The 56,289-nt window shown below is 41.3% G+C and carries 60 protein-coding genes (1 of these 60 only partly in view); 41 read left to right on the top strand and 19 right to left on the bottom strand.

What is annotated here, in order from left to right:
- From RMZ41_RS23850 to RMZ41_RS23840, 3 genes are all read left to right on the top strand, one after another.
- On the top strand, positions 1-250 hold the 3' portion of the coding sequence (locus RMZ41_RS23850) for a glutaredoxin family protein (protein ID WP_322642500.1). 38 nt of this gene lie to the left of the window's left edge; only the last 250 of its 288 coding nucleotides appear in the window; its start codon lies off the left edge, out of view; it ends in the stop codon at positions 248-250.
- 53 nt (positions 251-303) lie between these two features.
- Positions 304-1,791 carry a UDP-N-acetylmuramoyl-L-alanyl-D-glutamate--2,6-diaminopimelate ligase gene (locus RMZ41_RS23845; RefSeq protein ID WP_322642501.1) on the top strand — a complete coding sequence of 496 codons (1,488 nt, stop codon included), beginning with the start codon at positions 304-306 and terminating at the stop codon, positions 1,789-1,791.
- A 233-nt stretch (positions 1,792-2,024) separates the two neighbouring features.
- On the top strand, positions 2,025-3,479 hold the full coding sequence (locus tag RMZ41_RS23840; RefSeq protein ID WP_322642502.1) for a DICT sensory domain-containing protein: 1,455 nt from the start codon (positions 2,025-2,027) through the stop codon (positions 3,477-3,479).
- A 215-nt stretch (positions 3,480-3,694) separates the two neighbouring features.
- On the opposite strand, the gene RMZ41_RS23835 is transcribed toward RMZ41_RS23840, so the two are convergent.
- From RMZ41_RS23835 to RMZ41_RS23825, 3 genes are all read right to left on the bottom strand, one after another.
- The gene (locus tag RMZ41_RS23835) at positions 3,695-4,363 is read right to left on the bottom strand and encodes an AIM24 family protein (protein ID WP_322642503.1); all 669 of its coding nucleotides are present in this window, start codon (positions 4,361-4,363) and stop codon (positions 3,695-3,697) included.
- A 181-nt stretch (positions 4,364-4,544) separates the two neighbouring features.
- On the bottom strand, positions 4,545-6,032 hold the full coding sequence (locus tag RMZ41_RS23830; protein WP_322642504.1) for a HAMP domain-containing sensor histidine kinase: 1,488 nt from the start codon (positions 6,030-6,032) through the stop codon (positions 4,545-4,547).
- A 374-nt stretch (positions 6,033-6,406) separates the two neighbouring features.
- Entirely contained in the window at positions 6,407-8,089 is a 1,683-nt protein-coding gene (locus RMZ41_RS23825; RefSeq protein WP_322642505.1) for an ATP-binding protein, read from the bottom strand.
- 217 nt (positions 8,090-8,306) lie between these two features.
- Here RMZ41_RS23825 and RMZ41_RS23820 point away from each other — a divergent pair, with 217 nt between their 5' ends.
- The 3 genes from RMZ41_RS23820 (at position 8,307) to RMZ41_RS23810 (ending at position 12,284) form a co-directional block, all read left to right on the top strand.
- On the top strand, positions 8,307-9,125 hold the full coding sequence (locus RMZ41_RS23820) for an SDR family oxidoreductase (RefSeq protein ID WP_322642506.1): 819 nt from the start codon (positions 8,307-8,309) through the stop codon (positions 9,123-9,125).
- Positions 9,126-9,551: 426 nt separating this feature from the next.
- Positions 9,552-11,456 (top strand): molecular chaperone DnaK, encoded by a 1,905-nt coding sequence (dnaK, locus tag RMZ41_RS23815; protein WP_322642507.1) that lies wholly within the window; start codon positions 9,552-9,554, stop codon positions 11,454-11,456.
- A gap of 165 nt (positions 11,457-11,621) precedes the next feature.
- Positions 11,622-12,284, top strand: coding sequence for an acetoacetate decarboxylase family protein (locus RMZ41_RS23810; protein ID WP_322642508.1), 663 nt, complete (start codon positions 11,622-11,624; stop codon positions 12,282-12,284).
- Between the two features lie 77 nt (positions 12,285-12,361).
- On the opposite strand, the gene RMZ41_RS23805 is transcribed toward RMZ41_RS23810, so the two are convergent.
- Together RMZ41_RS23805 and RMZ41_RS23800 are read right to left on the bottom strand one after the other, a co-directional pair.
- On the bottom strand, positions 12,362-14,032 hold the full coding sequence (locus RMZ41_RS23805) for an ABC transporter ATP-binding protein (RefSeq protein ID WP_322642509.1): 1,671 nt from the start codon (positions 14,030-14,032) through the stop codon (positions 12,362-12,364).
- Positions 14,033-14,229: 197 nt separating this feature from the next.
- Positions 14,230-14,523, bottom strand: coding sequence for a hypothetical protein (locus tag RMZ41_RS23800; protein WP_322642510.1), 294 nt, complete (start codon positions 14,521-14,523; stop codon positions 14,230-14,232).
- Positions 14,524-15,168: 645 nt separating this feature from the next.
- Between RMZ41_RS23800 and RMZ41_RS23795 the strand changes: the two genes are divergently transcribed.
- Positions 15,169-15,495: a hypothetical protein gene (locus RMZ41_RS23795; protein ID WP_322642511.1), complete on the top strand. Its 327-nt coding sequence runs from the start codon at positions 15,169-15,171 to the stop codon at positions 15,493-15,495.
- A gap of 271 nt (positions 15,496-15,766) precedes the next feature.
- Here RMZ41_RS23795 and RMZ41_RS23790 read toward each other — a convergent pair whose 3' ends face one another.
- Positions 15,767-15,976: a hypothetical protein gene (locus tag RMZ41_RS23790; protein WP_322642512.1), complete on the bottom strand. Its 210-nt coding sequence runs from the start codon at positions 15,974-15,976 to the stop codon at positions 15,767-15,769.
- Between the two features lie 369 nt (positions 15,977-16,345).
- On the opposite strand from RMZ41_RS23790, the gene RMZ41_RS23785 reads away from it, so the two are divergent.
- Entirely contained in the window at positions 16,346-16,663 is a 318-nt protein-coding gene (locus tag RMZ41_RS23785; protein ID WP_322642513.1) for a hypothetical protein, read from the top strand.
- Between the two features lie 165 nt (positions 16,664-16,828).
- Positions 16,829-17,176, top strand: a complete 348-nt coding sequence (trxA, locus tag RMZ41_RS23780) for a thioredoxin (RefSeq protein WP_322642514.1) — start codon at positions 16,829-16,831, stop codon at positions 17,174-17,176.
- Between the two features lie 119 nt (positions 17,177-17,295).
- On the opposite strand, the gene RMZ41_RS23775 is transcribed toward trxA, so the two are convergent.
- From RMZ41_RS23775 to RMZ41_RS23760, 4 genes are all read right to left on the bottom strand, one after another.
- Positions 17,296-17,832, bottom strand: a complete 537-nt coding sequence (locus RMZ41_RS23775; RefSeq protein ID WP_322642515.1) for a dihydrofolate reductase family protein — start codon at positions 17,830-17,832, stop codon at positions 17,296-17,298.
- A 15-nt stretch (positions 17,833-17,847) separates the two neighbouring features.
- Positions 17,848-18,102: a TIGR03643 family protein gene (locus RMZ41_RS23770; protein WP_322642516.1), complete on the bottom strand. Its 255-nt coding sequence runs from the start codon at positions 18,100-18,102 to the stop codon at positions 17,848-17,850.
- A gap of 139 nt (positions 18,103-18,241) precedes the next feature.
- A complete protein-coding gene (locus tag RMZ41_RS23765; protein ID WP_322642517.1) occupies positions 18,242-20,038 on the bottom strand; it encodes an ABC transporter ATP-binding protein in 1,797 nt (598 codons plus the stop codon).
- A 238-nt stretch (positions 20,039-20,276) separates the two neighbouring features.
- Positions 20,277-22,070, bottom strand: a complete 1,794-nt coding sequence (locus RMZ41_RS23760) for an ABC transporter ATP-binding protein (RefSeq protein WP_322642518.1) — start codon at positions 22,068-22,070, stop codon at positions 20,277-20,279.
- 205 nt (positions 22,071-22,275) lie between these two features.
- Between RMZ41_RS23760 and RMZ41_RS23755 the strand changes: the two genes are divergently transcribed.
- From RMZ41_RS23755 to RMZ41_RS23745, 3 genes are all read left to right on the top strand, one after another.
- Positions 22,276-23,340 carry an L-histidine N(alpha)-methyltransferase gene (locus RMZ41_RS23755; protein ID WP_322642519.1) on the top strand — a complete coding sequence of 355 codons (1,065 nt, stop codon included), beginning with the start codon at positions 22,276-22,278 and terminating at the stop codon, positions 23,338-23,340.
- Between the two features lie 230 nt (positions 23,341-23,570).
- Complete coding sequence (locus RMZ41_RS23750) at positions 23,571-24,404, top strand: toll/interleukin-1 receptor domain-containing protein (protein WP_322642520.1); 834 nt, start codon at positions 23,571-23,573, stop codon at positions 24,402-24,404.
- 28 nt (positions 24,405-24,432) lie between these two features.
- Positions 24,433-25,251, top strand: a complete 819-nt coding sequence (locus tag RMZ41_RS23745) for a hypothetical protein (protein ID WP_322642521.1) — start codon at positions 24,433-24,435, stop codon at positions 25,249-25,251.
- A 164-nt stretch (positions 25,252-25,415) separates the two neighbouring features.
- Here the strand turns inward: RMZ41_RS23745 and RMZ41_RS23740 are convergent, their stop codons facing one another.
- On the bottom strand, positions 25,416-25,625 hold the full coding sequence (locus RMZ41_RS23740) for a type II toxin-antitoxin system HicB family antitoxin (RefSeq protein WP_409875851.1): 210 nt from the start codon (positions 25,623-25,625) through the stop codon (positions 25,416-25,418).
- A complete protein-coding gene (locus RMZ41_RS23735) occupies positions 25,612-25,878 on the bottom strand; it encodes a type II toxin-antitoxin system HicA family toxin (protein WP_322642522.1) in 267 nt (88 codons plus the stop codon). The genes RMZ41_RS23740 and RMZ41_RS23735 overlap by 14 nt, the downstream gene beginning before the upstream one ends.
- A gap of 369 nt (positions 25,879-26,247) precedes the next feature.
- Here RMZ41_RS23735 and RMZ41_RS23730 point away from each other — a divergent pair, with 369 nt between their 5' ends.
- From RMZ41_RS23730 to RMZ41_RS23710, 5 genes are all read left to right on the top strand, one after another.
- A complete protein-coding gene (locus tag RMZ41_RS23730; RefSeq protein WP_322642523.1) occupies positions 26,248-27,018 on the top strand; it encodes a pentapeptide repeat-containing protein in 771 nt (256 codons plus the stop codon).
- Positions 27,019-27,074: 56 nt separating this feature from the next.
- Positions 27,075-27,692 (top strand): TenA family protein, encoded by a 618-nt coding sequence (locus RMZ41_RS23725; RefSeq protein ID WP_322642524.1) that lies wholly within the window; start codon positions 27,075-27,077, stop codon positions 27,690-27,692.
- Positions 27,693-27,915: 223 nt separating this feature from the next.
- Positions 27,916-29,700 (top strand): FAD-dependent oxidoreductase, encoded by a 1,785-nt coding sequence (locus RMZ41_RS23720; RefSeq protein ID WP_322642525.1) that lies wholly within the window; start codon positions 27,916-27,918, stop codon positions 29,698-29,700.
- A gap of 107 nt (positions 29,701-29,807) precedes the next feature.
- Positions 29,808-30,035 (top strand): heterocyst-inhibiting protein PatX, encoded by a 228-nt coding sequence (patX, locus tag RMZ41_RS23715; protein WP_322642526.1) that lies wholly within the window; start codon positions 29,808-29,810, stop codon positions 30,033-30,035.
- Between the two features lie 13 nt (positions 30,036-30,048).
- Positions 30,049-30,171, top strand: a complete 123-nt coding sequence (locus RMZ41_RS23710; RefSeq protein WP_322642527.1) for a hypothetical protein — start codon at positions 30,049-30,051, stop codon at positions 30,169-30,171.
- Positions 30,172-30,748: 577 nt separating this feature from the next.
- Here RMZ41_RS23710 and RMZ41_RS23705 read toward each other — a convergent pair.
- On the bottom strand, positions 30,749-31,807 hold the full coding sequence (locus tag RMZ41_RS23705; RefSeq protein WP_322642528.1) for a class I SAM-dependent methyltransferase: 1,059 nt from the start codon (positions 31,805-31,807) through the stop codon (positions 30,749-30,751).
- A 410-nt stretch (positions 31,808-32,217) separates the two neighbouring features.
- Here RMZ41_RS23705 and RMZ41_RS23700 point away from each other — a divergent pair, with 410 nt between their 5' ends.
- Entirely contained in the window at positions 32,218-32,418 is a 201-nt protein-coding gene (locus RMZ41_RS23700; protein ID WP_322642529.1) for a hypothetical protein, read from the top strand.
- A gap of 123 nt (positions 32,419-32,541) precedes the next feature.
- Here the strand turns inward: RMZ41_RS23700 and glnA are convergent, their stop codons facing one another.
- A complete protein-coding gene (glnA, locus tag RMZ41_RS23695) occupies positions 32,542-33,966 on the bottom strand; it encodes a type I glutamate--ammonia ligase (protein WP_322642530.1) in 1,425 nt (474 codons plus the stop codon).
- A 357-nt stretch (positions 33,967-34,323) separates the two neighbouring features.
- On the opposite strand from glnA, the gene apcB reads away from it, so the two are divergent.
- From apcB to RMZ41_RS23675, 4 genes are all read left to right on the top strand, one after another.
- Positions 34,324-34,833, top strand: a complete 510-nt coding sequence (gene apcB / locus RMZ41_RS23690; RefSeq protein ID WP_322642531.1) for an allophycocyanin subunit beta — start codon at positions 34,324-34,326, stop codon at positions 34,831-34,833.
- Positions 34,834-34,984: 151 nt separating this feature from the next.
- Positions 34,985-35,404, top strand: coding sequence for an element excision factor XisH family protein (locus RMZ41_RS23685; RefSeq protein WP_322642532.1), 420 nt, complete (start codon positions 34,985-34,987; stop codon positions 35,402-35,404).
- Positions 35,392-35,727: a XisI protein gene (locus RMZ41_RS23680; RefSeq protein WP_322642533.1), complete on the top strand. Its 336-nt coding sequence runs from the start codon at positions 35,392-35,394 to the stop codon at positions 35,725-35,727. The genes RMZ41_RS23685 and RMZ41_RS23680 overlap by 13 nt, the downstream gene beginning before the upstream one ends.
- Positions 35,728-35,762: 35 nt before the next feature.
- Positions 35,763-35,951 (top strand): hypothetical protein, encoded by a 189-nt coding sequence (locus tag RMZ41_RS23675; protein ID WP_322642534.1) that lies wholly within the window; start codon positions 35,763-35,765, stop codon positions 35,949-35,951.
- Between the two features lie 115 nt (positions 35,952-36,066).
- Here the strand turns inward: RMZ41_RS23675 and RMZ41_RS23670 are convergent, their stop codons facing one another.
- Positions 36,067-37,254 carry a glycosyltransferase family 4 protein gene (locus tag RMZ41_RS23670; RefSeq protein WP_322642535.1) on the bottom strand — a complete coding sequence of 396 codons (1,188 nt, stop codon included), beginning with the start codon at positions 37,252-37,254 and terminating at the stop codon, positions 36,067-36,069.
- A gap of 393 nt (positions 37,255-37,647) precedes the next feature.
- Here RMZ41_RS23670 and RMZ41_RS23665 point away from each other — a divergent pair, with 393 nt between their 5' ends.
- A complete protein-coding gene (locus tag RMZ41_RS23665) occupies positions 37,648-38,718 on the top strand; it encodes an LOG family protein (protein WP_322642536.1) in 1,071 nt (356 codons plus the stop codon).
- Positions 38,719-38,819: 101 nt separating this feature from the next.
- Here RMZ41_RS23665 and RMZ41_RS23660 read toward each other — a convergent pair whose 3' ends face one another.
- A complete protein-coding gene (locus RMZ41_RS23660; RefSeq protein WP_322642537.1) occupies positions 38,820-39,908 on the bottom strand; it encodes a DNA polymerase beta superfamily protein in 1,089 nt (362 codons plus the stop codon).
- A 291-nt stretch (positions 39,909-40,199) separates the two neighbouring features.
- Positions 40,200-40,433 carry a Nif11-like leader peptide family natural product precursor gene (locus RMZ41_RS23655; protein WP_322642538.1) on the bottom strand — a complete coding sequence of 78 codons (234 nt, stop codon included), beginning with the start codon at positions 40,431-40,433 and terminating at the stop codon, positions 40,200-40,202.
- A 405-nt stretch (positions 40,434-40,838) separates the two neighbouring features.
- On the opposite strand from RMZ41_RS23655, the gene rplU reads away from it, so the two are divergent.
- The 8 genes from rplU to RMZ41_RS23615 all read left to right on the top strand — a co-directional run bounded on the left by rplU (position 40,839) and on the right by RMZ41_RS23615 (position 46,341).
- Entirely contained in the window at positions 40,839-41,246 is a 408-nt protein-coding gene (rplU, locus tag RMZ41_RS23650; protein WP_322642539.1) for a 50S ribosomal protein L21, read from the top strand.
- Positions 41,247-41,414: 168 nt separating this feature from the next.
- A complete protein-coding gene (gene rpmA, locus RMZ41_RS23645) occupies positions 41,415-41,711 on the top strand; it encodes a 50S ribosomal protein L27 (protein WP_099099325.1) in 297 nt (98 codons plus the stop codon).
- Between the two features lie 212 nt (positions 41,712-41,923).
- Positions 41,924-42,640, top strand: a complete 717-nt coding sequence (locus tag RMZ41_RS23640) for a molybdopterin-dependent oxidoreductase (protein ID WP_322642540.1) — start codon at positions 41,924-41,926, stop codon at positions 42,638-42,640.
- Positions 42,641-42,803: 163 nt separating this feature from the next.
- Positions 42,804-43,997: an NADH:flavin oxidoreductase/NADH oxidase gene (locus tag RMZ41_RS23635; RefSeq protein ID WP_322642541.1), complete on the top strand. Its 1,194-nt coding sequence runs from the start codon at positions 42,804-42,806 to the stop codon at positions 43,995-43,997.
- Entirely contained in the window at positions 43,966-44,115 is a 150-nt protein-coding gene (locus RMZ41_RS23630) for a hypothetical protein (protein WP_322642542.1), read from the top strand. The genes RMZ41_RS23635 and RMZ41_RS23630 overlap by 32 nt, the downstream gene beginning before the upstream one ends.
- Positions 44,115-44,303: a hypothetical protein gene (locus tag RMZ41_RS23625; RefSeq protein ID WP_409875843.1), complete on the top strand. Its 189-nt coding sequence runs from the start codon at positions 44,115-44,117 to the stop codon at positions 44,301-44,303. Before RMZ41_RS23630 ends, RMZ41_RS23625 begins: the two co-directional genes overlap by 1 nt.
- Positions 44,304-45,304: 1,001 nt before the next feature.
- Positions 45,305-45,778 carry a TspO/MBR family protein gene (locus RMZ41_RS23620; RefSeq protein ID WP_322642543.1) on the top strand — a complete coding sequence of 158 codons (474 nt, stop codon included), beginning with the start codon at positions 45,305-45,307 and terminating at the stop codon, positions 45,776-45,778.
- Between the two features lie 89 nt (positions 45,779-45,867).
- Positions 45,868-46,341: a TspO/MBR family protein gene (locus RMZ41_RS23615; RefSeq protein WP_322642544.1), complete on the top strand. Its 474-nt coding sequence runs from the start codon at positions 45,868-45,870 to the stop codon at positions 46,339-46,341.
- 196 nt (positions 46,342-46,537) lie between these two features.
- On the opposite strand, the gene RMZ41_RS23610 is transcribed toward RMZ41_RS23615, so the two are convergent.
- Positions 46,538-47,245, bottom strand: a complete 708-nt coding sequence (locus RMZ41_RS23610) for a M15 family metallopeptidase (protein ID WP_322642545.1) — start codon at positions 47,243-47,245, stop codon at positions 46,538-46,540.
- A gap of 85 nt (positions 47,246-47,330) precedes the next feature.
- Here RMZ41_RS23610 and RMZ41_RS23605 point away from each other — a divergent pair, with 85 nt between their 5' ends.
- The 5 genes from RMZ41_RS23605 (at position 47,331) to RMZ41_RS23585 (ending at position 52,137) form a co-directional block, all read left to right on the top strand.
- Positions 47,331-48,797, top strand: a complete 1,467-nt coding sequence (locus RMZ41_RS23605; RefSeq protein WP_322642546.1) for an aminotransferase class I/II-fold pyridoxal phosphate-dependent enzyme — start codon at positions 47,331-47,333, stop codon at positions 48,795-48,797.
- Positions 48,798-48,903: 106 nt separating this feature from the next.
- Complete coding sequence (locus RMZ41_RS23600) at positions 48,904-49,404, top strand: DUF2059 domain-containing protein (RefSeq protein ID WP_322642547.1); 501 nt, start codon at positions 48,904-48,906, stop codon at positions 49,402-49,404.
- A gap of 232 nt (positions 49,405-49,636) precedes the next feature.
- Complete coding sequence (locus tag RMZ41_RS23595) at positions 49,637-50,656, top strand: ABC transporter ATP-binding protein (protein ID WP_322642548.1); 1,020 nt, start codon at positions 49,637-49,639, stop codon at positions 50,654-50,656.
- Between the two features lie 157 nt (positions 50,657-50,813).
- Positions 50,814-51,704 (top strand): ABC transporter permease, encoded by an 891-nt coding sequence (locus RMZ41_RS23590; protein ID WP_322642549.1) that lies wholly within the window; start codon positions 50,814-50,816, stop codon positions 51,702-51,704.
- A gap of 40 nt (positions 51,705-51,744) precedes the next feature.
- Positions 51,745-52,137: a hypothetical protein gene (locus RMZ41_RS23585; RefSeq protein WP_322642550.1), complete on the top strand. Its 393-nt coding sequence runs from the start codon at positions 51,745-51,747 to the stop codon at positions 52,135-52,137.
- A gap of 192 nt (positions 52,138-52,329) precedes the next feature.
- Here the strand turns inward: RMZ41_RS23585 and RMZ41_RS23580 are convergent, their stop codons facing one another.
- Positions 52,330-52,770: a peroxiredoxin gene (locus tag RMZ41_RS23580; RefSeq protein ID WP_322642551.1), complete on the bottom strand. Its 441-nt coding sequence runs from the start codon at positions 52,768-52,770 to the stop codon at positions 52,330-52,332.
- Between the two features lie 193 nt (positions 52,771-52,963).
- Here RMZ41_RS23580 and RMZ41_RS23575 point away from each other — a divergent pair, with 193 nt between their 5' ends.
- The 5 genes from RMZ41_RS23575 (at position 52,964) to RMZ41_RS23555 (ending at position 56,214) form a co-directional block, all read left to right on the top strand.
- Positions 52,964-53,368: an Npun_F0494 family protein gene (locus RMZ41_RS23575; RefSeq protein WP_322642552.1), complete on the top strand. Its 405-nt coding sequence runs from the start codon at positions 52,964-52,966 to the stop codon at positions 53,366-53,368.
- Positions 53,369-53,700: 332 nt separating this feature from the next.
- Positions 53,701-55,185 carry a cobyric acid synthase CobQ gene (cobQ, locus tag RMZ41_RS23570; protein WP_322642553.1) on the top strand — a complete coding sequence of 495 codons (1,485 nt, stop codon included), beginning with the start codon at positions 53,701-53,703 and terminating at the stop codon, positions 55,183-55,185.
- 85 nt (positions 55,186-55,270) lie between these two features.
- A complete protein-coding gene (locus tag RMZ41_RS23565) occupies positions 55,271-55,507 on the top strand; it encodes a 2Fe-2S iron-sulfur cluster-binding protein (RefSeq protein ID WP_322642554.1) in 237 nt (78 codons plus the stop codon).
- A gap of 73 nt (positions 55,508-55,580) precedes the next feature.
- Complete coding sequence (locus RMZ41_RS23560) at positions 55,581-55,859, top strand: HigA family addiction module antitoxin (RefSeq protein ID WP_322642555.1); 279 nt, start codon at positions 55,581-55,583, stop codon at positions 55,857-55,859.
- A 127-nt stretch (positions 55,860-55,986) separates the two neighbouring features.
- Positions 55,987-56,214, top strand: coding sequence for a type II toxin-antitoxin system HicB family antitoxin (locus RMZ41_RS23555; RefSeq protein WP_322642556.1), 228 nt, complete (start codon positions 55,987-55,989; stop codon positions 56,212-56,214).
- The last annotated feature ends 75 nt before the right edge of the window (positions 56,215-56,289 follow it).

Raw genomic sequence — 56,289 nt, 5'->3', positions numbered from 1 at the left:
ATGTGAAGGCTTGCAAGAAAAGCTAGAAAAAATCCAAAATCTCAGTTTCGAGTTGGAAATTAGGGATATTACGACTCGTGAAGATTGGTTCGCGGCGTATGAGTATGAAGTGCCAGTACTGTATTTATCGAACCGCCAAGCCGCCAAGGGCGCGGAGGGAGAAATTATAGAAGCACCATTGCCTCGTCCTTCTCCTCGTGCTAGTGTGCAGCAGTTGGAGCAAATGTTGCGTAAGTATTTAGCCAATTAGAAAAAAATAATGCAGAATAAGCGCAAGATTAAGAAGGTGACGAGGTTCACAAAATGAAATTGCGGGAATTACTAACGGCGGTAGACAGTGTTGAACAATTGCCTAGTCATCCGATGGAGGATGTGGAAGTTAAGGGTTTGAAGACGAATTCTCATGCTTGTAGTGCGGGAGATTTATTTATTGGGATGCCAGGAACGCGGGTTGATGGTGGAGAATTTTGGCAAAGTGCGATCGCATCCGGGGCTGTAGCTGCGATCGTTTCTCCCGAAGCTGCACAAAAAAATCCTCCCACGAATGAGGCTGTGGTCATTAGTGCAAGTAACATAACTCAAGCTTGTGCCCAGATAGCCAGTGCTTTTTACGGTTATCCTGGGCGAAAACTCAAGCTGGTGGGTGTGACTGGTACAAATGGCAAAACTACAACTACTCATCTGATTGAATTTCTACTCATCAAAGCTAATCTAGCTACAGCTTTAATGGGAACTCTCTACACTCGTTGGGCAGGTTTTGAGCAAACTGCTGCCCACACTACGCCTTTTGCGGTGGAACTGCAACAGCAGTTAGCAGAGGCTGTAAAGGCTGGTAGTGAGTTCGGGGTGATGGAAGTAAGTTCTCACGCTTTGGCCCAAGGTAGAGTGTTGGGCTGTGAATTTGAGGTGGCGGTGTTCAGTAATCTTACCCAAGACCATCTCGATTATCACAGGGACATGGAAGATTACTTTGCCGCCAAAGCGTTGTTATTTAGCCCTAATTATCTCAAGGGACGGGCAATAATTAATGCTGATGATTCTTACGGGAAGCGGTTAATTGCCTCGTTAGATTCTGAGCGCGTTTGGAGTTACAGTGTAAACGACAACAGCGCCAATTTATGGATGAGTGATTTAAGTTACCAGCCCAATGGTGTCAGTGGTACATTACATACACCAAAAGGTGACGTAGCCTTTCGATCGCCACTAGTCGGTCAATATAATTTAGAAAATCTTCTTGCAGCCGTTGGTGCAGTTTTACACTTAGGACTAGATTTGCAGTTAGTGGCGTCTGTAATACCTGAGTTTCCCGGAGTTCCCGGACGGATGGAACGAGTACAAATTGATGCTGACCAAGATATTAGCGTGATTGTGGATTATGCCCACACCCCCGATAGTTTAGAAAATCTGCTGAAAGCTGCACGCCCGTTTATACCTGGTAAAGTGATTTGTGTGTTTGGTTGTGGCGGCGATCGCGATCGCACTAAGCGCCCAAAAATGGGTAAAATTGCTGCTGAATTAGCTGATGTGGCAGTAGTGACATCAGATAATCCCCGCACAGAAAACCCAGAACGGATTTTAGAAGACATTTTGGCAGGAATTGCCCCAACAGTAAAACCAATTGTAATTTGCGATCGGGCTACTGCAATTCGCACCGCTATTTTACAAGCACAACCAGGTGATGGAGTGTTGCTTGCCGGCAAAGGTCACGAAGACTACCAAATTCTCGGCACTGAAAAAATCCATTTTGACGACCGAGAACACGCACGCGACGCTTTACACCAAAGACGTTAATTTGGGAATTGGGAATTGGGAATTGGGAATGGGGTATTCTCCTTGTCCCCTTGCTCCCCCTGCCCCCTGCCCCCTGCCCCCTGCCCCCTTCCTTCTTCCCCATTCCCCATCCCCCATTCCCCATTTTTCATAGTTAATGTTTCTTTCCGTGGGGATTTTGTAAAAAATGCACGCAGAAAGGTGAAAATCGAAGACAGAATTATTTCTTGCTTCATCCTTTTTGTGCTTGACTCATGAATGTTTCTCTGGCTAAGGATCTGTCTGTTTATCAACTGGTTATGGGAGTGCAAGTGCCTCCAAAACCATTGTCCCTCAGTCCTGCGACTCTGCTATCACTGGTGAGAGCGCAAATTGACTTACTAATTGAGCAGCAAATTGTAGCCACTTTATGGGTGAAGCTACCACCAGAAAAAATTTGGCAATCAGAATTAACGCGTTACCAATCTTCGGTAGGTGCGTCTAGTCTCATCTATACTTGCCAAATTAACGAAAGTGAAAAAGGGAGAACTGGGGAAGACGAAGAAGCAGGGGAAGATAAGACTTCCTCATCTTCCTCATCTTTTCATCATGTCACTGTTCACCTACCACCAGATAGCCAACTGCGACGGGAAAACTTTCTGATGGTGTTATCGCCCCAGTTTTGTAGTTTAATTTTGGCTCATCGACCACTTAAAAAACGCAAAAATCAGACATCTGCGAAGGTAAATACTAATAAAAATCAGCCATTGCTGATTATAACTACTGTTGAGGGCAGAGTAATTCAGCAAGTATTAGATGGTATTCAAAAAGCAATTGCGCCAGAATCATCGCCAATTGAACCTGCTGATTTTATTTGTCCAACTATGCCCCAAGCGGCAACGATGAATCAACTGTTTGCAAAACAACTCCTGCGACAGGATGAAATTAATCGTCAAATCATCACAGCCCGCACTACCAAGTTGCAGCAGCTAAATCAAGAACTGCACAATAAAGAACAACTTCAAGATGAATATCTGAAGAATCTCTGTCAGGAACTGCGTATACCTCTGACGCATATCAAGACAGCACTTTCGTTATTGAATTCTCCTAATCTCAAACCCCCGCAACGACAACGTTATTTACAGATGTTAAATACCCAGTGCGATCAGCAAAATTCCCTAATTAGTGGTTTATTGGAACTGGTGCAACTAGAACGGAATTTAGAGGGGATGGCTTTGGAGTCAGTGCGGCTCTCAGATATTGTACCTGGAGTAGTCAGTACGTACCAACCTGTAGCCCAAGAAAAAGGGATTATGCTAGCTTACACCGTACCCACTGAACTCCCACCTATTTGGTGTGTGAGTGGTGGGCTGAGGCAAATTGTAATTAATCTGCTGCACAACAGCATTAAGTTTACTCCTCATGGCGGTGAAGTATGGGTGCGTGCCCGTATTCAAGGCGATTATGTCCAATTAGAATTCCGCGACACAGGGATTGGTATTGCTGAAAGTGAGATTCCTAAAATCTTTGACCGATTTTATCGTGTGCGTGCAGCAGCTACTGAAGATTATGGTGGTGCTGGTTTGGGGTTAACAATAGTACAGCAATTGCTGCTGCGCTGTGGCGGATCTATTTCTGTAAAAAGTAAATTATATGAAGGTTCTACATTTACAGTGCAATTGCCAACCGTTGGCGATACCCCAAGAGCGATCGCAATCGAAAATGAGTGATATGGCACAAGCCTTGGTGGTTAGGACATCAACAGATGATGAAACTTAGACACAAAAAGACTTTTCACCCAGTCCCTAGTCCCCAGTCCCTTGCTATAAATTATGATTGTTCCCTAAGTCAATAAAAGGAATTAAAACTTTAATAACCAGCTAATTATTACAATTGTGAATAATTAGTTTTTAATTCCTTGTTATTTCAAACTTACCGAGAATTTTTAGCTCGAAGTTTTTGGGAGCGCAGCAGTAATTTGTCGGAGCATCATGACTTTCCAATATGGCACAGGAGCCAGTAATACAGTCCCAGTTCCCTCAAAAGTGCTGACAAGAAACTCTCCAGAAGTCATCGAGCCTAAAAGAGATTTAGTAGCTTTTTCAACGCGATAGTTTACAGTATTTGTGCGAGCGATCGCAAAATTTCCATCGACAACTAATCGATCGTTTTGTAAATTTATTACTTCTACAGGGCCTTGTGCTACCATTACTACTTTCCCCCTGCCTTTGACTTTTGTTTGAAACAAGCCCTCACCACCAATTAAGCCTGAGACAAATTTGTTTCGTTCAACTCCCACTTCTACAGTCCCATCACTAGCCCAATAAGCACCACTATCTAAAATCCATTCACTACCGTCTAATTCTAGAATGTGATATCCCGCTAAAGATGGCTCTAAATATAATTCACCCGTACCTGTATATGTAGGACGGAAAATGTTTTCTCCCGTCGCTAAAGATTTTAAAAACCCGCCTGCTGAAGGGGGTTTAGATTGCATCTGAATATTGCCACGTATATAGTACATAGCACCAGATTCAGTTCTTACTGTTTCGTTTTGCAAAGTTACCTTGACTAAACGTAAACTTTCTTTTTCGATTATTTCAAAACTTGCCATAATTTATTTGTTGATTTGTACACAAATCTGTACTTGGCTTTTAGCCAGAATTTATATACATTTTTGGCATCTATTTTTACAAATGGCAAGTTAGAGAAGTTTAATTACTGTATGAAATACCTATAGTTCAGGCGAAGGCAACTATGGATATTTCATAAAAATAGTTTATGAATCTTCACTCCTAAGTTTTAGCTCCTAATTTATGTTTATTGCTAACTTCTAAGGGAAGGAAAATCGTCAAAACTTCCCCATAGTGTGGACGCTGGCGCACAATCAATTTACCGCCGATCGCTTGGAATAAATGCTTAGTTGCAGCGATATTCAAACTAATCGTACCCGTTTCTGGCTGGAACATCAGCAATTGACCAAGGGCTTTGCGAATTGGTGGTGTTGCAGGTGTGGCGGCTTTACTCGAATCTTTGCATCCGAATTGGGGTGATAGTTGTAACTTCAGTTGATCTCCAGCCGGGATAACTTGTACTTGAATATGGCTACCAGAGGGTAAGCTACGAGTGAAATTCTCTATCAAACCAGTGAGTACCCGATCCAACATCATCGGATTGCTTACCACAGTTGGTAGTTGCTGGGGTAAAACAACATTTAAAGTTAAGTTTCGCCGATGTGCTGCTTGTTCCCACCGGGGAATGCTCTGCTGCAACACTTGATCTAAAGACATCGGTGTGAGTTGAGTTTTTGACGATTTTGTAGAGGCAGTAGTTTCTAGTTCTGCCGCCTTAAACAGCAACTCCATGCGGTCAATTTGCTCGGTACACTCGTGATCGATAATTTTTAAACGATTGATCACACTCTCATCTAAATCTCGCCGCTTCAGCAGCAGACGAGTCATGGTGCGAATAGTTGTTAAAGGCGTGCGGACTTCGTGAGCAAAAGCTTGGAGCAATTCTACATCAGGATTTGGGGATTGGGGATTGGGAATTGGGGATTGGGAATTGGGAATTGGGAATTGGGAATTGGTATTTTTGCCCCTGCACCCTGCACCCTGCTCCCCTGCTTCTTCCCCAGTCCCTTCTGCCTCTGTTAATTCCTGAAGCAATAATTGGCTAAACTGGATCATGATGCGGTAATCTGGTGCTACCGGAGAATAGTCTTGTACCAATACATCCAGGCGGGCAAAAAATTCTGGATTAGCCAGCATTACCCTCGCTCCGAGCGATCGCCAAGCTTGCTGTACTACTTCTGGTTCAAAAGAAAATGAAAAGGTTTTTTTCCCGTTTTTATGGGTTGCTAAAACCAGTACTAATCTAAATTTATCAGTAAAAACTAAGCAAAACTGCTCTGCACCGAGAGGATCGGCAGGTAATAAGGGAAGTACCGATTCATGAGGAGCGATTTCTTCATCTATAGGTGCAATCGCATCTGGCATCTCAAATGGCATCAGCGCCAAGGGATTAAATGGTTTTGCTGTGAAAGTGACTGTTTGTAAACTTTGAGTTAGTTTTGGTTGACTAAATAAGGGTGCTGGTGCAGCTAAAACTAATCCTTGGGTTGTGTCAACTGAATCAGCTGCTAAAGTATTTAATAGCAAATGTTCTGTCGCTGCGAGGCTAACACGCCACTGCCGCTCTGCTTTACCAGGCGAACATTCAGCCACAGTTGATTGATTTTGGGCCAAGATTTCGCTCAGACTTGGCAATATCCATTCGTACACAGGTTTTCACCCCCTAATTCAAGAGCGACCAACAGCATCTAAGGTAGACATTTCACTACTACCTCCGAGGTTATAACTATTTGTGTGCTGTTGAAAGTGGTAGAACCGAACAATTCGGGCGCAATTTCCCCTATATAGCGATTAAGGGGAAGGGGTAAAGGGGAAGGGGTAAAGGGGAAGGGGGAAGGGGTAAAGGAAAAAAAGAGTAAAACTTTTCCCACACCGTATAGAGCAAGTATTTTTAAATATGGAAAATATTAAAAGAAGATTTTTCAGACACGTAGTGCAATAAAAAACAGTGTCCATATTTGAAACCCCTGCTTTTAAGTCACTGGTTCCCTTTACCCTTTCCCCTTTCCCCTTTCCCTCTTTCTTCATTGTGCTGATTTCCCTGCTCGAATCGGGATTGCAATCACAAACTCTGCACCCTGTCCCGGTGATGAAATACATTCCAAAGATCCACCATGCTTTTCAGTAATTATCTGGTAACTAATCGATAATCCCATACCAGTCCCCTTACCAACTGCTTTCGTAGTGAAAAAAGGGTCAAATAAACGCGATTGGATTTCTTTGGGAATTCCCACTCCATTATCAGCAATCCGAATCACAACATTTTCATTTAGCTGTTCCGAAGAAATGCGAATTAAGGGATTTGGACAAAGTTCTTTTTGGAAAGCCTCTTCTAAAGCATCGATTGCATTTGTCAAGAGGTTCATAAATACTTGATTCATTTGCCCCGCAAAACACTGAATTTTAGGGATTTCGCTATACTCTTTGACCACTTGAATTTGAGGATGATTATTTTGTGTCTTGAGTCGGTGTTGCAAAATTAACAGAGTACTTTCGATTCCTTCATGCAAATCAGCAGTTTTGAACTCAGCTTCATCCAAGCGCGAGAAAATTCGTAGACTGAGAACAATTTCTCGGATGCGTTTAGCCCCCATTTTCATTGAGGTTAGCATCTTAGGCAAATCTTCTATTACATACTCAATATCGCTCACTTCTTTAGCATTTTGAATTTCTGGCTCTGGATAGGGGTAATGTTTTTGATAAAGCTTAATTAACAGCAACATCTGTTGAGTGTAATCATCAGTGTATTCGAGGTTGCCGTAGATAAAGTTAACCGGATTGTTGATTTCATGGGCAACTCCCGCCACTAGTTGACCAAGGCTCGACATCTTTTCCGATTGAATTAATTGGATTTGGGTTTTTTGCAGTTCTTTCAAAGCTTGCTGAAGTTCTGCTTCTGCCTGCTGGCGATCGCTAATTTCGTCTCGTAATTGTTCGTTAGCATTGACCAACTCATCTCTTGAATGTTGAAGATCGTCCGCCATTTTGTTGAATGAGTTAGCTAAATCGCCTATTTCATCCTGAGAGCGAATATAAACTCTGGTATCCAGCTTCCCCTCAGCCAGATGTAACACAGCTTGCTGGAGTTGCTTAATCGGTTTTGAGATACTTTTAGAGATCAAATAGCCTGCCGATAGCGCCACTATGCCAGATGCCAAACAAATGAATGAGGTGAAAACAATATTTTTTTCGGCTGTTACTAATGCTGCTTCATAAAGGGGTGTATATTCCAGAATGACTGCACCAATTGTTTCACCCTTATTATTTTTAAAAGGAACAGCAAGCAATTGAATTCCTTGTGGATACTCAGGACTGGCTTCAACATAAGTTCTGGTTATACCATCTTGAATAGTTTTACCAACTTCATTGTTGCGATCGCGATTTAATCGCGTACCGATATCTTCTGTAACTACATCCGCCAGAATGATTTTATTGCGGTCTACAATCTCCAGATCGCGCTGACGTTGCTTGTGTAGCGATTGAATATGCTCTTGTAACTGGGCTAGCATTTCCTCGCGCGATCGCATTTCGTGGTATTCAAACTCATGGCTAACGAAATATCCCAATAGACCAGCAACTTCTTCAGCTTCTTGTTGAGCAAGATACTTAGCTATCTTCACTTGTTGATAAGCACTCATTGCACCAATCATTACTGAGAGAGTAGCCATTCCTAGAATACCCGAAGTTAATTTCTGACTAATTTTCATTCGTTACTCTCAACCTCAAGTGCTGGCTACTGTGATGATTTAGTTTTGGGAGTTTGCCCTGATTTTAAAATTCCCATTTTTCAGCCTGAAACCTACAGAATCAACAGCTATTAGCCAAATTTTTCATCTAGGTCTATCTTGGCGATACTTCTTTGGGAGAGGCTACGCGATCGCATTTTTTGAGTAGATTAACAATAGACCATCTCAAAGGCAATTTATGACTTCTTTTGATTCAGCTGAAGATTTAGTACTAGTTGCTGGTGCTACTGGTGGAGTGGGGCAACTGGTAGTAGGGAAACTCCTAGAAAAGGGTTTGAAAGTTCGCGTTCTGACACGCAATGCTGCCAAAGCCGAAGAAATGTTTAACCAAAGAACGGAAATTGCCGTTGGTGACATCCGTCAGCCAGGTACACTCCCAGCCGCAACGCAAAATGTCACCCACATAATCTGCTGTACTGGAACCACCGCCTTTCCCTCTACGCGATGGGAATTTGACCAAACCCCGAACTTGCTTGAATGGGGAATCACTTTCCTTAACCCCAAATCTAGCGAAGCAAAAGCAAAGAATAGTCCAGCCAAAGTAGATGCCCAAGGTGTCAGCAACCTAGTTACAGCAGCACCCCAGAATTTGAAGCGATTCGTTTTTGTCTCTTCCTGTGGAATTCTCCGCAAAGATCAGTTTCCTTTCAGTATTCTTAACGCTTTTGGTGTCTTGGATGCCAAACAAAAAGGCGAGGAATCCATAATTAATTCAGGATTACCCTACACCATTATCCGCCCAGGACGCTTGATTGACGGGCCATATACCTCATACGACCTCAATACACTGCTAAAGGCAAAAACCGATGGAAAATACGGTGTAGTCGTAGCCACAGGGGATACACTTTCAGGTGATACCAGCCGGATTGATGTAGCAAACGCTTGCGTAGAATGCCTTTTTCAGCCAAGTAGTTCCCAGAAAATTTTTGAAATAATCAACCAAGGACAAAGACCACCTGTAATTGATTGGGAAACTCTTTTCTCTAGACCTAAGTAACTCCTCAGTGCTGAGTCATATTTTATCCAATTCCCAATTCCCAATCCACAATCCACAATCCCCAATCCTCAGTACTTTACCTCTAAAGACGGCAAACACCACTCTGATGTTACGGTTCACCCTAATTACTGAAAGTATTAATTCTCATACATTAGACAGAGTGAAGGCAAATCAATCCATGAACCAACTAAAAAAACTATTTAGTTAGTCTAACCGTCCTAAGCAAGGTTCGGGAAACCACCCTTCATGGACTGGCTACCCCTAAGCTTCAGTATATATATCAGCATAATCTGGAGTTTTAATCCCAGGAAAGCCAAATCAAAGGTACTCATGCTGAATTGGCTGATTTATTGACCTGTTGGTTCAAAATTTAGTCCTTTATATTCTCATTCATTCATTTGTAGTTATACGGAGCCAGCACCTAAAATGGCAAAAGTAGTTGGAATTGACTTAGGAACAACGAACTCCTGCGTGGCAGTAATGGAAGGTGGTAAACCCACAGTAATTGCTAATGCTGAAGGTTTTCGGACAACGCCATCAGTAGTGGCATTTGCGAAAAATGGCGACAACTTGGTTGGCCAAATCGCCAAACGCCAAGCGGTGATGAACCCCGAAAATACGTTTTACTCAGTCAAACGCTTTATCGGTCGCCGCTACGATGAAGTGGGTAACGAAGCAACTGAAGTTTCTTACAAAGTTCTCAGCAGCAACGGCAATGTCAAATTAGATTGTCCGATAGCTGGTAAACCTTTTGCTCCTGAAGAAATTTCTGCAAAGGTTCTTCGCAAACTAGTTGAAGATGCTAGCAAATACCTTGGTGAAACTGTAAGCCAAGCTGTAATCACCGTTCCCGCGTACTTTAACGACTCTCAACGGCAAGCGACAAAAGACGCTGGTAAAATTGCTGGGATTGAAGTTCTGCGGATTATCAACGAGCCGACTGCTGCTTCTCTAGCTTATGGGTTTGACAAGAAGAGTAACGAAACCATCCTCGTATTTGACCTTGGTGGTGGTACCTTCGACGTATCTGTGCTGGAAGTAGGAGATGGAGTTTTTGAAGTACTAGCCACATCTGGGGATACACACCTTGGTGGTGACGACTTTGATAAAAAAATAGTTGACTTTTTAGCTGAAAAGTTCAAGAAAGCCGAAGGCATTGACCTGCGGAAAGACAAACAAGCTTTACAACGTCTGACTGAAGCCGCAGAAAAAGCCAAAATTGAGCTTTCTAGTGTCAGCCAAGCAGAAATCAACTTACCATTTATCACTGCTACCCAGGATGGGCCCAAGCACCTGGATACAACTCTGACTCGCGCCACATTTGAAGAACTTTGTTCTGACTTAATCGACCGTTGCCGTATCCCTGTAGAAAACGCTCTCCGGGATGCCAAGTTAAGCAAAAGCGATATTGATGAAGTGGTACTAGTTGGTGGTTCCACCCGGATTCCCGCAGTCCAGCAGATTGTGAAGCAGGTATTGGGTAAAGACCCTAACCAAAGCGTTAACCCTGATGAAGTTGTAGCGATTGGTGCAGCTATTCAAGCAGGTGTACTGAATAATGAAGTTACTGGCATCTTACTCTTAGATGTATCACCACTTTCTTTGGGTGTTGAAACATTGGGCGGCGTGATGACCAAAATTATCCCCCGCAACACGACAATCCCCACTAAGAAATCGGAAGTCTTCTCCACCGCAGTGGATGGTCAAACCAACGTAGAAATTCACGTCCTTCAAGGTGAACGCGAATTTTCTAACGACAACAAGAGTTTGGGAACCTTCCGTCTAGATGGTATTCCTCCTGCACCACGTGGCGTTCCTCAAATTGAAGTGGTGTTTGATATTGACGCTAACGGTATCCTTAACGTTACCGCTAAGGACAAAGGTACTGGTAAAGAACAGTCCATCAGCATAACCGGCGCTTCCACTCTGGATAAATCTGATGTTGACCGGATGGTAAGAGAAGCTGAACAGAACGCTTCATCTGATAAAGAAAAGCGTGAGAAGATTGAACGTAAGAACCAAGCCGACTCTTTAGCATATCAAGCTGAAAAGCAGCTACAAGAATTGGGCGATAAAGTTCCCGATGCTGACAAAACCAAAGTCGAAGGTTTAGTGAAAGAACTGCGGGAAGCAGTTGCTAAAGAAGACGATGAGCAAATCAAAAAGCTCACCCCAGAATTGCAACAAGCTCTATTCGCGGTTGGTAGCAATATCTATCAACAAGCTGGTGCCGGTGCTGCACCTGGTGCTGAACCTCAAGATGGTGGTTCCACCTCTAGTTCTGGTAGCGGCGACGATGTAATTGACGCTGATTTTACAGAGAGTAAATAATTTTCTTACTTCTTTCGGGATGATTATTTTATCCCCCCTCATATTACCCATCCAAGCAAACGCCTGGGTGGGGATTTTTTTTTAGGAGTTATGAGTTATGAGTAAAAGTAATATTGCTAGCTCTTGATTTTAATTTATTTTTTGCTCCTCACTATTAACTCCTTTATGCCATATCCACAAGCACCTTGGACACTTCAAGGCTACGCTATTCAAACTCTGCATTTGGTAAATATTGACCGAGTGCGTCCTTTGATTCCCTTAGAATTAGAAATTATTTCTGTATGGCCTGGTAAAACCCTAGCTAGCGTATATTTATCTAATTACGGGTCAGGCTCAGTACTGGAATACAGTGAGTTAATTGTTGTTCCAGCTTTGGTTAATTACCAGAAAAAAATTGGTGGTTGGATTTCTCACATTTATGTAGATAATGCTGATTCGGTGGCTGGCGGTCGAGAAATTTGGGGACTACCAAAGGAATTAGCTGAGTTTACCTGGGATCGAGGAGAGTGCGTTACTGTACGTCAGGGAAACCAGGAGTTGTGCAGTCTTAAATATAATCGGCAAAGCTTGGCATGGAGACAGGGGTTAAGTGTCTCTAGTTTCAGCGTCAAGGGTGCTGATTTGCTGATATTCCCTGCTGAATTTGAGGCTGTATTGGGTTTGATTGGTTCTCAGTTAGAAATCCCCGCCGAAAGTCCTTTTTCTGGAATAGGTTTAGGTCAGCCTTGGTTAACTGGGCGTTGTGAGCAGATGAGTTTGCGGGTTGATGGGCCAGAAGTTGTAGGTCAATCAATTTTGGATTTTAGGTTAAGGCAAGAGACGCGATGAATCGCCGTCTCTACAAAACACTGCTTATTGTAGAGACGGCGATTTATCGCGTCTTTGTGATCATTTTCATTTATTAGTTAAGCGCGTGCTAGTAAGGGGGCAGCAGCTAATAAGGTTTTGGTATAAGGGTGCAGAGGATTAGCAAAAATATTTTTTGTCAGACCGAGTTCGACAATTTTACCGCCATTCATCACGGCAATACGATCGCACAAAAATCGAGCTAACCAAAGATCGTGGGTGATGAACAGATAAGTTAACTCAAACTCTTCTTTTAATTGCAACATCAAATCCAGCACTTGCGACTGCACGCTAGCATCTAACATACTCACTGGTTCATCGCAGATCAAAAGTTTGGGGTGAGTAATCAAAGCACGAGCGATCGCAACTCTTTGCTGTTGTCCCCCAGATAAATCTGATGGATAACGCTCATAATAAACTTCTGGCGGTGTTAATCCAACTTTCTCTAGCATCCAAAAAACTTGTTCTTTTGCCTTAACGGGATCGGCTAGATTGTGTATAAATAAAGGATCGGCAATACTTTGTCCCACCGTCATCGCTGGATTGAGACAAGCATGGGGATCTTGAAAAACCATTTGAATTTGTCGCCGTGAGGAGCGAATTTCTTGACGCGACAGTGTAGTTAAATCTTGTCCTAAAAACTCAACTTTGCCACTGGTAGGGCGAATTAGTTGCAAAATTGTTCGTGATAGTGTACTTTTACCACAACCTGATTCCCCGACTAAGCCGAGAATTTCTCCGGGATAGAGATCCAAGTTAATACCATCTACTGCTTTAATGGTCTGGGTTTGGGTGTTAAGCAGCCGTTCGATAAAGTTAGGTTCTATAGTGTAGTGTTGTTTGAGTTCAGTAATACTTAAAATTGGGGATTTATCATTAATAATCGGCAATTGCTTTTCTGAGTCATTAGCAATTATCAGTTCTCCATCATCAGTTACTGCTTGAATGTGTAAAGCTGCTTTTAAGAGCGATCGCGTGTATTCATGTTGAGGTTGCCTAAATACGCTTTCTGTAGAACCCATTTCCACCATTTTGCCGTGGTACATCACGCCAATGCGATCGCAATACTCAGCCACCATTGCTAAATCGTGAGAAATTAGCAACAATCCCATGTTTTCTTCACTGCACAGGCGAGTTAATTCTTGCAATATCTGCGCGGAAACGGTGACATCTAAGCTGGTGGTGGGTTCATCGGCAACAATCAATTTGGGGTTGAGGAGTAAAGCTAAAGCGATCGCTACCCGTTGACGCATTCCACCGCTAAATTCGTGGGGATACTGATTCCAGCGACTAGGTGGAATATTCACTTTTGCTAAGGTAGCAAGTGCTTTTTTTTTGGCTTCCCGTGTTGATAATTCTGGTGAGTGCGCCTGAAGGGTTTCGATGCAATGTTTACCAATCGTCATCAACGGATCGAGGCGTGTCATAGGATCTTGAAAAATTAAGGCGATCGCCTCTCCTCGAAATTTACGCAACTGGTTGGGCATCAAGTCAAACACCGACTGTCCTTGAAATGTCACCCGTCCCTCAATCCGACTAGAAGCTGGTAGTAAACGCATTACTGCCCTTCCTATAGTTGACTTGCCACAACCCGACTCTCCCACCAATCCCATTCTTTCACCTGGTTGCAAGGTGAAAGATACATCATCAACCGCCCAGCTTGCCTCTTCTCCACTCCGTTGAGGATAGGCAACTCGCAGATTTTCGATACAGAATAAGGCTTCACTCATACTTAGTTATCAAGCCCTGGGCTACCAGTTTTTATAATTTTAAATTTAAGATAGTCTATCAGATTAATATTAAATCTCCATTCTGCAAATATATTTCTTGCCTTAGCCGATCTTTTATGATAGTAATTTATACCGCTTGTCTCAAGTTTTCTCAGTTAATGCTAAGAGACAAGCAAGTATTTTTACTATTAAACTAATTAATATTCATGATCTTGATTACGATCGGTTGTGCTTTGGTCAGTTTCTAATAACCTTGAAATCAGCACGTCTGGTTTTCTACTAATAACAGACTTAACTTTATCAACAGCAACTACTTCACTAATTTTGACAACCATTTCCCAGAGAGTATCTTCCTCTGTATCTTTGTTGTAAGTTCTATGTTTAAACCACAACAAATCATCCCAAATTCCAATAATTGTGGCGAAATACCACTTTTCTCGTACTAGTATCCAGATTTCTTGTTCTAAGTAAGTCTGTAGAAGAGATTTCACAATGGCTAAGAGAATTAAAAAGATTGTGCTACATATTAAGTAAGTATTAACAGGTAAGACAACAGTTAAAATACTGATATAATTTAGTGTAAATTATATAAACATAATTTAACAATTAGCAAGTATAAACTCTCTAAGGATTATCTTAAGCCAATAGCTTCGTTGATAATCGTCTGAGTTTTGGAAATACTACCTGTATAAAATGTAATTTTATAATTTCGTATTGTGTACTACAGACAAGAAGCATCTACTACACAGCATTATCACTGAGGTGCATCGACAGCATTCCCTAAATAGTATTATTCCCAAGGGTACGACTCAACTTAGCAGGGTTGTTTTCTGTTTACCGAACAGAATTCAGTAGTCAGGAGCCAGAAAACAGATATGAATTTTGACCGAAAAAGCGGATAGCGCAGCCTCTTCTAGTCCGCGAGTGTCTTAATTCTGACTCCTAGATTCTGACTTCTGAATTCTTCTTCAACATATTGGATTAAATCGGCCAGTTCTAGATATTTACAAGTTAGTTTAACTAATTAATTCATCCATTTGTAGGAGGTAATTAGCAAGGCAATAAGTGTATTTTGTTTATAGTAAGACCAACAGAATATGGTTTGAAACAACATTTACACAAAGGATATATCAATCATGTTAAACCTGATATTAACTAGATGTATAAAAATCAAACCCTTACTGATTTCAACAGCTTTTTTACTGGCTGTACAAACTTCCGCCAATGCTCAACAATCTGTTCCTAGTTTGACTCCGGCACAAGCTCAAAGTTTATCCCGTGGCTTAGTTCCATATAATTCTCAAGATTTTTTTAGACAAGGAAAAGAATCGATTGAGAGAGAAATTCAAATTCTTAGGCAAAGGCAACTATCACCAATTAAACCTGTTCTGAAGATTGATTTTGTACAGCAAATTAAAAGACCACCTACTCAGCAAAAGCCTGAATCTAGCAGTCCGCTTTGATTTATAAATTGATTTGTTTGGTGCGTAAAGTGCAGCGCAAGTGCGATATGCAAGCAACAGGAAAGTTGTATTGAGTTTTTTAAAAAATCAAACCTGAGTTCTGTATCTTATCTAAGTAAGAACCATTATGCTGCTATCGCTACTTTTTCTACTGCTATTTCTTAAGCTATAGCAGCTAAATGTCTTCTCAGGGATTTCAATTATTATGCTCTGCTTTTTATGAACAGAGCTTTTGTGTTTTGAATAAGTTTTGCAACAAAAATTTACAAGTTTAATCGTCTAGCAAACTCATCAAAGCTTGAACTTCAACATCTTGCGGTTCTGACAATTGAGACTGTAATTTTAATAATTGACTCTGTAGTGCTTCTACTACATGGATCATATTAGATTCTTGTGCAATCTTTAACTGATTCTCTTTAATTTGGATTTGTTGAAGCAAGGTGTTTTCAACATGAATTGAGTTGTAATGTTGAGCAATCATAGCGTTACATTTTTTATCAATCTCTAAAGGGCAATTAAATTTATTACCAGTGTATTATTCCACACTTTTATCAGTTTTTAGATATTTGGTGATTTAATCTTGAGGGACTTGCGAAAAATAAATTGTCCTAAATTATTTGTACGTTTGCAGGTTACACAGATGTGCTACCCTAAGATGGAATTTTTTTGGATGGAAGTCCCTGAAGACTCATGGTGTTCGCGGGTATGGCAGACTTAGTACACCATGTCCATATTTTTAGAGGCTTTTCTAAAAATGGAATTCATGATATAAAATTGGTTGACTATAAAGTTATCTATCTGTTAATTTACCGATTATTGTATATATTTTTAATCTTTTTTGATGAACGGCATGAATTTAAAGTTTATAAAGTCAAAAATTTTTATCTTTGTAAAAATTATATCTACAGTACTTATAACCAGCGCGATTGGATTAGAATCGTGGAATATTTATGCGGTAATAAATAATAGTAATGTACCAAGCAGCCTCAATCCCATTTTTTGGATTGAGCGTTTTGCTATGACTTGCCATTTTATCGAAGCTATTATAGCAGCTTTTTATGCATCTTCAAGAAAAAAGATGCCAATACAATATGCTACTTATACTTTTTTTGTAGGCACTATTGGTTTGTTAGAACTTTTCGATCGAGATGATGCTTCTACATCTTGAAGATGTGGGGTTTATGTAAAATTATTAAATCTCCGCGACTGACTTTTGCTTAGTTGCGGAGATTTTTTCATATAAGTGGCTGATGAATCTGACAGACAGAAGGAGGTATAGTTTGTATAGTTAGGTTTTTGCTGCAATTTTATTTTGATACTAAGGAATTAAAAAATGTCTGCTAATACTGAGATAGTTGCTTATGTTGAAGGAAATGAATTTGATGTTGTTTTAAATGGAAGTGAAGAGAAAGTTGTTGTTGTTGATTTTACTGCTACTTGGTGTGGCCCCTGTCGGCTGGTCAGTCCGTTAATGGAGCAACTTGCCGAGGAATACAAAGGCCGCGCTAAAGTGGTGAAGGTAGACGTTGACAGGAATAAGCCTGTTTTCAAAAGATTCGGTCTTCGCAGTATTCCAGCAGTTTTAATTTTCAAAGATGGTAATTTAGCAGAAACTATCGTGGGCGTTTCTCCTTATGAACAGTTTAGCGAAGCTGTTCAGAAGCTTCTTGAGGCTGTTTAAACTTAATTCGTAATTAAAAAGGGTTTTTACGCAATGCCTAATAACGGCATTGATGTTTCAAGTGGTGTTTAAATTTCCAGAGCTTTTGAACATCGGACTTTTCACCACTTGAAGCATAATTATGAATTATACATTTTTCGCCGATAATGTGATTGCAGTAAACCACTAGAATATTGTTTTGAGTTAATCAACTCCAATTTTTCTTCAGGGGTAGGCGGTGGGAAAAGCTGTATACCGCTACCTAAGATAGTTGGAATCGTTGAAATAATATATTCGTCAATTAAGCTGTGCTGGAGAAACGAATTGATTAATGCTCCGCCACCAACTAACCAGATATTTTCAAAACCTTCAGCCTCTATATTTGCTAGGGCATTCTTTACTGTATCAGAAACAAATACAACGTCCTTGCGATCAGATTGGAAATTCCGTTTAGTGAAAACAAATGATTTCTTCCCTGGATAAGGCCATTCATCAAAACCAAGCCCTACTTCATAAGTATTGCTGCCTAAAACAATAGCATCAATTGATTCGTAGAAATCACCATAACCGTAGTCTTCACCTTCTATATCAAGGATTGATAGCCAATCAATTCCGCCATCGCTGCGAGCAATATAACCATCCAAACTAGCTGCAATATAGAGTGTAACTTTTGTCATTTTACTTTCAATTAGTTACGTTTTTTGATTGTGCGATTTGAACCGACCTGCAATAAATTCTCGCTTCGATAAATGTTTTGTATTGCGTTTGGTAACTCGCTCTCGCCACATCTTGAAACTAGATTCTTTCATTTCGCGCCTCATTAGGGCAATTACCTGTTTCTCTAGCAGTCCAAACTGAGCTTCAATCGCATCAAAAGATGTTCTATCTTCCCATGCCATCTCAATGATGCGATCGATGCTTTCTGAATCGAGGTTAGGTAGCTTCATTTTTTCTGACAATTGGTAAATTTGGGTTATAGCAATCCTATCTGAATTGTGAGAAATGGAATAAGGACGAACCGCCAAGTACGCCAAGGAAAGGAGAATCCCAAAATCTCACAAATGATTTAGGAGTGCTATATATATTTTAGTTTTCGTTTTGAAGAACCGTTGTGTCTGCTGTACCTAGTTGTAAACTATAGAGGTTTGCATATACACCTTGGCGCTCAATGAGTTCGGCGTGAGTACCTTGCTCTAAAATTTCTCCCTGCTGAATTACTAATACCTGATCTGCTTGAGTAACTGTACTGAGACGGTGAGCAATTACAAAACTGGTACGACCTTGTAGTAAACGGGCGATCGCAGTTTGTACTAGTACTTCTGTGCGCGTGTCAATGCTGCTGGTGGCTTCATCAAGAATCAGAATTCGCGGGTTAATTAACACTGCACGGGCAATACTGATTAGTTGTCGCTGTCCCTGACTCAGGGGCGCTCCCCGTTCACCCAATTGGGTTGTATAGCCTTGTGGTAGTGAGGTAATGAACTCATGTACATTTGCCAGTTGTGCAGCCTCTTCAATGTCAGCTTGGGTAGCATAGGGAACGCCAAAGGCAATGTTTTCAGCAACGGTGCCAGTAAACAGAATATTGTCTTGCAGGACGATGCCAATTTGACGGCGCAAACTTGCTTGAGTAACACTACGCACATCAATATCATCAATTTTCACTGCACCACCAGAGACATCATAGAAGCGCAAAATCAAGTTAATAATTGTGCTTTTTCCCGAACCGGTCGGCCCGACTAATGCAATCATCTGCCCTGGATAGGCGTGCAAATTCACCCCTTTGAGAACCAATTGATCCGGGTTGTAGCCAAACTTGACATTCTCAAATTTCACTTCCCCCTGAATGGGCGGCATTTCTGTCGCATCGGGTGCATCTTTGAGTTCCGATGGTTCATCTAGTAATAAAAAGATTCGCTCTAATCCGGCGAAGGCAGATTGAGCTTGGGTGTAAAACTGGCTGAGAATCTGGATAGGGCGGAAGAACTGCTGGACGTAAAGTAAAAAGGATGTCACCACACCCACTGTTGCAGCCCCAGTGACGGCGAGATAACCTCCATAAGCCAGCACTCCTGCGGTTGCAAGTGTGTTGAGAAAATCGATGGAGGGCAAAAAGGCCGAAGTAATTGCCACAGCTTCAACGTTGGCATCACGATTTGCGGCGTTAAGAACGTCGAATTGTGCGATGTTCGTCTGTACCCGATTAAATGCCTGCGCTTCTCGGACGCTGCCAATATCTTCTTCCAACTTGGCGGAAAGTTCGCCAATGGTCTGTCGGGTAACGCGAAACCTGGCTCTTGCCCAACGCGCAAACAAGCTTGTGGTCAAAATCATCAATGGCACAACCAAATTACTTAACAACCCTAGTTCGAGGTTGATGGCTAGCATGGCAATGACTATACCAATCAAACTGAAAACGTTGCCCAGCATTTGGGCGATCGTCAGTCCAAAAGCTTGATTTACGGTGTTGACATCATTCAGTAGGCGGCTCATTAAATCGCCCGCTTCGCTGCGATCGAAAAAGCTGAGGGGCAGACTTTGAATTTTGAGAAAAATATCTTGCCTTAGTTGAGCCAGCAATCGCTGCATAATCCAGCCGACTCGAATAATTTGACCCCTGGTTGCCAAAATTCCAAGTCCGTAATTTAGCGCTAGTAGCCCTAATAACATTAGGAGTCCTTGCAAATTCCCTTGGGCAATTAGGCGATCGATCGACCAACCGAGGAAAAACGGGCCTATTGCTTGGGTTACAGCACCAATAAATACTAATGTCAAGGCAATGGGAATTTCTTTGCGATAAAGTAGTACGTATTGCAAAAAGCGCCGCAGGGTGGATTGCTTACTCGACTGCTCAGATGCAACAACGGGAACTGTGCTTGTCATAGCAATTTTAGATTTTGGATTACAAGGTTTTTATAAAAATCTAGGACTAGCCTTTTCAAGGTGGGTAAAAATTTCGGCTAATAAATTCCTCTTTAAGCTCTTTACTCTGTGTCCTCTGTGCCTCTGTGGTTAATAAAATTACTTTTAAACCGCAGAGTCACAGAGAACGCTGAGAAAAATAAGAGACTTTACGAATCATCTTGAAAGGGCTAGTCCTAAAATCGTTAAGCAATATTATTTATGTTAGTTTTGTATCATTTTTTTCTTTCGCCTTTACCTGAGATTCTAAAATTGCCCCGTAGAGGGGGCTGGTTTGCATTAATTCCTCGTGAGTGCCTTGGGCTACCAATCGACCTTTATCCACAAGAAAAATGCGATCGGCATTCTTAACGGTGCTAATACGTTGAGCTACGACAAAAGTTGTACAAGCTTTTTGGCGCATTAAGCCATCTAGTTCGGCTTGAATATGGGCAGCAGTGGCGGCATCCACGGCTGAGGTGCTATCGTCCAAAATCAGAATGCTGTAATCGGTTAGTAAGGTTCGAGCGATCGCAATTCTTTGTTTTTGTCCACCAGATAAGCCTACGCCCCGTTCACCCACAATCGTCTCGTAGCCATCGGGTAAACCGATAATAAAATCGTGCATTTGTGCAGTTTTTGCAACCTCAATTACTTCCTCTAGGGTTGCATCAGGTTTTGCGTAGGCAATGTTTTCCCGGATTGTGCCAGAGAAAAGAGTGGTTTCTTGAAATACAATCCCAATTCGCGATCGCAGGCTTTTAAGTGTGAAATCTTTTACATCTCGTCCGTCAATGCGAACTGCTCCCCCGGTGACATCATAAAAGCGGGCAAGCAAGTTCATGATTGTGCTTTTCCCGGAACCAGTCATCCCTAAAACGGCGATTAGTTCTTTGGGCTTGGTTTCAAAGGAAACTTCTTTGAGAGTTTCAGTACTGGCTCCCGGATAGCGAAAGGAAACATTTTCAAAGGTGATTCTACCAACGCAGGAGTCAAAGGGAACAGCACCGGGGCGATCGCGGATTTCAATTTCTGCATCTACAACTTCATAGACTCGTTCGGCAGAAGCGGCTGATTGAGCGATCGCCGGTGCTGCAAATCCAATCAACAAAATAGGTTGGAGAATCAACGCTAGGTAGGAGTTAAACGCCACCAATTCGCCTATGGAGAACCTACGCCCAATTACCTGCGCTCCCCCGTAGCCAAAAACTGCCAGTGTCACCAAATTACTCAGCAAAAAGATAAACGGGAAGGTATTATGGATGGCGTTAATGGTTTTCATGTTTGCCCTAACTAGACCATCATTTAGGGTGGTGTACCGCGACCTTTCGGCTGATTCCCTAACAAAGGCTTTCACTACCCGAATTCCGAGCAAGTTCTCTTGCAATACTGCATTGAGGTTGCTCAGTTGCTCTTGTACTTGCCGAAAAAGTTTGTTATTCCGACTGACAAATCTTGCCATCAACCATGCAGCAAGGGGCACTACCGTTAGGGTAATTAGTGCTAGTTCCCAGTTCATCACCAGCAAAACTACCGCAATAGTCACCAATGTGACAACCCCACCAATGACCTGAATCAGGCTAGTACCCACAAAGGTACGGATCTGCTCAATATCGCTGGTGACACGGGTTAACAGTTGGGAAGTCTGCGCTTGGTCATGATAGCTGAAACTGAGATTTTGAATTTTGCTAAAAATCTTGTTCCGCAGGTCATAAGCGACACCTTGAGATGCTGCTTCTGCCAAATAGCTTTGTCCAAAGTTAAATACACCACGAGCGATCGCAGCAAGTACCATCCAGGCGGCGCTATACAGCACAATTTGGAGGTTTTGTTTGATGATGCCTTGATCGATTCCCCACCTAAATAGTTGTGGGGTAACAGCATTTGCGATCGTCAACATCAACAAGCTGACCAATGCTCCAAGCGTTGTCCATCGGTAAGTGCTTAAACTTTTAAGCACACGCTGCATTGGTTGTATCGAGGAAGTTTCCTGGAGTTTTGGTTGCTGAACCACTGAAATGCACCCCTGTATCTTTGAAAAATTATCTCGCACTTTGATTGTAAAAAACCAATTGCTCAGTAGGGAATGTGGAATCTATATTGTGGTGACAAATCCAAATTTTGGTTCAATTTTTTGACAACGGCATGGGAAAATACTTATTCGGCAAGCATTACGGCTAATCCATTTGAATACCGAAGAAAATCAAAGAACAAGAATAATGGCTCAAATTTTTCATAATAATTCTCAACTTCCCTCAGATAATATGTCAACTGCTATCAATCGCACAGCAAAGCCAAGTTCTGAGTTCTACTCTATTTTTTCTGAAGAAGAAATTGTAGAGGTAATTCATGCACTAGAAGTCAAAAGAGAAATACCTCTAAAGTATTCTTATAAAGGCAGAGGCGCAAAAATCTGGGACAATTTTTATCGAAAATATGTTATTCCTAGATGGTATCGAACATCAAATATTGAAATTGACCTTTTGAATGAGAATTTCAACTACTTTAATAGCAATATTGAACCTGGCAGAAAAATTACTATTGTAGACGTTGGTGCAGGTAATTCATATCCTGTCAAAAAGTTTATTTACAGACTTAATAAGTTGAAGAAAGTAAATAAATATATAGCTTTAGACATAAGTGAAGAATTGCTTAATGTATCCCAAAACAATTTAAAAAAATGGTTTCCTTTAATCGAGTTTATTAGTTCTACAATTGACATAGAAAATCATTCTGTACCAATTACTTTATTTCAAAATAAAGCCGATATTGAAATTGATAATACAGCAAAAATATTTTTCCATTTAGGTGTTACTATTGGGAACCATCAAAATAGACACAAGGTATTCAAAAACTTTAGAGATAGTATGGGAAAAAACGATTACCTAGTGTTTACTAATGAAATTGGTTCCAACTCTACATGGGATGGAAACGTGAGGGGCGGATGCAAGTATCATGTAGAAGAAATATATGAATGGGTTAAAAATAAAATTGGGATTAAATCTGAAGATTGTGAATTGGTGAGAAAGTATGATTTAAAAACCGATAGTATAATTGCTAATATCAAACTTCATCATGATTACACTATAAGTTTCGACCAAATGGGGATAGATAAAAGTATTGAAATTTCTGAAGGTGAAGAAATTACTATTTGGCGACATCATAAGTTTGAAATCCCTCAACTTTTGCAAGAACTAGAAAGTTCTGGATTGCAACTTATTCAATATAGTATTGACAAATATAAATCACATATCATGGTAATTTGTAGGGTTGCTATTAACTAATACTTGCAATTAAAGTTTGCAAGCAAACGGAGAAATAGTTAACAACTTTTCCTGCATTTGAGTAATAGACATTGAGTTGGAGCGAGGAGAAGTATTCTCTCCTGCCTCTTTCTCTTCACTCCTTAAATAGCATTTTTCGGGAATCGCCATTTCTACTTTTGTAGGTTGATTTATGTTGCAGTTGGGTAAGAAAATTTTTCAACTTGTATAATCAACTACAATAAAAAATTATGCCTACATTTATATCACCCACTGAGCCTATAGAAGTTTTCTTCTCCTACGCTCATAAAGACGAAGAACTCAAAAACGAATTAGTGAAACACCTTAGCATTTTGAAGAGGCAGGGTGTAATTACAGCTTGGCATGACCGAGAGATTACTGCCGGAAAAGAATGGGCAGGTGAAATTGATACACACTTGAATACAGCCCGTGTAATTCTGCTGCTCATTAGTTCAGATTTCTTAGCTTCAGATTATTGTTATGACATTGAGCTAGCACTCGCTATGGAACGGCACACAACTGGAGAAGCTTGCGTTATTCCCGTTGTTCTCCGCGAAGTTGATTGGAAGGGCGCAGTGTTTGGCAAGCTTCAAGCCTTGCCCAAAAATGCTGATCCTGTGGCTAATTGGGGAAATAGCGATCAAGCTTTTGCAGATGTTGCTAGAGGGATTCGTAAAGCAGTTGAGGAGCTAAAACAACAGCCAATTCCCCAAGCTATTTCACAGCTTACCTCTTCTGTTATTAAAATCGAGCAAGAACTAAATGCCAATGATCTAGAAATACTTACAGAACTATTAATACGTAGTGGGCGTGCAGAATATTCTGCACGAAAAGCATTGTGTATCAAGTCTGGAATTGAACCAAATCAACTTAGCTTTTTAAGGCAAACTACGGATGCTGACTTTGCTTTAGAGCTAATTAGCTATTTGCATAGCATAGATGACAAGCAAGCTCTTTGTAAAATTTGCAAGGAAATTGAAGTTGTATTTAAAAAAGGGAAGTACGCTGCTAATTTAGAAAAAATGAAATCAAAAATAAATTGTCAGTGGAATGATAACATATAAAATTAATATAAATTAATATAAAATATTTATGTGTTCAGATTCTTTAGAACAATTAGATATAGACGCATTAGTAGAATTGTTGCTTCGTAGCCAACAATCAAGAGAACGGAAAGCACTATGTATAAATATCGGAATCGATCACAAGCGATTGAATTTTATAGAAAATACTTCAGATCAAGACTTTTTTATAAGGTTAATTCACTATCTAAATGAAACAGGCAATAACGACGCTATTTGTAATCTTTGTTGTAAAGAACTTTTACCTATTTTCCGAAATCCAGCAAATACACCTCTTTTAGAAAAAATTATAGTAAAGCTCGGATGTAATCGACCAATTACTACTCTAGAGTGTATTCCTATTTTCAGAAGCAAAAATATTTTTCTGATTAGTGGCATCATTTTTGTAATTATATTAACTGTACTAGGATTTCCAGTATATAAGCAAATTAGTGGTAATTACCCTAACTTAAATTGTCAAAATATTGTTGACAAAACTTCTAAAAACCTAAGTTCACCAACAAAAATTAAAATTAATCTACCTAATAATGTATGCGTTGAAAAATTACAGCAAATTCAGGGTAAGGTAACTGTCCAAGATGCTAAAACAATATGGATTGTAGTAAAACCTTTGATTGACTCTACTTATTATGTTCAAGAACCTACCAATATAAATGACGGAGAATTTAAAACAGAAATTTATGTAGGAGACAACAATACCCCACCGGGTACTGAATTTGAAATTCGCGCCTTTATTAAGCCTAGTAATAAACTTAATAAGGGACAAAAACTTGATAATTGGCCAGATGCAAAATTGGTTTCTGATATTATCTTAATTAAGAGGAAGTAGCCGAAGTAGTAGGGGTTCAGCCTAGCGCTTGACCGACATTATGACTCAATGTAATCATAGTCAGCTTTTGGATAATGGAAAGGTTATGGTACGGCTCTATGAATGCAAAGTCCAAATATTTCTGACGATGTTAGAAAATCGGTTTGATTTGGTTTGTGTATCAATTAAATATACATCAAACGCGGTCTAGGTTGAGGAATTGAACGCCCTAAATCCTTAGCTGTTTCTATCCATTCCTGCACAACTAATTCTACATTATGCAGAGCTTCTTGATAAGTATTACCATCAGCAGCACAACCTGATAATTCTGGTACTTCTGCAATAAAGGCTTGATCTAATTCACTCCAGTAGAGAATAATTTCATAGCGAAACATTATTTTTACTTCCTAAGTTATACTTTATAATTACTGCACGCACCTGTTTAACTTGATAACTTTTGGCTTTTCCTCTCTTATGTTGCAGGTTTAATATTTCCTCAACATCGGCTTTGACAAAAATGCGATGATCGCCACGAATACGTTCATCAAAGCCTAGTGTATATAAGAGTTGCCACAGTTGGGCGAAAGGGATATCTGTATCAGAAGTCCCAGAGAGAATTTTTTCTAAGAGTTTGTCTTGCTGACTCACGTTTTTCTAAATGTCTTAATGCTTCTATAGTCTCATATTTATTTAAAATCAGGACATACAAGAGCAAATGGATCTTACAACTGCTTATTTGAAACGATATTTTGCAAAGTTTTGACTAGCATGGAGTGCATCATTTTGCTTGATATTGATAGTTTGATTATTTCTTGGATGCGATCGCACACAGACGCACCAAAAGCTATAGTCTGGTAAACACGGTGTATTAAACCTAACGGATAACCCCTATACTCAAATTTACAAGTGATAGAGGTAACTACAGAGGTCAAATTGTTGAGATTGCTAATATCATAAGCTGAAGTATAAATCCATATCAGTTAGTGCTGACTACTGAGCAATAAATATTACGCGAATATGAAGAAGCAAATTCTAGGTGCAGCCGTATTTTTAACCACGATTAGTTTGACAACAAGCGTACAAGCAGCAAATTCTGAACATATTAAACAGTTATTAGCAACCAAACAATGTCAAAACTGTGATTTGATTAATGCAGGTCTAGTGATGGCTGACTTATCTGGAGCCAATTTGAGCGGCGCTAATCTCACAGGCGCTAACCTCAGCCGTGCAAACTTGAGTGGTGCAGATTTGCGGGGTGCAAACTTGAGTGGCGCTAGTTTATTTGGTGTTAACTTGAGTGAAGCTAAATTTAGTGGGGCAAATTTGGCGGGTGCTGATTTGAGAAATAGTTATCTAGTAAATGCAGAATTGACTGGTGCTTACCTAAATGGTGCTAACTTCCAAGGTGCAGTTGGTATACCATTACAAATTGCTTCTCCAGAAGAATTTTATGCTTTGGGTGTAGCAGAAGGCCAAAAAGGCAACCAACAACAAGCAATCAGTTATTTTAATCAAGCGATCGCTATTAAACCAGAATATGCAGGTGCTTATTTAGCTCGTGGTATCGCCCGTTACCAAATACTAGATAGACAAGGTGCATTAAAAGATGCCCAAGTTGCTGAAAAATTGTTTACATCCCAGAACAATAACTCTGGAACACAAACAGCACAGGCTTTTATTAAAGAACTGCAAACACCCGTAAATGAAAAGGTAAAAACAGGTAGTCCCAATTTCGTTGACCTGTTTGGAAATATTGGCTCACTCTTGCTCCAATTCTTGCCCTTTTAAGTGCTTCCTTTTCGAGAGTACAAAACAAATGACAAATGACAAATGACAAATAACAAATGACACTATCTAACGAATTATGGGCAGCAAATCAAGACTTAGCTCAAGCTTGTCTAGAGCATTCTTTCGTTCAAGGCATTGGTGATGGTACTCTTGAGCAGGTGAAATTTGCTTACTACGTAGGGCAAGATGCTTTTTTCTTAGAAGCTTTTGCCCGTGCATACAGCATCGCCGCAGCTAAAGCACCAGATTGGTTAGGTTTCACCACATTTCATAACTTAGCTAGTGGAGTTTTAGAAGAACTGCGGTTGCATAGTAGCTATGCTTCTCAGTGGGAAGTCAATTTGAACTCCGTGAAACCGGGAGCCGCCACCCGTCGTTATACCGATTTTTTATTAGCAACTGCTTGGGGGCAAGATGTGGGTTTAACTGCTGCGGCGATGTCTCCCTGTATGCGTTTGTACGCCTTTTTGGGAGAACAGTTAGCTTGTAATGGTATTCCTAATCATCAATATGCAGATTGGATTCGCACTTACAGCAGCGCAGAATTTCAACCACTAGCACAACAATTAGAAACTTTGGTTGACAATTATGCCACTAGCAATTCTGTGGTGCATTCAACCTATCGTTATGCTATGTTTTGCGAACGCGACTTTTTTCAGGCTGTATGGGAGTAGGAAAACTGCTGTTATCATCTGCTCAAAAAAAGCCTTGACAAATTTCTGAAGATATACACCTTGTCTCTTCACCCGCGATTATCATTTTTATTGAAAAGATTTTGACTATTTTTAGGACTTACGCAAAACTACATGCGGTAGGGGCAATACCCTGCGGGAAGCAGCTTTGCGTCTACATGAATTGCCCCTACGGGAAAATTAAGGAGAATATCTAAATTAAGCAATGGCTAATCAGACATACACAGCTGATGTCTTAGTTGTCGGTGGTGGAACCGGAGGGACTGCGGCTGCTATCCAAGCGGCGCGACGGGGAGCTAAAACGATTCTGGTGAGTGAATTTTCTTGGTTAGGGGGAATGTTAACTTCGGCTGGAGTATCTGTACCCGATGGTAACGAATTAGAAGCTTTTCAAACAGGATTATGGGGTGCGTTTTTGCAGGAATTGCGACAACGACAACCCGGAGGATTAGATAACAGTTGGGTAAGCTTTTTTAGTTACGATCCTCAAATTGGGGCAGAGATTTTTGCAGATTGGGTGCAGGAATTGCCAAATCTGCACTGGATTTCTGGACAAGTGCCAATAGAAGTATTCCGTCAAGGTGATTGTATTACTGGTGTGCGCTTTGCTGATTTTGCTGTCACAGCCAAAATAATTCTCGACGGCACAGAATTAGGAGATTTATTAGCTTTAGCTGACATACCTTACCGTTGGGGTTGGGAATTGCAATCTGAATGGGGAGAACCCAGCGCCCCAGTGAGTTTTAACTCTTTCACTAAGAAATATCCGGTGCAAGCGCCCACTCATGTCGTGATTATGCAAGACTTTGGTGATGCGATGTCTCCAGAAATTCCGGCTGCCCCTAACTATAATTCATCACACTTTACAGGTGCTTGGGATGGCTATGGAGCAGAGACATTTTTGAATTATGGACGTTTGCCTGGTGACAGATTCATGATTAATTGGCCAATCTGTGGCAATGACTACGGCCAAGGAGTAGGGCGGCTGATAGAGTCAGATGTGTCCAGAGGTGAATTCATCCAAGAATCTCGCTGGCATAGCCAAAATTTTGCCCATTTTATCCAAAATCAGCTTGGTCGCCGCTATGGTTTAGCAGAAAAAGTATTTCCTCACGCCTCTACAGCTTTCGCACTGCATCCCTATTACCGAGAAAGCCGCCGCTTAGTAGGGTTAACTACTGTCCGCGAACAGGATATTTTGCCGATCGCAAGAGGTAGAGTTGCATCTATATCTAATGATGCGAGGTTTTGTGATGCAATTGCAATTGGTAACTACGCCAATGACCATCATTATCCCGGTGTTCAATTCCCACTGCAACCAAAATCTATCTTTTGGGGGGGACGGTGGACTGGGACTCCTTTTACAATTCCCTACAGTTCACTAGTCCCAGTCACAACAGATGGTTTCTTAGTTTGTGAAAAGAACATTTCTGTCTCCCACATTGCCAATGGCGCTACCAGATTACAACCTGTGGTTATGGGCATTGGTCAAGCAGCAGGTATGGCGGCGGCGATGTGTGTTGAGCTAGACTGTCAGCCGAGGGATTTACCTGTTAAATCCCTGCAAACAGCTTTATTAGAGGATAATCGTTCAAAAACAGCAGTTATTCCTTTATTTAATCTTCCACCCAATCGTTCTGATTGGCTGTACTGGCAACTGTATTACTTAAATAACCCACAAGCCTATCCAGATAGTGGTTATTGCCCTTGTCCATCGGAAAATGAGTACCCTGACTCTGTTTTTGATAAGGCATTAATTCGGCAAAATAACTGTTTCAAAGGCATTTTCTCCCGCTTGGAACACGAGGAATACAGATTTGCTGTCACAGCACCAGCCGCATATCAAGGGCAAAATTGGCAGCTTGTGACTTTGCGATCGCATATCAACGAGCAATTACGCGCTTATCCCCACGAACAATTAGTTACATTGTGGGGTCATTACAATCACTCTGGTAACTGGTTATTAGTCGAACATTTAAACGGAGGATAAAAAGAGTTTATTTTCAGTAAAACAGAATACTTTTTGATAAATTGTCCGGATATTAATCAAAAAGCTAAGTATCAGTGAAGTGGAGAGTTCCAAAATAGACACCTGCTATGCGTGCTGCCATTTCACTTTTAGTTTCGAGTCTGGTATTCGGCCCCTTAGCTTTTAACTGCCAAGCAATGGTCAATAACTTATCAATTGGGCTGCCTTCCACGTCTACTTCGGAACAGTGGCTCTCGGCGACATCTGAACAAACTTCAGATGATACGCCACGTCATCGCGGTAGTGGGCGTAGGGAAGTGACACAAAAATTCAAAAATATCTATGTTGTGCTTTAACTACCGTAGGGTAATGGCTTTTTTTCCAAAGGAAGCAAAGTACCAGAAAACACAGTGTTGTGCTAACATCAGTGACACAGCTTTTCTGGCAGATATATATACAGTTGACACACGAAAATCTTCAGCGATCGCTTAGTATTTCAACTGCAACCTTTGTATATCATAAGTTGGTTTAAATTCTGGCAATCAAAATTAAGGTCTTTGATCAACAGCATTAACCACTCCTCAAAAGCTACATAACTGTTGCTTCTATTCCTAAGAAGTTCTGCATCTCAATCCTTAACGGTTCTAGAAATAGATGTTACTTAGGCTATCAGTTAATCTAAAACACATCTAATTAAAACTTTTTCTCATATATTGAGTAACTGGTTTCTATATGAGCAACTAATGGATCTTAGCTTTGACGGGTGTTTAGCGCCCTTTACCGAAGCACAGAATCCTTTTCGTTTCATTTGAGCTTATCTATGATATGGATTCGCATAAATAGTATAGGTTTATTGCACTTGACAACAAATATTACTATTTATGTCCTACTCTAGCACCCTGGTTTTTTCTTCTCATAGATGGTTTTCGATGAAATAAATATTAAGATCGATCTGCCAGATCATCTCACCCATCTTAATTATTCTACACTCAAGGACAGATGCAAAATTTTGTATCTGTCCTTTTTAGGTAAAGTTTATTTAAAGAAAAGGCAATGGAGAGGTATTATCTCAAGCTGGCTTATGAGCAATAAAATACTTGCTCATAAAATGAACTTGCATCTCAATATTCTCAAAGCCTACTCTCTGTAAACGTTCTAACAAGTCATCAGTGGTGTAATGCTTGTAATAGGGTTCATGGAAAGTTTCAGAGAAAGAGTCCATCATATATTCCAACTCAGGTGAATCACTCAACTGAATTGAGTCACAGATAATAAAGACTCCGCCTGGTTTTGTTACCCGAAAGCATTGCTCAATCACTGTCTGACGTACAGATGCTGGTAACTCATGGAACAGAAAAACAGAAGTTACAGCATGAAAATAGTCATCTACATAAGGTAACTCTTCGGCATTCCCTTGTAAAAGTTGCGGCAGTTCTCCCGGAATTTGGGATAGTAGTTCATTTGCTTTCCGCAAATAAGCTGGTGACAAATCTGTACCAAACAGAGATGCTTGAGGTAGTGCTGCTCGAATTAACTTCAAAGTCCGCCCAGTTCCACAAGCCACATCCAAAATACGGGTTTGCCGTGGTGCAACCGAATCAATTGCTTTCAGCCCTTCCTTGAGAGGAGCAAGAATTCGCCGCCGCATCGCATCAGCTGCCCCACCAAAAAGAATTTCTACTTGTAAGTCATATAAATTGGCTGACAAGTCACTCAAATAGCCATTGCTTTGGTGATGGAAGTTCTGCAAGTAGTAACTGGGATAACCATCTGTGTCAATTTCGGGCGAAAAATCTTGGTAATTCTGTTGTCTAACCCGTTCCCAGATTTGAGGAAAATCTAGCCACACCAAAGGATAGTAGGAAAAAAAGTCTTGCCAGGGGTTATCAAACAATAAACTTTCTGGGTAGACACCTTTTTGGGCATCTTGCCAGTCTGTCTCCAGCAACTGGTTCAATCTCTGTTGAAGCTTGACTAAAATCTCATTTGGGATGGGTTTGGTCTTTTGTTCAAGTGTCGGATACACTAGGTTCCTCAACTGTGAACTTAATATTTTGTGAGCCAGACCAAAGTAATTTTTGCCCTGCTGAAAGGTTTGATAAGTCAGCTTAGTTAAACTCTCAGGCATAAAAATAGCTTAAGTTTTGATTACTTCTATGTAAACTATTGTAACGAAAAAATTATCTCCTGTCGGAGGTCAAAAGAGGCAGGGGAGCAGGGGGCAGGGAGCAAGGGGGAAAACTGAAACGGAGCTTCTTGGTGAGATAAGGGACTTCCAAGAAATAAATTATCCAATTTCACCGAATCAAAACGATTTTCTCTCCCCCTGCCCCCTGCCCCCTGCCTCTTCGGTCAGATGATTTTAGCCATCAAAGGTTTAGGGAAGATTTTTCGAGGTTTAGGAAAAAATACCTCATATTGTCAGCAAAAGCAAACATAAACTTATGTAAAAAGTAGCTTATGTTACAGAATCTTTGCTATATTAGTTTATAGAGAAACCAAAAATTATATATTCACAAAATAGAGAGGACTATGGTTATGTCTATTGCAGATAAATCTCGTGCGTTAATGGTGCGCGAACATCAGCAAGTCAAGAATCGTCAACAATCCATGCTGATGCGGGCTGCACAAGAACTTGGTCTTCCTGAAGAAGCAGCGCACTACTGGAACCCAATTCAAGGGAAGGTAGATGCTAGCAGTCGGATGATTTATGGGCCCAGCCACGCTTCCATGAGCTAAGTTTCAAGAGTTTTAAGCTGGATTTTTTGAGTGAATATCTCAACTGACAACTCTGGAAAAAAAAGCCACCCTCGACTTTAGGGTGGCGAAACTTATTAATTTTAGTTAGATACGACTCTTAACTTAAGCATCGTAGTAGAGGTAAAATTCGTAGGGATGAGGACGTAGTTGCAACTGCTTGACTTCATTACCTAGCTTGTAGTCAATCCAATTTTCGATAAAGTCTTCCGTGAAAACGCCTGATTCGGTCAAGAAGGCGTGATCCTCTTCTAGCGCTTGCAACGCCAATTCTAAAGAACCTGGAGTTGAAGGAACCTTTGCCAGTTCTTCTGGAGAAAGTTCATAGATATTCTTATCTAAGGGTTCACCAGGATGGATTTTGTTCTTGATGCCATCAATACCAGCACAAAGCATTGCAGCAAATGCCAAGTAGGGATTAGATGTCGCATCTGGACAACGGAATTCTAAACGCTTGGCTTTAGGGTTAGTACCAGATAAAGGAATACGGATAGAAGCAGAACGGTTTCCTTGGGAGTAAGCCAAGTTTACTGGTGCTTCATAACCAGGTACTAAGCGCTTATATGAGTTGGTGCTAGGGTTAGTAATTGCTAACAGTGCTGGTGCGTGTTTGAGAAGACCACCAATGTAGTACAAGCCCATATCGCTCAAACCAGCATATTTATCACCTGCAAACAGAGGTTGACCATCTTTCCAAATGGACTGGTGACAGTGCATTCCTGAACCGTTATCGCCAAAAATTGGTTTTGGCATGAAGGTAACGGTTTTGCCATATTTTTTAGCAACGTTCTTGATGACATATTTGTAAATCATCAACCAGTCAGCCGCTTCGATCAACTTTCCAAAGCGGAAACCTAGTTCGCACTGACCACCAGTAGCAACTTCATGGTGATGTTTTTCAATGGGCACACCTAATTCTGCCATTGTCAACAACATTTCTGTACGGATATCTTGAAAAGAATCCGTGGGTGAAACTGGGAAGTAACCTTCTTTGAAGCGTGGTTTGTAACCCAAGTTGGGTTTGTTCTCTGTACCGGCTTTACCAGAATTCCAAGCACCTTCTTCGGAATCTAAGAAGTAATAGCCTTCGTTTGCAGTTTGGGCAAACCTAGCACTGTCAAATATAAAGAATTCAGCTTCCGGGCCAAAGAAAGCTGTGTCACCAAGACCACTGGAAACTAAGTAATCTACTGCTTTTTGAGCAATAACCCGTGGGCAACGGTTGTACCATTCGCCTGTGCGGGGTTCTTTGATACTACAAATTATACTTAGTGTTGGCACTTCCATAAATGGGTCGATCCAAGCAGTGTTGGGGTCGAGTACCATCGTCATGTCGGATTCGTTGATTGCTTTCCAACCCCTGATGCTGGAACCGTCAAAAGGTACGCCATCAGTGAATGCAGTCTCATCGATTTGGTTTTGGTACAGTGTGAGGTGCTGCCAAGTCCCGACTGTATCGATGAATTTGAGATCAATCAGTTGAATTTTTTCATCTTGAATTTTCTTCAAGAGTTCTTGTGGTGTTGTCATTGTTACTCCTTCTCTACCAATTTCCTAAAGTAAACCAGAATCTTACATTGCATCCTAACCCTGCTGATCTCAATCAGGCCGTGACACACCAGAAATATCTTAAATAGTAGACATTAGCGGATTTTGTAGCTTATGTTACAGATATCTAGATTATCAGGTTATATTAACCTTTCGGGGATCATCTGTACAAAACTGGAAAGTTCATCATATAGGGGTCAACTTTGGCATAGAATCCTTAAATAGTGGATAGATTGTTTTTGTGCCGAATCTATTTTAAATAGCACAAAAATTTACTGGTGCATAAGTGCAGCCAAATAAATATCAAACCATAAATAGCAAGGATTGGGAGAAAAAAGAATGCGCGATGCGGTAACAAGTTTAATTAAGAATTATGACTTAGCTGGTCGGTATTTTGATCGGAATGCGATCGATAGCCTGAAGTCTTACTTTGACAGTGGTACAGCACGAGTACAAGCGGCGGCGGCGATAAATTCTAATGCGGCTGCACTTATTAAGCAGGCTGGTTTGAAGTTATTTGAAGAATTGCCAGAATTGATTCGCCCTGGTGGGAATGCTTATACAACTCGTCGTTATGCAGCTTGTCTGCGGGATATGGACTACTATCTGCGCTATGCCACCTATGCGCTAGTTGCTGGGAATACAAATGTATTGGATGAGCGTGTGCTGCAAGGGCTACGGGAAACTTACAATTCTTTAGGAGTACCTATTGGCCCCACGGTTCGCGGTATCCAGATTCTCAAGGATCTGATTAAGGAACAAGTGGCAGCAGCAGGTGTGGCTAATACTGCTTTTGTGGATGAACCATTCGATCACATCACACGTGAGTTAAGCGAGATAGATATTTAGATTATCGGTGGGCAAGATGTTTGCTTCACAATAATTATAAATAGCGATCGCACTTTTATCTTACTGAAAAAGAGCGATCGCTTTTTTTGTAAACTCTATGAGTTTAGCTTTGCTAGATTAAAGCTGTATTTTTGAAGCTATCTTTCGACTAATGCCAGCCAGGGACATCTACCACGCCGCAGTCATTAAAGCACTTATAGCAGATGGTTGGACAATAACCAACGATCCCTTATACCTTGGATACGGGGGTAGAGAACTTTACGTAGATATTGGAGCAGAAAAAGTTACCATTGCTGCTGAGAGAGACGATCAAAAAATAGCTGTTGAAATCAAAAGTTTTCTGAGTCCTTCTCCCGTGAATGACCTCCAGGAAGCTGTAGGACAATATGAAGTTTATCCCAGCGTGCTTAAAGAACTACAACCAAAACGCCAACTTTATTTAGCAGTTCCCAAGCGGGTTTACGAGGGTATATTTTCTGAACGCTTTGGTCAGCTAATTCTTAATAGTATAGGAATAAACCTAATTGTCTTTGACGAGCAACTAGAAAGGATTATCAGATGGATAAGCTAGCTCGGTATCGTGAAATTATTCGTCAGCTGATATTTGACTATGCTAGTCACAAGCCTGCTAACGGTCAAATAGAGACAGAAGCCGTAATTGACTCGGAGCGAGACCATTACGAAGTGTTACATATCGGTTGGGATGGGGTGCGCCGCGTACATGGTTCGGTGGTACATATAGATATTATTGATGATAAAGTCTGGATTCAATATGATGGTACTTCCCAGCCAGTAGCGGAGGCATTATTAGAAGTGGGTATCTTGCGCGAAGATATTGTTTTGGGTTTCCATCCTGATGAACTACGGCAATACACGGATTTTGCTGTATCTTGATTATCTTTACTGAGAACTTTCAAATCAGCTAGAGCTTGTTTAAACTTCTTAAACGTTCTAAAGTCGATTATTTCATCTGCGATCGCCATTTAGAGCGATCGCTAGGATCAAGTTTAATATTTTTTTGCCAAGCTAATAATGCTGCTTCATTATTTCCAAGCTCGTCTCATGTTGATGAACCGTTTGATCACATCACACGCGAGTTGAACCAACAGGATATTTAGTAATTCAACAAGCAGTATAAAATATAGCGATCGCACTTTCTCAACAAAGATGAAAGAGCGATCGCTTTTTTTGAAATCTACCAGGTATTGAAGAAATCTGGATATGAGAAGTTCCTTACCAGGCAATTTGCGATCGCTCCTGCACAACTCGCTGATATACTTCTTCTGTTTGCCTAGCTAATTTCGGCCAGCTAAAGCGGCGCTCTAAATCTTCATAAGCGTTATCTACCAACCATTGCCGATAACCTGGATTTTTCAAAACTTCCAAAATTCCCCAAGCTAAAGAATCGGGATTGTTCACCCAAGTCACAATGCCCGTTTTGGTATGTTGCACCACTTCAGGAAAACCACCAGTATCAGAAACTACTACGGGAACACGAGAAGCAAAGCTTTCTAAAGCGACAATCCCAAAGGGTTCGTAAAGGCTGGGAAACACGGCACAATCAGCGACAGTCTGGAATTTATCTAAGTAATCATCGGAAAGAAAACCGGTAAAATAGCAATGATGCCAAATTCCTAAATCCCAAGCTTGGCGCTTGAGATGGTCAGTATTGCCGCCACCGACGATGACAAATTTAACATTGCCTCCCATTTCTGAAAGTATCTTGGGTGCAGCATTAAGTAATATCGGTACACCCTTTTCATAAGTCATGCGGCCAAGGTAATAGACGATCTTCTCATTGTCTGTAGCAAATTGGCGGCGAAAATCCAGCGCATGAAAATCTACGTGATGCTGTTTTTTTTCGGCTCGGATACCGTTATAAATGACATCGATTTTGTCCCAAGGGCTTTGTAATGCTCGTTCTACTTCTTGACGCATATAATCGCTACAAACGATAATTCGCCAAGCGTTGAAAGCCAGCAAGTTTTCTTTGCCATTTATATAGCTTTGGATATCTGTGTGAATACCGTTGTAGCGTCCGTATTCTGTAGCGTGAATTGTGGCAATTAGTGGTATTTTGAGACTATGCTTGAGAGCGATCGCAGCGTCTCCTACTAACCAATCATGGGCATGAATTAAATCAAACGGCCCTTCCTCTAAAATCAACTTACCACCGTGATCTCCCATACTCAGGTTGAGATTGACTACCCAGTGGAAAAAGTCGTTACTATATGCTACAGGCACGCGATGTACCTTTACTCCCTCAACTACCTCATACATTGATGCCTGACCAAATTCGGCTGTAATTAAGTGGATTTCATGTCCTAGCTTTACCAGTTCTGGGTACAACTCCGCCACATGCCGCGCAATTCCCCCAACAATCCTTGGCGGAAACTCCCAACTCAGTACCAATATCTTCATCTGCTAGACTCCCCGACACTTTACAAATATCTAAAAAACTACATTTACCTAAAAATACAAGGGTGGCAAATGTAGTGAGTATGTTTACTAAAATTGTTAGATTTTTTAACTGTTATTTTGTTAAAGCTTATCAAATATCCAAATAAACAAAATACTCTAGACACAGAGGACAGATTGCTCGCCGTACAAGAAGTTAGAGCCAAAAGCCTTAAAATTGGTAGGTTTGAACACCACCTTCCAACTTACAATCTCAAAAGATAGGAATTTCAGCTTGAGAAATCCCACCTCAAAGCCAGTTTTGAGAGTGCTAACCGTACATCACAGGGCTGTATTCCGCTTGCTAGAGTGTGAGCCATTCACGTAGAATATAATGCCATTGTTGCAGCAGTTCTCATGGCTTCATCTGCGTCATTTGACACATTAGAGTCTTTACAGGCGGATATCGCTGAATTGATCGCTCGTTTACCGACATTAAAAAATCGGCAATTTATTCAGCAAGCACTTGCCACCATTGTTCGTCTATCTGATAACGAGATTGAGCGTCTCGACTGGAAAATTTTGTCGGCTGCCTTAGCAGATATGGAACGCGGTTTCCAGCTATTTTATGATTACCGACACGTTCGCAAAGTCACCATCTTTGGTTCTGCCCGTCTAGCACCAGATAGACCAGAGTACCAAATGGCCCTTGATTTTGCTCGTACTATTTCTCAATTAGGATTTATGGTGATGACCGGCGGCGGCGGCGGAATCATGCAAGCGGGTAACGAAGGCGCTGGGCGAGAAAATTCCTTCGGATTAAACATTCAGTTACCCTTTGAACAGGAAGCAAACCCATTTATAGAGGGTGATCCCAAGCTAATTAACTTCAAATATTTCTTTACCCGCAAGCTGTTTCTCCTCAAAGAAAGTGATGCTATAGCCTTATTTCCGGGGGGCTTTGGCACTCAAGATGAAGCTTTTGAATGTATGACATTAAGCCAGAATGGTAAATTTGGCCCAGTACCTCTAGTTTTAATCGATCGTCCTGGTGGTACTTACTGGCGCTCTTGGAGCGAATATATTAATAAGGAATTAGTACAAAATAGGCTTGTCAGTTCTGAAGACCCTAGCCTTTACACGGTGACAGATAACCTGGAGGTCGCTTGTAATGCAATCACTCGTTTTTACCAGGTTTATCATTCATGCCGTTATGTCAGCAATCAGTTAGTTATTCGCCTAAAGACAGATATATCAGACGCTCTTGTAAAGCAACTCAATGCTAATTTCAGTGACATTCTTATTAAAGGACAGATTGAAAAAAGTCAGGCATTACCTCAAGAAGCACAAGATGAAACTGCTGAATTACCCCGCCTGATCTTGTACTTCAATCAACGTGACTTGGGGCGCTTATATCAGATGATTGCCACAATTAATCAGATGGGCGATCCTTCACCAGAGGATGCAGCGCATCCAGAAAGGAAGTAGCTCAAGACTTACACCAAACTTTAGCCGAAACCTTAATTTCCAGGTAGGGGCAATTCATGAATTGCCCCCCATATAAATCAAGCGCATCTTCTTACTTGAATTTACCAATTTTGCATTTCTACTAATTCCATACACAACTCATTAATTTGCTCTAAATCAGGTTTGTGAGGTAGTGCAGAATGCTCATAAACAGTTTCCATTTCGGCAACCAAATCTTCTGCCATTTTCATCACCTGCTCATAAGAATATTCACCCTTTAAAATAGCCTTTAAATCCTCAACATCACCAGCTATTCTTCTATCTACAATCACTTCACCTTGTCGCAATATTTCTACTCCACTGCGTAACAATCTAATGCAGTGCATCCCATGTTTGAGGTCAAAACCCGACTTTTTTTCCATTTCTGCTCTAGCCGGATTTCTATTTTCCTGCCAAGATAAGTAAGCTTTCCATTCTCTTAAAGCTATTTGATAACTTTGACTTTTTTGAAGCAAACGGATAAAATCTTTACGGCTATTAGTTAAGTGTTGGGTATATTCTAAAGTTTCATCGGGTAAAGTATATTGTTTTAGTACTCCTTTAAAATCAATATCTGCTGTTAGTAATTGGTATAACTGCTCCGCTTCTTCCAAAAACTCAATTCTTCCTCTGATTAAGTTATAAAGATACTCTAGAAAAGCATTTAGCTCATCTTTGCTAAGGGGTGCTTCGTCTTCTATGGCAAAGTCAGATGGTATTGGTTTTTTTTGCGGTGGCTTTAATAACCATTTGCGATGAGTTTCCATCTTTTTGATTTGAGCAAAGGCATAACCAGTGTAAGTATGTTTTACCTTTTTGCTCAAAAATAGCTGCTTATGATTAATTAAATGTTGTCCAACTGTACTGAGAAAAGGATAGTTATTTAACCAGAGCAATTCTAAAACATTGGGATTCGCACCCGCTAATAACTGGAGGATTTTTCTTAATTCATATATAACTGTGTCTTTGTTACCATCAATGAATGGAAATATTCCTGGTTCATCCCAACCAGTATCTTTTTGTTCTATGCGATCGAATCCCAAGTAGTATCTTTTAGGTGCAATAAATACTCCGCGATAATCAAAGTCTGAATCAGGACGATTTAAACCATAGCCGTGGCTACCTGCCAAACCAATTAAAATAGTTCTTTGCTCAACTTCTATTCTTTCCATATCACCTGATTAAAATATAGTCATCCTAACTCATGACTTAAGCAGGTGAGAAGATAGTAATACCAATTCGCTATGAAGATGCACTTAATTTTAAACGAACCGCCAAGTACGCCAAGTACGCCAAGAGAGAAGGAGTAATAATTAAGTGCAAACTTATGGAGAATTGGTATAAGCAAAGTTGCTGAGTTTAATATAAATTGCCCCTCAAGGAGATGATGCAACTGTATCCCCTTGAGGAGCAAAATTTTTCAACTCAGTTGTTCCTATACTTTCAGTTTCTTAGAATAGGAATTATCTAGGATTAAGATGCCGTCTAGTTCCCCATCCTGGATTGACGATCGCAGCTAAATCTTCCTCAGATAAGTTGTTGATTTCATTTTCTAGTTCATCAACTGTAAAGTCATAGCCACGCTCTTTAGCAATCTTAACGAAGGCTTCTGGATCGGCTGTTGCCTTGAGTCTTTGCTGTAATGCTTGATCTTGTTTTACAGCTTGAAAAAGTCGGCTAGCATTTTGCTGGGTCATGACAATCCATCTCCTGTTTTAAATATCAGGTTTGAATGTAACAATTTGATTTTGTCAATTCTTTAAATTCTGTAAAGAACTATTAGATTAAGCGCGTAGATTTAATTCTAAAACAAAGAATAAAAATGTGTGGATATTGACAAGAAACTATAAGTTTGAGTCTAAAATATTTCTTATAGTTTGTATAAATCATCCCTAAGATGGAAGCAGTATTTTTGAGTAAGCGATCGCCATCACGAATTTTGGCAAATAAAAGCTTGACTTACCCCTTGTGAATAAAATAGAATATTAGATTGTCTGTCTAATTCCTGCTCGGATCAGGTAGACATATTACAAAAGCTGGCAAAAGCCTCTCTAGAGGAGATAAAAACCAGCTACCTGTACGGCAACCTCAAGGACAATTTAATGACCTACGCAATTATTGAAACTGGCGGCAAACAAATACGAGTAGAGCCAGGGCGGTTTTATGATATTGAACTGCTTCCCACCGAACCAGATGAAAAAGTTACAATAGACTCCGTATTACTCGTACAACACGATGGCGAAGTCAGCATTGGACAGCCACTAGTGACAGGTGCGACTGTAGAAGGGACTGTAATGCGACATTACAGAGGTCGTAAAGTCTTGGTATACAAGATGAAGCCGAAAAAGAAAACCCGCAAAAAGCGGGGGCATCGTCAAGAAATTACCAGACTTATGATTGACTCTATCACCCTTAACGGTGAAGTGTTTGTTGCCCAAGGAGAAGCGGAGAAGGAACTTCCCGTTGCTAATGACACTTCTGCTGAAGAAGTGGAAGTTGCTGCTGATTGAAGAAGAATTCAGAAGTCAGAATTCAGAAGCCAGAATAAATCAGTGGAGGATTCAGACCCACCACTGAATTTAAGACTACCAAACACTCATGCAGAATTTATACTGAATTCTGACTCCTGACTCCTGAATTCTGTTTTGATAATAAAAGAAGTAGATAAAGAGGAAATCATGGCTCACAAGAAAGGAACAGGTAGTACACGTAACGGTCGTGATTCTAACGCCCAACGTCTGGGTGTCAAGCGTTATGGCGGTCAAGTTGTGCGTGCAGGAAACATTCTCGTGCGTCAGCGCGGGACTAAATTTCACCCTGGTAACAACGTCGGTATTGGTAGCGATGACACTCTGTTTGCCTTAATCGACGGTGTTGTAATGTTTGAAAGAAAAGGCAAAACCCGTAAAAAGGTTAGTGTTTATTTACCCATAACTGCTGCTGAGGCAGCCCCTGCTGAAGCAGTAGCAAGTTAGAGTCTTAGGGTGGGTACTGTTCCCGCCCTAATCACTATTTGGCACTGGGATGATTTTTAGATTTGCCTAAATAAAAGTCGCTTTGTTCTTCTGTTATCCACAGATTTGGATCAAAATCATCAAAGCGCAGATATTCTTCAATAACAAAATATTACTTGCCCTGAAGATAGGAAGTATCTGTCTAGTTAAATCTATGCTCCTGTAGAGGTAATATGAGTCTGATTCTTCCCAAACGCACCCTATCGCGTCGTCGGTTATTGCAAGTATCTGGACTTTCAGGGGTAGGCTTTCTTTTAGGTGGCTGTGGGACAAATTTGTTCTCAGATAATCTGCGGCAAATATCTGAGCCGCTAAATCAAAGTCTGGAAGCACTCTTGTTAAGTCAAAAACCAGTTCCAGAATTTCCTGTCAGTGCCATAGAAGCAGATAAGTTACTGGTTAATACTTTTGATTTCACCCCGCAAATCGATGCGGCGCAGTTTCGGCTGAAGATTGATGGTGAAGTTAGTAATCCGATGCAATTGAGCATGGCAGATATTGAAAAACTTCCCCTAACTTCAATGATAATTCGCCATGTGTGTGTTGAAGGCTGGGCAGCGATCGCTCAATGGGGAGGTGTGCGATTACGAGACTTGGTAGCACTGGTACAGCCGAAGTCAAATGTCCGCTATGTCTACTTTAAATCTGCTGATGGTTACTATGAAAGCTGGGATCTTGCTTCTGCTGTACATCCTCAAACTCTCATGGCTTATCAAAAGAATGGGCAACCATTATCAGTTGATCACGGTGCGCCCATACGTCTAGCATCCCCAATTAAACTGGGCTACAAGCAAAGCAAGTGGGTAACTCAAATTACATTCGTCAGCAATTTGTTACCTCTTAAAGGCTATTGGGAGGATCAGGGTTATGAGTGGTTTGCAGGGTTATGAGGGAGCAGGGGAGCAGGGGGAGAAAATTTTACCTTGTCCTTGTGGGATAGTATGTTTTTTAGTTGGAAGTTCCTTACATCCCCAAACTATAGAGGGATGGAGAATTATGGGGATTAGTTAAAATTCGTTTGTGTTAGTCCACGAAGCACGGAAAAGCAACAGCATGACTACAGAGAAGCTAACAACCTCGCCATCATCCCCAGTCAAGACTGAATTAGAATCCATAGATTCGCCCGGTTGTCAATCAACGAGTCTGCACGATTCAGATGTACCGGAAGTGGACTTGTTTAGTCCATTGAAAATTCGAGATATCACTCTGCCCGATCGCATAGCGATGTCACCAATGTGTCAATACTCAGCAGAGGATGGATTCGCCAATGATTGGCACTTCGTCCATTTGGGGAGTCGGGCTGCTGGCGGTACTGGGCTGATTATAGTGGAAGCTACAGCCGTGACAGCCCAAGGGCGAATCACACCTGGCGATCTTGGTCTTTGGGATGATACGCATATTGAGCCACTAGCTCGGATTGTCCGCTTTCTTCGTCAACAAGGAGCGATCGCAGGGATTCAATTAGCCCATGCTGGACGGAAGGCAAGTTGTGATGTTCCCTGGCAGGGTGGCGCACCGTTAACACCTGAACAAGGAGGTTGGTCGGTAGTCGGGCCAAGCCAAATTCCGTTTCAAGAGGGCGGCCCCGTTCCCATCGCCCTGGATGAGGCTGGCATTGGAGAGGTGATTGAAGCCTTCGTTGCCACAACCCAGCGTGCCCTGCAAGCAGGTTTTGAGATTATCGAAATCCACGCGGCTCATGGATATTTACTGCACTCCTTTCTTTCGCCGCTAAGTAATCAACGAACAGATCGTTATGGAGGTTCGTTAGAGAACCGAATGCGTTTATTACTTGAGGTGACAAGACGAATCCGAGAGGTTCTGCCAAATGGGATGCCGCTTTTTGTGCGCCTCTCTGCTACAGACTGGGTAGAGGGAGGTTGGGATATCAAGCAGTCAGTTATATTATCCCGTGAACTCAAGGAATTAGGTGTTGATTTAATCGATGTTTCCACAGGAGGCATAGTCCCTCATGCCAGGATTCCCGTACAGACAGGTTATCAAGTGCCTTTTGCTGCCCAAATCCGAGAAGAGGCTGGGATTAGGACAGGGGCCGTGGGGTTGATAAGGGAGGCTGAGTATGCTAATCAATTAATTACTCGTGGATGTGCAGATTTGGTTCTCGTCGGTCGAGAAATGCTCCGCGATCCATATTGGTCGATTCGAGCGCGTTACAGCCTAGATGAGGAACCGAACTGGCCTTTACCCTACGGTTATGCGGTTAAACAACGCAGACAGGGGAAATAAATCTCAACAAGTTTGCTACAGTGCGATCGCAATTAATTTGTGTTTAACCGCAGATGATATGATTGCGATCGCTCTTTTTTCCCTAAGAGTGCAAAAAGCACTTTTGCAAAAGGTCTAATGGAGTTCAAAGGCTTATTAATGGAGTTCAGAGGCTCATTAATGGAGTTCAGAGGTTCATTAATGGAGTTCAAAGCCTCATTAATGGAGTTCAGAGGTTCATTAATGGAGTTCAAAGCCTCATTAATGGAGTTCAGAGGTTCATTAATGGAGTTCAGAGGCTCATTAATGGAGCTAAAAGGCAAATAAGTCGAAATCGGGTAGAACAGATGGCTTATTATCGGTTTTTGAAAAATGAAAACGTCATGCGATCAGAATTAGTACGTAGTATTGCGAATGAGTGCCAGCTTTATGTAGAGGAAAAGCATTATGAGTAAATATAGGAATCCGGTTTGATGTCTGAAAATATCCGTAGGATGTGTTAGCGACAGCGTAACGCATCAAACCCGTGATAATAGTGCGTTACGAACTCCGTTCTAACACACTCTACAATACCTAATTTCGTTCAAAAATCAAATAGTAATCCTATATTTCAATCCAATTTACAAGTAAAGGCGTACACAAGTACGCCTTTATATCCGATTCATTTGTTGCCAAGATATTTGAAAAATAGTCTACCTCGACGCATTTTAGTTAAAGGACTTTGAGAGTTGATTAGGATCTAGATTAGCAGGAAATAATAAAATTTCCTTGCCTTCTAAGTTTGCCTTCTGGTGAAGCAAAATTGCCTTTTTCAAAGAACAATATTTAATTGGAACCCATCTATCGCTATAAAAGTAGACAGTTACTCGGCTCATTGCATACTCTTCCAATGGTAGTGGAATAGACCAGGATGAGTCCACAGTTTGAACCTTACCTGTTGAGTCCATGCTTTGAACCTCAATTGTTAAGTATATATACTTTCACTCATCAGAATGATTTAAAGTAACTGTCATAAGTAATAAGAAACCGCTTTTAAACTTAATCTTTAGATAAAAATTAGAATAATTACAACTAACCTCAAGACATGGGAGAAGTGAGTTTAAGCTCAATACGTTCCCCTGCTCCCTGCCCTCTGCCCCCTGCTCTCTGCCCCCTGCCCCCTGCTCCCCTGCTCCCCGCCTCTTCCCAATGCCCAATAATTTAAAATCCTGCCAAACGATGTGGAGGTTTCAAACTCAGGGATGATGAGTAAATAGCAATTAAATTGGCAAAATCACACTATAAAGAGTGATATTAAGCGATATAGCGCTTGTAAAGGACTAACGGGCATGATTAAATCTTGGATGGTAATTGGGGGCGTGGCTTTCTTGGTTGCTTTAGCCGCTAACGTGATTACGCCTAGCGATCGCCAATGGTTCAAGCGCTTACAACGACCAAGATGGCTAACTTTTGAGGGTGCGATTCCAATTATCTGGACTGTAATATTTATTTGCGGTGCTTGGTCTGCTTATATTGTCTGGGAAAAAGACCCAGGAAGCACCTCAACCTGGTTAATCATGGGTTTATACTTGCTCTTAGAAATTGTGACTATTGCGTATACGCCTGTAATGTTTAAGCTTCGCAGTCTGAAAGTCGGTACAATTCTTGGTGGCACAGGTTTTATCATTTGTGCTTTATTGATACTTGCAGTTTTAAGCATTTCTGGTTGGGCAGCATTGCTACTAGTTCCTTATTTACTCTGGAGTCCCATCGGTACTTATACCACTTGGCAGATGATCCGTCTCAATCCTCAAGATGCCTAAGATTCGCACCAGAGAATGATTAAAGCTATGCCCTAAATTGTCAAACTTGCAGTGTATGACTTGACAAAATACACAAGCAGGAGTGCATTATGATTCCATCTTGGATAATAATTGGGGCTGTAACTTTCTTCATCGCCCTTGGAAGTTTCTTTATTACGCCGCGTGATGTTAAATGGTTTGCAAATCTAAGTCGCCCTCGTTGGCTAGTTTTTGAGCCGTTGATTCCGATCATCTGGACTGTGATTTTTATTTGTGGTGCAGCTTCAGCTTATGTTGTGTGGGAAAAAAATCCCGGAAGCCCGATCGCTTGGCTACTAATGGCTTTGTACCTGTTGGTGGAAATTATCACCGTCGCCTACATACCTACAATGTTGAGATTTCGCAGCCTCAAAGTTGGGGAAGTTCTTGGGCTAGTTGGTTTGATTTCAGGCGTTGTCCTCACAATCTGCGTTTTGCCGATTTCTCTAATGGCAGCGCTGTTACTCGTTCCCTATTTAGTTTGGACTCCCATTGGTACTTACACTACCGACGAGTTAAAGGAACTGAATCCTTTAGATGCTTGAAGTAGAGTTCAGAAGTCTGAATTCAGTAGTCAGAAGAATATGTGGGATGAATAAGCGTTCATCCCTTATACGTTCGGCAATAAAGATTTAGTATTTAGTTTCACCATTTATTCCGCGTTCGATTAAGCACTCCTACCAAAGTCTGCCAGTCAAACTTCAATTCTGAATTCTGAATTCTGACTCCTGAATTCTTTTTCTATACAAGCCGCCCATAACGTGCTGTGACAGGATTGGCTGGATTGGATTGATTATTCAGCCAAGCCCACATTTGATCGCCAATAGAAAAATGCCACCACTCTCTAGGATTGCGTTGAAAGCCAGCTTTTAACATGACATCTTGCAACAGCTGGCGGTGGGCATGATACTGTTGTGCTTCTGCGTGGTCATTGTTGGCATAATAATCGGGATGCGATCGCGCTGACATTTCATCAATGGGCGAACCCATATTTACTATTTGCCCACCATCATCTACCAGCGTCACATCCACCGCTGCACCTGTACTGTGAGGAGGGGGAGTTTTTTCATCCAAACTTGGTGCAGCCCAAATTTCATACACCGCTTCCCAAACCTCTTGGCGTTGCTTTGGGGATAACTCCACGTAAGTTAATCCCCTATCCTGTAGTGCTTGGGTGAAGCTGTAATCTACCATAAACTGCTGAACTGCGATCGGGCGATAAGCATCGAAAATTTGGATATGCCAGTTGGGATGCAGCAAATCAAGATAATTTTGCGCTTGGATCAAATTTTCAATAACCCTTTGACGGAGATAATAAGGTGAGCGATCGCCATAAGTAGCACCTAATTTTTCATAAGGGTGGGGAGATTCCACTGCAAACAATTCTAAAGGAATCGCCATTAGTGGTTCACCACACTCGAAAATTGGGATTTGATGATAAGGTCTCATGTAAATAATTCGTAATTCGTAATTCGTAATTCGTAATTATTACCTCATGCTGTACATGAGGAGTAGTTTATTTACGAATTATTAAATGCTCAATCAAAACCAAGCACCTTTATTAGATGCCTTAAAAGCCAATGTAGCAAGACCTCATGCGCCTTTTTACACGCCAGGGCATAAACAAGGTAAGGGAGTTTCTCAACTCTTGACTGATTTACTTGGTACAAAAATCTTTCGCGCTGATTTAACAGAATTAGCAGATTTAGATAATCTCTTTGCGCCCCAAGGAGTTATTCAAGAAGCGCAACAACTGGCGGCTGAAGCTTTTGGCGCTTCGCAAACATGGTTTCTGGTTAATGGTTCTACCTGTGGAATTGAAGCAGCAATTCTCGCTACCTGTGGTACAGGGGATAAAATCATTTTGCCTCGTAATGTACATTCTTCTGCGATCGCAGGTTTAATTCTCTCTGGCGCTATACCGATTTTTCTCAATCCTGAATACGATCCAGTTTTAGATATTGCCCACAGCATCACGTCCAATGCGGTACAATCTGCACTCCAACAACATCCCGACGCGAAAGCAGTGTTGACAGTTTACCCAACATATTACGGTGTTTGTGGAGATTTGAGTGCGATCGCCAACATCACCCATAAATACAATATCCCTTTACTTGTAGATGAAGCGCACGGCGCACACTTTGCCTTTCATCCCGAATTACCCACTCCAGCTTTAGCCGCAGGTGCTGATTTAACGATACAATCCATCCACAAAGTACTCGGTGCAATGACACAGGCATCAATGCTGCATATTCAAGGTGACAGGATCGATTGCGATCGCATCAGTAAAGCTTTGCAACTTGTACAATCTACCAGTCCTAGTTATTTACTTTTAGCTTCTTTAGATGCAGCGCGTCAGCAAATGGCACTCCACGGAAAAATGCTGATGTCCCGCACATTGGAACTTACTAACGAAGCGAGAACAAAAATTAGTCAAATTCCTGGATTATCTTTACTATCTATAGAGTTGGGGGGATCTCCCGGCTTTGTGACTTTAGACGAAACGCGATTAACAGTAACCGTGTCTGGTTTAGGCTTAACCGGATTTGAAGCAGAGGAAATTCTAGATGAAAAATTTGCTGTCACTGCTGAATTCGCCTCGCTGCAACACCTCACCTTTATCATTAGTTTGGGCAACATTACAGCCGATATTGAGCAATTAGTACAAAGTTTTACCACTCTTGCCAAAGAATATCGCCAAACCAACTTGATTACAAGTCCTAATGAGCAAAATTTTTTAACTACACAGGCTCATGCTTTACATTTTTCTCCCCGTGAAGCCTTTTTTGCCGCCAGTGAAACATTGCCTTTAGCCCAAACAAGCGATCGCATCTGTGCCGAAATCGTCTGTCCCTATCCCCCAGGAATTCCTGTATTAATGCCGGGAGAAATCATCACCAAACCTGTCCTTGAATATCTGCAACAAATTCAGGTGATGGGAGGATTTATCAGTGGTTGTACTGATATTAGTTTACGCAAACTCAAGGTAGTCAAACAATAACTTATATGATAAGTTTAAGAATAATAATTTTAAGGCATTTTTCACAATTTTTGCTCGTTTCTCAAATCAAACTGAATCATACTCTATTAATAATAAATTTAAATCCATGAAGATAAATTTTTGGTTCTTAGCAGTAGTACTTTCCCTGGCAACAGCGTATAATAAACCCGTTTTTGCTCAAAGTCCAACTAATACTATTGCACCAAGTAGTAACGCTCAAGAAATAGAAAAAACTAATAATATCAATAAATTATTAGAGATAACTGGTGCAAAAAATATTTCTAGACAGATCATTACTCAATTATTAATTAGTTTCAAATCCGAATACCCTGAAGTTCCTCAAAAGTTTTGGGATAGTTTTGCTGCTGAACTCAAGATAGATGATATGGTAAATGAGTTTATTCCTGTTTATAATAAATACTTTACTAATGAAGAAATAAAACAAATAATTGCATTTTATCAGACACCTGTAGGGAAAAAGACAATTACCGTTATTCCCCAAATCTCTCAAGAATCTTATGATATTGGGAAAAAATATGGAATAGCAGCAGCCGAAAGAGCCTTAAAAAAATTGGAAGCAGAAGGATATATCCGCCCCAAAAAATAAAGCAGTGTATGATTTTAAGTGGAATTTAGAAATGGGTAATTTTTAGGTTCTGCTCAATTACCAATCATGTTAATAACAAGCAAAGGGGCAAGATTCTTTTTGCTCTCTTGCTCCCGGCGTGCCTATTGTGACTTGCTTAAAAAAGCAACTTTAAAGGCAATCAACTTTACTCCCTAGCTTCTACAATAAAGATAGACTTTATTGAGATTTGTATAGTTGGGGAAAAGCTGTCATGGCTCCCGCCGTTTTCATTCAAAATTTGCAAAAGCGCTACGGCACAGTGGTTGCCGTCCAAGATGTTTCCTTTCAGGTAGAGCCGGGAGAAATCTTTGGTTTACTCGGCCCCAACGGTGCTGGGAAAACTACAACCTTGCGTGCCTTGTGTACGCTGACCACACCGGATGCTGGCAAAATCGAAGTATCTGGCATCTCTGTGTTGGATAATCCCAGAGTGGCAAGACAACGACTAGGCTATGTTGCTCAGGAAGTAGCTATAGATAAGGTGCTAACTGGAAAAGAACTGCTGCAATTGCAAGCAGCACTTTATCACCTTCCACGCGCAGTAGCCAAACAGCGCATTGAGACGGTATTAGATTTACTCGGTTTGCAAGAATACGCCAATAAAAAGACAGGAACCTATTCCGGCGGTTTACGCAAGCGCCTAGACTTGGCTGCTGGATTGCTCCATGCACCAGATGTTCTGGTATTGGATGAGCCAACTGTGGGGCTTGACATAGAAACCCGCTTCGTGGTGTGGGATTTCCTGAGAAAATTACGCGCCTCTGGGACAACGGTAGTAATTACCAGCCATTATTTAGAAGAGATTGACGCTTTAGCCGATCGCGTGGCAATTATAGATCGCGGCGTGGTAATTGCCTCTGGCACACCTTCGCAATTAAAAGATCAAGTAGGGGGCGATCGCATCACCTTGCGAATCCGCGAGTTTTCCCCCATTGAGGAAGCAGAAAAAGCTAAAAACCTCTTGCAAACTTTGCCCTTTGTGCAAGAAGCCATCATCAACAGCGCTCAAGGTAATTCCCTCAACTTAGTAGTGACACCTCAAAACGATGTTCTCATTAACATACAGCAAGCGCTAAATACTGCTGGCTTGCCCATATTTGGCATTGCCCAATCTCGCCCCAGCCTCGATGACGTTTACCTCGCCGCTACAGGACGCACCCTAATGGATGCAGAACTTGCAGCCGTAGCCACCCGCGATCCCAAGGCTGAGAAGAAGCAGCTTATGAGATAAGGGGAGGAAGCAGGGGGCAGGGGGCAGGGGGCAGAGCGCAAGGGGAAAAATACCAATTCCCAATTCCCAATTCCCAATTCCCAATCCCCAATCCCCAATCCCCAATTCCCATTTCCCAATTCCCAATTCCCAATCCCCAATCCCCAATTCCCAAATTATGAGCGTTACTCCTAAAACTGATATCAATTGGCAACCGATAACATCGCCACAAGCAGATATTAATCCTGCACCTAACTTTCTCGCTGAATTGGTACAAGAGACATTAGCTTTAACTCGTCGCTTGTTTATTCAGTTGCAACGCCGTCCCTCAACTTTGGTTGCGGGAATTATTCAGCCAGTTATGTGGTTGATACTGTTTGGTGCTTTGTTCCAAAATGCCCCCAAGGGTATATTTGGCAACACAACAACCAATTACGGACAATTTTTAGCGGCTGGCATTATTGTGTTCACAGCCTTTGCTGGAGCGCTGAATGCTGGTTTACCCGTAATGTTTGACCGTGAATTCGGTTTTTTAAATCGTTTACTGGTAGCACCCTTAGCATCGCGGTTTTCCATAGTCTTCGCTTCGGCAATCTTCATCATTAGCCAAAGTTTGCTGCAAGCAGCCGTGATTATAGCGGCGGCGGCATTCTTGGGCGCTGGACTACCCGATGCAGCTGGTTTAAGTGCGATCGCTCTCATTGTCTTCCTCTTAGCTTTGGGTGTGACAGCTATCTCCCTCGGTTTAGCTTTCGCCCTACCAGGACACATTGAATTGATTGCAGTGATTTTTGTCACTAACCTACCATTATTGTTTGCTAGTACTGCTTTGGCTCCTTTATCCTTCATGCCTCAGTGGTTACAGGTTGTAGCAACCTTAAATCCTCTCAGCTATGCGATCGAACCCATTCGCTATTTATATCTCCATAAAAGTTGGGAATTAGGTAGCGTAGTAATGCAAGCTCCTTGGGGCAATGTTACCTTTGGGGGAGCGTTGTTGGTGTTGTTTGGCTTTGCCCTTGTCGCTTTATTGAGCATTCAACCCCAACTGCGGCGAACTCTTGCTTAAAAAGATAAAATAGAGCAATTTTATTTAGGGTCAAAATCCCATGAAAAAACCATTTTTACAAATTCCTAGACTATTTGTAGCTACCGTTGCAGGTGTGAGCTTTGCTTCCTTGCTCATATCTCAACCCAGTTTGGCTCAAATCAGCAGCCCAGCAGATGCTTTTCCCAGTAATAGTACAACAGACCAAAATACCGATCCCTTCGCCCGCTCAAACTCAGACAATTTCAATATGTTTGACCTGATTCATCGGGCGAATTTCGGGACTCTCAACTGGGATTCTAATCAGCAAAATGAACAGTTAGACTCAGCCGCAGCAGCCTTTAAAGCAAGGCAACAAAAACGAATTCAACAAGTTCAACCACAACAAGCAATCCCCACTTCGCCATCGGTTACGCAGCCATCGTTTACGCTGCCATTACCGTCAGGTAACTGAAGTCAAACAAAGAACCCCCAAGCCTTTAATACTTTGTCAGCTAGTTTTGCGGGTTTGTAGTAAGCACTTGAATGCTTAGAAAATAAGGACTATCCTTACTACAAACTTGTTGAACCATAAATTTAAACTTGACAGACTATTAAGACTTGGGGTTGAGACTATTAAAAAACCCTTACTTATTAGGGTAAAAAACTACAGCCCAAGTGCAGCTAATATATCGCTAGCATGGGTAGTAGTATTTACAGCAGCGTCAACATGAGTAATTTTACCGTTGGGGTCAATTACGTAGGTGACACGCTTGGCATAACCGCCGCCATCCACATCAAAAGCTTTGATTAAGGATTTGTCGGAATCAGCCAGTAGGGGAAAATTCAAATTATATTTTTGGGTGAATGCTTGATGAGATACTTCATCATCAGCACTGACTCCCAAGATTACAACATCTTTACCTTGATATTCTTCTTGGGCATCCCGAAAACTACAGGCTTGTTTGGTGCAGCCTGGCGTGTCATCTTTGGGGTAAAAATACAAAACAACGGTCTTCTTACCGGCAAAATCAGATAACGAGACTGTGTTGCCGTTTGTATCTTTGGCGGTAAATGCAGGTGCATCCGTACCAACTGCTAGAGGCATAATTAACCTTTCCTGTTTCAGATTGTTGATGCACTTGAAATTTTACATTAATTTATAATCATTAAATATAATTAGTAAAAAATAGCAGAACTATACTTTGGGTAACTAATTTTGGTTAAATGAGGTATATAGTACAAGAAAAAATATATTCTTGAATTAATCTTTTTTAGAAGAAAATTTATCGTCCTACACAATGGCTGTTGCTGATTCTCAAAACCAAAATATTTTTGTCTATCCTCAAAGCACAGTAGAAAGAGCAGAGCGATCGCTAGTGTGTTCACCCTTCAATCTATCTTTATTTGAAGTCATGGGACATCAGAGCGTGTCATTAACTGCGATCGCCTTAGACAATGGACTCAAGCATGGCTATACTAAGCGCCCTTTATCAGAATTAGCCTGTGATAACGCCTTGGGCTGGCTGATTCAAGTAGGTGTATTGCGTCGAGAAGTTGATGGACAGGGGATTACAGATAGTTTTCGCCTCACTCCCTTGGGTCGTCAGTTAGTGGAAAAATACCAGGGAAAAAACTGGCGGACACCCTCATGGCGCGATCGTTTATTCGATGCGGTGATTCGTTGGTTACGGATACCCTTTTAGAAGAAAAAACCCGAGAGTTAGGATTACGCAATCAAAGGGAATAATATATACGGAAACATCACATCTGTTCATGAAGTCTTTACAATGTGGTGGGAATTGGGAATTGGGAATTGGGAATTGGGCATGGGGCATTGGGAATTGGGCATGGGGCAGCAAAGGAGAAAGAAGTAATTCATTCTCGTTTTATCTCTTACGCTGTGTGTTTTGGGTAAAATTCCCTTACTTTCTTAGAGAAAGAGGTAATTCATTCTCCCCTTCTCTCTTATCCCTACCCCAATGCCCAATGCCCAATGCCCAAATATCTTGAAAAACTAACTAAATAAATAGCAACTATGAAATCAATTATGGTGGTGGGGACAACATCCCATGCAGGGAAATCACTTTTAACTACAGCTATTTGTCGCATTCTGTCGCGGCGTGGGTGGCGGGTGGCTCCCTTCAAGGGTCAAAATATGGCTTTAAATGCTTATGTCACTGCCAATGGTGGAGAAATTGGTTATGCTCAAGCAGTGCAAGCTTGGGCTGCGGGTGTTGTACCTTGGGTAGAAATGAACCCAATTTTACTCAAACCCCAAGGGGATATGACTTCCCAAGTAATTATCAAAGGTAGGTCTGTAGGTAAGGTGAGTGCCTCAGATTACTACGAGCAATATTTTGACCTGGGGTGGAAGACAATTGAAGAATCGCTTCAGCATTTAGGAACAGAATTTGACATGGTGGTTTGTGAAGGTGCCGGTAGTCCAGCAGAGATTAACCTCAAGCACCGCGATTTAACTAATATGCGCGTAGCAAAATATTTGAATGCGCCAACGATGTTAGTAGTTGATATTGACCGGGGTGGTGCTTTTGCCCATGTCGTTGGAACCTTAGAGTTATTGGAACCCGATGAACGCGCCCTAATTAAGGGTGTAGTAATTAACAAATTTCGAGGACAGCGATCGCTCCTAGATTCAGGAATAAAATGGTTAGAAGAACGCACAGGTATTCCTGTTGTCGGTGTTATACCCTACCTGCAAGAAGTGTTTTCGGCTGAAGACTCCCTTGATTTGCTAGAACGTCAATCCTCATCAAGTAAAGCCCAAACTGACCTCAACATTGCCGTCATCCGCTTACCTAGAATTGCCAATTTCACCGACTTCGATCCACTGGAATCAGAAAGTACAGTTTCAGTAAAATATCTCAGTCCTAAGCAAGATTTAGGACATCCTGATGCCGTAATTATCCCAGGTACAAAAACCACAATTGCTGATTTACTACTGCTGCAAAAAAGCGGGATGGCAGAAGCTATCCAACACTATGCGGCTTCTGGTGGAACCGTTTTAGGTATCTGCGGTGGCTATCAAATGCTCGGTCAAATCATCGCCGATCCAGAAGGGATAGAAGGGCAAGCTGGCAGATTTCAAGGGTTAAATCTTTTACCAATTAGAACTGTAATTACTGGACAAAAAATTGCCCGCCAGCGCCAAGTTAGCTCAAATTATCCGCAACAAGGCTTACCAGTCAATGGCTTTGAAATCCACCAAGGGCGATCGCGCATCGAACAGCAAGGAATAGACCCTCAATCCTACCATGCCCTATTTGACGATATTAATTTAGGATTAGTAGATAGTTGCCAATCAGTTTGGGGGAGTTACCTCCACGGGCTTTTTGACAACGGCCCTTGGCGACGCGCTTGGTTAAATCGCCTCCGTCAACAGCGCGGTTTGAAATCTTTGCCCACTGGCGTTGCTAATTACCGGGAACATCGAGAGCAGATTTTAGATTCCTTAGCTGCTGAAGTCGAAAGCCATTTAGACTTAACTCCATTTTTGTCTTAAGCTAGGCTCCGATCAAAAACTTCAAAAGGGTGTATTGTTTACTTTGAGTCCGTCTTAATTACGAATTACGAATTACGAATTATTAATGGTTGTTCGTGTCCACTTTTTACCAGATGATGTCACAGTAGATGCCGAAGTGGGGGAAGCCCTATTAGATGTAGCAGACCGGGCTGGGGTATTTATTCCCACCGGTTGTCTCATGGGGTCTTGTCACGCTTGCACCGTCGAATTAGAGGATGGAGAAATCATCCGCGCTTGCATTACCGGAGTACCACCACGCGAGGAATTGACAATTAATTTGTTTAGCGATCCAACTTGGTAATGTCGCCCTGTCATTGAGAAGGACTGATATGTTATGGGACTATTAATAATGATTATCCTTAAATGAGAACAAGATGGCACGGCCACCCATCCATCCTGGGAAAATTCTTGCTGATGAGCTTCACGAATTGCAAATAAGCGCAAGTGAGTTAGCACGTATCCTTCATGTACCAACAAACCGGATTACTGAAATAATTAATGGTGAACGGGCAATTACTGCTGACACGGCATTACGATTAGGGCAATGGTTTGGTACTGGTGCTGAGTTATGGATGAATTTACAAAAAAATTATGAGCTTAGACTAGCTGAAGAAAAAATGGGTGAAGAAATTCAGCCTACTATTTCTCCCTGAATATTATCTGAGTTCAAACAAGTCAATGCATAAACAAAAATCTAATCAATGATTAGATTTTTTGGTAGATAACAAGAAACTTTGACCCATTGTTTCTCACTGTAGCGATCGCATTTTTAAAAAATTAATGCCAAAGAAAAATAAACTCAAGTACCAAATGCTAATTCAATGGTCTGAGGAAGATGATTGCTTCTTAGTAGGATTGCCTGATTTTCCAGGACAACGCTGGCGGACTCATGGGGATACTTACGAGTTGGCAGTAGCAAATGGAATTGAAGCTTTAGAGTCTTTAATTATTGCTTACGAAGCTGTCGGCGATCCACTTTCAGAACCAACAGTAAGTAGAGTGCGTTAACTCACATCTTGCATCTGGAAATATGAATGTCAAAACCACAACTAAGTGCAAGGAAAGATAGGCGTTCAATATCAA

Origin of the sequence: Nostoc sp. DedVER02, from assembly GCF_034530675.2 — a bacterium.
In the GTDB taxonomy this organism is placed as follows: domain Bacteria; phylum Cyanobacteriota; class Cyanobacteriia; order Cyanobacteriales; family Nostocaceae; genus Nostoc.
This window is presented reverse-complemented; position numbering and strand designations above follow the sequence as displayed.

What these genes read in the sequence shown, in the direction of transcription:
- RMZ41_RS23755 (WP_322642519.1), top strand. Translation starts at nt 22,276, where the DNA reads ATGGCTCAAATTTTTCATAATAATTCTCAACTTCCCTCAGATAATATG.
- RMZ41_RS23765 (WP_322642517.1), bottom strand. Translation starts at nt 20,038, where the DNA reads ATGACAAGCACAGTTCCCGTTGTTGCATCTGAGCAGTCGAGTAAGCAA.
- glnA (WP_322642530.1), bottom strand. Translation starts at nt 33,966, where the DNA reads ATGACAACACCACAAGAACTCTTGAAGAAAATTCAAGATGAAAAAATT.
- rplU (WP_322642539.1), top strand. Translation starts at nt 40,839, where the DNA reads ATGACCTACGCAATTATTGAAACTGGCGGCAAACAAATACGAGTAGAG.
- RMZ41_RS23560 (WP_322642555.1), top strand. Translation starts at nt 55,581, where the DNA reads ATGGCACGGCCACCCATCCATCCTGGGAAAATTCTTGCTGATGAGCTT.
- RMZ41_RS23615 (WP_322642544.1), top strand. Translation starts at nt 45,868, where the DNA reads ATGATTCCATCTTGGATAATAATTGGGGCTGTAACTTTCTTCATCGCC.
- RMZ41_RS23710 (WP_322642527.1), top strand. Translation starts at nt 30,049, where the DNA reads ATGGCTTTTTTTCCAAAGGAAGCAAAGTACCAGAAAACACAGTGTTGT.
- RMZ41_RS23680 (WP_322642533.1), top strand. Translation starts at nt 35,392, where the DNA reads ATGGATAAGCTAGCTCGGTATCGTGAAATTATTCGTCAGCTGATATTT.
- RMZ41_RS23750 (WP_322642520.1), top strand. Translation starts at nt 23,571, where the DNA reads ATGCCTACATTTATATCACCCACTGAGCCTATAGAAGTTTTCTTCTCC.
- RMZ41_RS23555 (WP_322642556.1), top strand. Translation starts at nt 55,987, where the DNA reads ATGCCAAAGAAAAATAAACTCAAGTACCAAATGCTAATTCAATGGTCT.
- RMZ41_RS23655 (WP_322642538.1), bottom strand. Translation starts at nt 40,433, where the DNA reads ATGACCCAGCAAAATGCTAGCCGACTTTTTCAAGCTGTAAAACAAGAT.
- RMZ41_RS23845 (WP_322642501.1), top strand. Translation starts at nt 304, where the DNA reads ATGAAATTGCGGGAATTACTAACGGCGGTAGACAGTGTTGAACAATTG.
- rpmA (WP_099099325.1), top strand. Translation starts at nt 41,415, where the DNA reads ATGGCTCACAAGAAAGGAACAGGTAGTACACGTAACGGTCGTGATTCT.
- RMZ41_RS23600 (WP_322642547.1), top strand. Translation starts at nt 48,904, where the DNA reads ATGAAGATAAATTTTTGGTTCTTAGCAGTAGTACTTTCCCTGGCAACA.
- RMZ41_RS23580 (WP_322642551.1), bottom strand. Translation starts at nt 52,770, where the DNA reads ATGCCTCTAGCAGTTGGTACGGATGCACCTGCATTTACCGCCAAAGAT.
- RMZ41_RS23625 (WP_409875843.1), top strand. Translation starts at nt 44,115, where the DNA reads ATGGAGTTCAAAGGCTTATTAATGGAGTTCAGAGGCTCATTAATGGAG.
- RMZ41_RS23575 (WP_322642552.1), top strand. Translation starts at nt 52,964, where the DNA reads ATGGCTGTTGCTGATTCTCAAAACCAAAATATTTTTGTCTATCCTCAA.
- RMZ41_RS23725 (WP_322642524.1), top strand. Translation starts at nt 27,075, where the DNA reads ATGACACTATCTAACGAATTATGGGCAGCAAATCAAGACTTAGCTCAA.
- RMZ41_RS23610 (WP_322642545.1), bottom strand. Translation starts at nt 47,245, where the DNA reads ATGAGACCTTATCATCAAATCCCAATTTTCGAGTGTGGTGAACCACTA.
- RMZ41_RS23745 (WP_322642521.1), top strand. Translation starts at nt 24,433, where the DNA reads ATGTGTTCAGATTCTTTAGAACAATTAGATATAGACGCATTAGTAGAA.
- RMZ41_RS23640 (WP_322642540.1), top strand. Translation starts at nt 41,924, where the DNA reads ATGAGTCTGATTCTTCCCAAACGCACCCTATCGCGTCGTCGGTTATTG.
- RMZ41_RS23700 (WP_322642529.1), top strand. Translation starts at nt 32,218, where the DNA reads ATGTCTATTGCAGATAAATCTCGTGCGTTAATGGTGCGCGAACATCAG.
- RMZ41_RS23635 (WP_322642541.1), top strand. Translation starts at nt 42,804, where the DNA reads ATGACTACAGAGAAGCTAACAACCTCGCCATCATCCCCAGTCAAGACT.
- apcB (WP_322642531.1), top strand. Translation starts at nt 34,324, where the DNA reads ATGCGCGATGCGGTAACAAGTTTAATTAAGAATTATGACTTAGCTGGT.
- dnaK (WP_322642507.1), top strand. Translation starts at nt 9,552, where the DNA reads ATGGCAAAAGTAGTTGGAATTGACTTAGGAACAACGAACTCCTGCGTG.
- RMZ41_RS23840 (WP_322642502.1), top strand. Translation starts at nt 2,025, where the DNA reads ATGAATGTTTCTCTGGCTAAGGATCTGTCTGTTTATCAACTGGTTATG.
- RMZ41_RS23740 (WP_409875851.1), bottom strand. Translation starts at nt 25,625, where the DNA reads ATGTTTCGCTATGAAATTATTCTCTACTGGAGTGAATTAGATCAAGCC.
- RMZ41_RS23720 (WP_322642525.1), top strand. Translation starts at nt 27,916, where the DNA reads ATGGCTAATCAGACATACACAGCTGATGTCTTAGTTGTCGGTGGTGGA.
- RMZ41_RS23585 (WP_322642550.1), top strand. Translation starts at nt 51,745, where the DNA reads ATGAAAAAACCATTTTTACAAATTCCTAGACTATTTGTAGCTACCGTT.
- RMZ41_RS23705 (WP_322642528.1), bottom strand. Translation starts at nt 31,807, where the DNA reads ATGCCTGAGAGTTTAACTAAGCTGACTTATCAAACCTTTCAGCAGGGC.
- RMZ41_RS23810 (WP_322642508.1), top strand. Translation starts at nt 11,622, where the DNA reads ATGCCATATCCACAAGCACCTTGGACACTTCAAGGCTACGCTATTCAA.
- RMZ41_RS23835 (WP_322642503.1), bottom strand. Translation starts at nt 4,363, where the DNA reads ATGGCAAGTTTTGAAATAATCGAAAAAGAAAGTTTACGTTTAGTCAAG.
- RMZ41_RS23805 (WP_322642509.1), bottom strand. Translation starts at nt 14,032, where the DNA reads ATGAGTGAAGCCTTATTCTGTATCGAAAATCTGCGAGTTGCCTATCCT.
- trxA (WP_322642514.1), top strand. Translation starts at nt 16,829, where the DNA reads ATGTCTGCTAATACTGAGATAGTTGCTTATGTTGAAGGAAATGAATTT.
- RMZ41_RS23820 (WP_322642506.1), top strand. Translation starts at nt 8,307, where the DNA reads ATGACTTCTTTTGATTCAGCTGAAGATTTAGTACTAGTTGCTGGTGCT.
- patX (WP_322642526.1), top strand. Translation starts at nt 29,808, where the DNA reads ATGCGTGCTGCCATTTCACTTTTAGTTTCGAGTCTGGTATTCGGCCCC.
- cobQ (WP_322642553.1), top strand. Translation starts at nt 53,701, where the DNA reads ATGAAATCAATTATGGTGGTGGGGACAACATCCCATGCAGGGAAATCA.
- RMZ41_RS23630 (WP_322642542.1), top strand. Translation starts at nt 43,966, where the DNA reads ATGCGGTTAAACAACGCAGACAGGGGAAATAAATCTCAACAAGTTTGC.
- RMZ41_RS23790 (WP_322642512.1), bottom strand. Translation starts at nt 15,976, where the DNA reads ATGATTGCTCAACATTACAACTCAATTCATGTTGAAAACACCTTGCTT.
- RMZ41_RS23590 (WP_322642549.1), top strand. Translation starts at nt 50,814, where the DNA reads ATGAGCGTTACTCCTAAAACTGATATCAATTGGCAACCGATAACATCG.
- RMZ41_RS23565 (WP_322642554.1), top strand. Translation starts at nt 55,271, where the DNA reads ATGGTTGTTCGTGTCCACTTTTTACCAGATGATGTCACAGTAGATGCC.
- RMZ41_RS23785 (WP_322642513.1), top strand. Translation starts at nt 16,346, where the DNA reads ATGAATTTAAAGTTTATAAAGTCAAAAATTTTTATCTTTGTAAAAATT.
- RMZ41_RS23730 (WP_322642523.1), top strand. Translation starts at nt 26,248, where the DNA reads ATGAAGAAGCAAATTCTAGGTGCAGCCGTATTTTTAACCACGATTAGT.
- RMZ41_RS23770 (WP_322642516.1), bottom strand. Translation starts at nt 18,102, where the DNA reads ATGAAGCTACCTAACCTCGATTCAGAAAGCATCGATCGCATCATTGAG.
- RMZ41_RS23825 (WP_322642505.1), bottom strand. Translation starts at nt 8,089, where the DNA reads ATGAAAATTAGTCAGAAATTAACTTCGGGTATTCTAGGAATGGCTACT.
- RMZ41_RS23605 (WP_322642546.1), top strand. Translation starts at nt 47,331, where the DNA reads ATGCTCAATCAAAACCAAGCACCTTTATTAGATGCCTTAAAAGCCAAT.
- RMZ41_RS23665 (WP_322642536.1), top strand. Translation starts at nt 37,648, where the DNA reads ATGGCTTCATCTGCGTCATTTGACACATTAGAGTCTTTACAGGCGGAT.
- RMZ41_RS23660 (WP_322642537.1), bottom strand. Translation starts at nt 39,908, where the DNA reads ATGGAAAGAATAGAAGTTGAGCAAAGAACTATTTTAATTGGTTTGGCA.
- RMZ41_RS23670 (WP_322642535.1), bottom strand. Translation starts at nt 37,254, where the DNA reads ATGAAGATATTGGTACTGAGTTGGGAGTTTCCGCCAAGGATTGTTGGG.
- RMZ41_RS23595 (WP_322642548.1), top strand. Translation starts at nt 49,637, where the DNA reads ATGGCTCCCGCCGTTTTCATTCAAAATTTGCAAAAGCGCTACGGCACA.
- RMZ41_RS23685 (WP_322642532.1), top strand. Translation starts at nt 34,985, where the DNA reads ATGCCAGCCAGGGACATCTACCACGCCGCAGTCATTAAAGCACTTATA.
- RMZ41_RS23620 (WP_322642543.1), top strand. Translation starts at nt 45,305, where the DNA reads ATGATTAAATCTTGGATGGTAATTGGGGGCGTGGCTTTCTTGGTTGCT.
- RMZ41_RS23775 (WP_322642515.1), bottom strand. Translation starts at nt 17,832, where the DNA reads ATGACAAAAGTTACACTCTATATTGCAGCTAGTTTGGATGGTTATATT.
- RMZ41_RS23795 (WP_322642511.1), top strand. Translation starts at nt 15,169, where the DNA reads ATGTTAAACCTGATATTAACTAGATGTATAAAAATCAAACCCTTACTG.